Genomic DNA, 57,671 nt, shown 5'->3' on the forward strand with positions numbered 1-57,671 from the left:
GCCAAATTATCGATCACCGTTTTTTCCGGATCCAAAATCTCCCGGTACTGGTCAAAATAAGCCACTTCGATTTTGGTTCCACAACGCAACTTACCTGACTCAGGTTTCAATTCCTCCAGCAGCAGTTTTAGCATTGTACTCTTGCCGCAGCCATTCGGTCCTATAAGTGCAATCCGATCACCGCGCATAATGTTAAAGCTGAAATCAGAAACAATCTGCTTACCCGCAATTGAATAGTTGACATGCTCGGCTTCAAAAACGATCTTACCTGAACGCGATCCTGTATCAATATTGATATTCGCTTTCCCCTGTACTTCTCTGCGTTCTTTACGTTCCTCTCGCAGCTTTTTCAACGCACGAACACGCCCCTCATTACGGGTTCGACGAGCTTTAATCCCCTGCCGAATCCAAACCTCTTCCTGAGCCAGCTTTTTATCAAACTCTGCGTTCTGCATATCTTCAACCCGCAGAGCTTCTTCTTTATCAATAAGATATTGATCGTAATTTCCAGGAAAAGAGCTCAATTTACCCCGGTCAAGATCCAGAATCCGGGTTGCCATAGACTTAATAAATGCCCGATCGTGGGAAATAAAAACAATGGAGCCACGAAAGTCCTTCAGAAAGGTTTCCAGCCATTCAATAGTCGTTACATCCAGATGGTTAGTCGGTTCATCCAGCAATAAAACATCCGGATCACACACCAGAGCTTTAGCCAGAGCGGCTTTTCTCTGCCATCCACCAGAAAGATCCGTCAGTTTAGTGTGTGGATCCAGATTCAGTGCAGACAAAACATTTTTTATCCGATCTTCAAACCGCCAGGCACCGGAATGCTCAAGCTGCTCCTGAACTCGTGCCAAACGATTGATATTCTGTTCTGACGGTTCTGACGCCACAAGATCAAGCTGATCCTGATAGATCCTAAGCTGTTCGCCTATTCCGGCAAGGCCACCAGACACATAATCCAGTACCGTGCCTTCTTCATTGCGGGGAGGATCCTGTTCCAGCCGGGAAACCACCACATCCTGAGTAAGCTGTATCTTCCCGTCATCAAGAATGACTTCCCCGGAAAGTACTTTCATTAAAGTTGATTTACCTGCGCCATTTCTTCCGACCAGACAAACCCGTTCATTTTCCTGCAGAGAAAAATCGGCATGGTCAAGAAGCGGATGGTCACCAAATGCCAACTGTGCGTTATGTATGGTTAATAATGCCATTGTTAAACCGTTCTATCTTATTTTTGATGCGTGATAATCCAACAATTGTGGATATGCTTATTTCTGGAAAAGTCCATTGGAAGAGTCTGAGGTGAAATATTCTCCGCCTGTAACCCCAGAGCTTTTAGCTCATCAAGATCCATTTTAAAATGGCGCTTATTGTTAGAAAATACGATAGTACCGCCCTTTCTCAATAATCGCTGCAAATGCTTCATTAACTCGATATGATCACGCTGAACATCGAAACTCTGTTCCATCCGTTTAGAGTTTGAAAATGTCGGAGGATCAATAAAGATAAGATCATAATCGCCCTGAGCGGTTTCCAACCACTGGAGGCAATCTGCCTGTTCAAATCGGTGCTGACGCCCTACCTGTCCATTCAGCTTCAGGTTTTCTTTTGCCCACTCAATATATGTCTTAGACATATCCACCGTTGTGGTTGATTTAGCTCCGCCACACGCAGCATGAACTGTTGCTGACCCCGTGTAAGCAAATAAGTTAAGAAAATCTTTTCCTTTCGCCATCTGGCCAATCTTTTTACGCGTCAGTCTATGATCCAAAAATAAACCAGTGTCGAGGTAATCGTACAGATTTACTCGCAGAGTCACACCATATTCATGCACTTCAAGAAAACGAGAACCTTCACTAAGTTTCTGATACTGAGATGTGCCTTTTTTCTTCTCACGGGTTTTCAGTACGACATTATTCGCATCCATCTCCATAACCTGAATAGCGGCACGAATAACGTCAGTTAAACGACGTTTAGCCTTCGCTTCAGGAATATTTTTAGGTGCCGCATACTCCTGAATAACCAGATAATCCCTGTAAACATCAATGGCTACATTATAATCAGGAAGATCTGCATCATAAACTCGATAACAATCAAGCTCTTCACATTTTGCCCATTTTCCAATCTTGCTTAGATTCTTTTTCAGTCGGTTGGCAAAATCAGGCGCAACAACCGATTCCTGATGACCGGTTTCATCTGCCGCCCTCTGCGTAATAGAATAGTTTTTCTGGTGACAGGGTAACGCGCCGTTATTCAATTTATACTGCTTCTCCGCACGCATACGGAGACAACTCAGCAGCTCTTCGGAACTGGAGAAAATAGAAGCTTCACAGCCACCAAACTCAGCTTTAAGCTGAGCTCCAAAGGCGGTATACAATGCAATCAGCCCCGGCTCAGTTCCCAGTCGCTCACCATATGGCGGGTTACAGACAATAATGCCATTTCCTGTAAAGTCCTTCGGTCGGGTTAACGTTGCAGCGTCACTTTTATCGAACTGGATCAACTCTTCAACACCCGCTCTTCTGGCATTTTCACGGGCAACTGACAGCACACGCGGGTCATTATCATAGCCATAGAATATCAGCTCGACCTTTTTAACGCCTCTTCTGGCCTGAACATTGGCCTCTGATTTCAGCTCAGCCCAGACATCCGCTTCAAAGTCGTTAAGGGCTTCAAAAGCCCACCGCTTTCTCTGCACTCCGGGAGCCATACCTGCCGCCATCATGGCAGCTTCTATCAGCAATGTTCCTGAGCCACACATAGGATCCAGCAAAGACTTAGACGCATCCCAACCACTACGAATAACAATAGCAGCTGCCAATGTTTCACGTAATGGCGCTTTACCTGATTCAGTTCTGTAGCCGCGCTGATGCAAACCGCTTCCGACCATATCAATACCAAGAATGGCTTTATCCTTATGCAGACGTACATGCACACGAAGATCCGGACGATCCTTGTTGATCGATGGTCTGGCTAGATTCTTTTTATTGAAACTGTCAACGATAGCGTCTTTTACTTTCATTGCACCGTACTGACTGTTGCGAATTTCCCGGTTAGTACCATTAAAATCCACAACAAAACTTTTAGAACTATGAAAATAAGAGGACCAATTAACTGAGGAAGCTGCCAGATACAGATCCATATCATCCTGACACTGAAACTCCGACAGGATCCGAACAAAACGGGAGGCAATTCTGCTCCATAGACAGCAACGATAAATCTGCCGGTTATCTGCTTTAAATCTTACACCGGCCTGAACCGGTTTGGGATCAGTCACTCCAAGCTGCTTAAGTTCCTCAGCAAGAAGGTTTTCTAACCCATTTGAGGTTATTGCTAAATATTGATTCATTTTGGCCTTTCTGTCAGCACACTGCCGGCTCGACTGCCAGCGAAAAATGGTCTGATTATACCTGAGAAATGCACCGAAACAGAGTGTTTATTCCAATCACTCAGGCTAGTTTATTTTCTTGAAGATTAATTTCCTCTAAAAATAAAGTGAACGCTTACTTCTGTTTCATCTCCTGAGATATAAGAGAAAACAAAACATATCGACTAATTATTCACTGAGATATTGGTCTATACCAAGCGGCAATCTTAGTGAAAGTGAATTACGAAACATCCATAAAAGCGGAATAAATGGGTATAAATCAGCCTGGAATTTTCGCCAGACAGAGAAAAAATAGAAAAAATTTATGGCAGGTGCATCACACATGAAACACTCTTACTTACCTTCCATGAGTAAAATTGAGCACAATTGATTAATGAACAGGCAAGAAAAGTAGAATAAAAAAACAGCTACCGGGAGGGATATCGTCAAAAGAAAAATAAGAGACAAAAAAAATCGGCAACCAGGGAAGAAGCCGATAAATACAACAAAGGAACGAATTTTATTTTCTTACACAAGCCACAGATAGCTATCCGACAAGTGCAATGGGTTGTTCAGTAAACATAGCATTAGCACATAACATACGGTCATGCATAACCTTGATCGGCTCACCAAAGCAAAGCCGCTTGGAACCATTCAGTTGAAACTCACCAAGTTCAACATAAGCACATAAACTGGCAGTTTCACCACACTCGATAACCATGAAATAGCCTTCGCCAAAACCATTTTGCAAATGAATAAAGTCACCTTCTTCTGGTTCATATCCTTTCCCCTCCGGCTGATAATCAAAAAACCAGCTCTTGGGCTGAACAGGTACATGGAACCGCTTAGCTGCAACACAGTTCAATACCAACTCCGCTCTGCGGGGTTCGGATAGGTCTATCCGGGAAATCTGTTCCCGAAAAATCTGAAATGAAGTGGCATCTTCAACTGAAAAATCATTAGCAGAAAAGGCGCAGTCAACCAAAAACTTCTTTGGTAAATTGACCCTGAAGAGCATATCCTCTCCCAGATCCAACATCAGGGCATCATTCCCTCTGTCGAAATACCAATTCCATGTATCTTTGGGTTTAAGCATGGTTCTGTTACCTACTTTTTTAAATTTTTCAATATATTAGGTAAAATACATGATTACCTTAGCCAACGTTTTCATTAATTCTACAAATGGAAATACAAAAAAAAAGAGGAAAATAATTCCCTCTTTTTCACAGATAAGATAAATATTGACAAGTTCAGATTAAAGATTCCGAACGATATCCCGAATCAAACCAGGACCATGATAGATAAAACCGGAATAAACCTGCACCAGTTGAGCGCCAGCCAGCAACTTCTCTTTAGCTGCAACATAAGAATCAATACCACCAACTCCGATAATTGGCAATTTATCTCCCAGTTCCTGATGAATCCGCCGGATCACTTCCGTGCTGCGCAACTGAACCGGACGTCCACTAAGGCCACCCGCTTCTTCTGCATATTGCATTCCCTTAACCATTGTTCGATCAAGTGTTGTATTCGTTGCAATCACTCCATCCATATTGTGACGAACCAGTGAGTCACAAATCTGAACAAGTTCCTCGTCACTCAAATCTGGCGCAATTTTCAATGCTACCGGAACATATTTGTCATACTTCTTCTGCAATTCAGACTGTTTTGCCTTTAGATCCGAAAGAAGCTGGTCAAGTGCATCACCGTACTGAAGCGTTCTCAGTCCCGGAGTGTTTGGTGAAGAGATGTTAACGGCGATATATCCTGCATGAGCGTACGTTTTTTCCATACAGATCATGTAGTCATCACTACCATTTCCAATAGGAGTATCTTTATTTTTGCCGATGTTAATACCGATGACACCGTCATATGTCGCTTTCCTGACGTTTTCAACCAGTTCATCCACACCATTATTATTAAAGCCCATCCGGTTGATTAGCCCTTCTGCTTCAACAAGACGAAAAAGGCGTGGTTTATCATTACCCGGTTGAGGACGTGGCGTTACTGTGCCCACTTCAATGTGACCAAACCCCATAGACCCAAAGGCATCGATACACTCTCCATTTTTATCCAGCCCGGCAGCCAAACCCACAGGATTCTTAAAAGAGATCCCCATACACTCAACTTGACGCAGTGGAAGATTCTGGCGATAAAACAGATCAAATGGTGTACCGTGAAAACGCTTGAAGTTTTGAATTGCTAACTCATGTGCCTTTTCAGGATCGAGTTGAAAAAAGCCAGTCCTGGCTAAACGGTAAAGCATTGTGCCTCCGGTAGAAAAAAGCCCCGTATAAACGGGGCTGTATTATTTACTTATTTGTGGAACAATTCAAATTGAATAGCATCAATTCCCGCAATGCAACGGAAAATTTAGCAAACTCATGTCCGCTACCGACTTTGAACTCATTCAGAATATTTTCCCAACGTGTTAACGAACGCTGATTCAAAGCTATCCAGTCCTCAAGTGCTGATTCCGGGTCAAAATGATTACCAGTACATCTACAGTTCAGAACCTGAGCAGAAAGCTGACGCTGCTGCCAATCCAGATCCTCCCGAAATGCAGCCCTTGCTAAAGCCTGCCAGTTATTCATCGTTTCCTGGCCATTGATCTGTTTCAGGAACCAATGCAAAGACAACCTGTCCCCCAGAATAAAGTAAAGTCGGGCTGCCCCCTCTATTGACTGACCGCTCTCTTTTGCAATAGCAGAAATGTCCAGAGCAGAAGTAAGACTTGTCAGGCGGGCAACATGATTAGCCAATACGTTATCAACACCCTGCTCAATCCAGCGAGCCGCAAGATCGTTGTGTTCCTGAACTTCTTCCGCAACCAGAAAACTGTCCAGATTATGTGAGATAATATTGACGTCTTTCCTGAACTGCTCCACTAATACTTTGATAGGCATTCGATTCCGGTTGCGTAGTATCCACCGGGAAAGCCGCCGCATCGTTCTACGCACATAGAACAGCAATTCATACTGAGCATGTGCCTGTGCAATATTGTCCAAACAACGAATATGACTGATCACCTCCGCAAAACCATAAATTTCCCGGATAGCGACATAAGCATTAGCAATCTCGGCAACCTCGGCCCCCGTTTCTTCCTGCAAGCGGGTGACAAAATTACAGCCCATCTCATTAACCATCTGATTAGCAAGAACTGTCGCAATAATTTCAGCCCGTAAAGGATGCTGATCAACATGCCGAGAATGGTTACCCCGTAACTCATCGGGAAAGTAACTCAGCAAGTAGTGAGTATGAAACTCATCATTAACTATCTCATCGCAGACCAATTGCTCTTTCAACACCATTTTTCCATATGCCAAAAGAACAGACAATTCTGGTCTGGTAAAGGCATATCCCTGTTTTTCCCTTTCCAGAAGGCTTTCATCGTCAGGGAGATATTCCAGAGCCCTGTCCAGATAACCGGCTTTTTCCAGTGTATGGATAAAGCGGATCAGCTCTTTCACCAAAGACGTTCCCTGATACTCACTAACCGATACAGATTCTGACTGACAATAAGCATCTTTCAAAACAATACTGCCAACCTCACTTTCCATCTGCATTAGGATCCTGTTACGCTGTTTAAACGTAAGTTCACCACTAGCCAGCAAAGCATTTAAAAAGATCTTTATGTTCACTTCATTATCAGAGCAATCGACACCACCAACGTTATCAATAAAGTCGGTGTTAACCCGGCCACCATTCAGTGCATATTCCACTCGCCCGAGCTGAGTCATTCCCAAATTTCCGCCTTCGCCGACAACCTTAGCATTCAGATCCTTACCATCGATCCTAAGGGCATCATTTGCCCGATCACCCACTTCACTGTCACTCTCTCCGGAAGATTTAACGTAGGTTCCGATCCCACCATTCCACAATAGATCCACGTTCATTGTCAGGATCATTTTTATCAGATCATTAGGTGCCACAGCCGTCTTTCGGGTAGACAGCATTTTTTGAATTTCGGGTGTAAGCTTAATTGATTTGGCTTTCCGGGAAAAAACTCCGCCTCCGGCTGAAATGAGATCAGGATTATAGTCATCCCATCCTGAACGGGATAAATTAAACAGCCGCTGCCGTTCTTGCCAACTGACAGCCGCATCGGGAGCAGGATCAATAAAAATATGCATATGATTAAATGCAGCCTGTAACCTAATGTGCTTAGACAACAACATACCATTACCGAAAACATCCCCTCCCATATCACCGATTCCAACACAGGTAAAATCTGTTGTCTGACAATCGCTTCCCATTTCCCGGAAATGACGTTTAACCGATTCCCATCCCCCTTTAGCGGTAATCCCCATTGCTTTGTGGTCATACCCATTAGAACCACCAGATGCAAATGCATCACCAAGCCAGAAACCATACTCTTCAGATACCGCATTTGCTAAATCAGAAAAAGTGGCGGTTCCTTTATCAGCCGCAACCACCAGATATGGATCATCGTCATCATGACGAACCATATTTTCAGGCACAACAACACGACCGTCTATGATGTTATCCGTCACATCCAGCAATGCCCGGATAAACTGCTGATAACACCGTTGTCCTTCTGCAAAAATTTCATCTCTTCCAGACAAGTTAGTCAGACGCTTACAGACAAAACCACCTTTTGCACCGACAGGAACAATAACCGTATTTTTGACCTGTTGCGCTTTCACCAGTCCCAGAATCTCTGTACGAAAATCTTCCTGCCTATCCGACCATCGCAGTCCACCCCGGGCTACTTTACCACCACGCAGATGAACCCCTTCAATATCCGGAGCGTATACAAAAATTTCACAAGCAGGTACAGGAGCCGGAATATCCGAGATATCGCCCGGTCTGAGCTTTATTGACAACCATGGCTTGGGCTGATTATTCTTATCTTTCTGGAAATAATTCGTTCGCTGTGTTGCTGAGATCATTTCGATATAGCGACGAATGATCCTGTCATCATCAAGGCTTTCCACCCTATCTAATTGCTCCATGATCCGATTGATCAAATCACTCTGCCCCTTATCCCGGCTTCTCGTTTTAGGATCAAAACGTTTAACAAACAGCAGAACCAGCAAGGCCGCAAGATCCGGATAATCCGACAAGGTCTCGGCAATATAACGTTGGCTGAACGGAAAACCAACCTGCCGCATATAACGAGCATAGCTGCGCAAAACTGTGACTTCCCGGGCTGTCAGGCCGGCACCGAGGATCAAGCGGTTAAAACGATCACTTTCAAGTTCACCAGTCCAGATCATAGCGAATGCCTGCTGGAAACGATCCTGAGCCTGGCGAAGATCAATCTCTCCGGCACCTTTATGGATCATAGAAAAGTCCAGGATCCAACATACTGTTCCATCTTTTTTCCGGATCTCATAAGGCGATTCACCTATCACCCGTAAACCTAAATTTTCCAGCATCGGCATCACATCCGATAGATGAATAGGCTCCGCTCGGTGATAGAGTTTAAGGTGAACAACCCGGGAGTCAGCCTTCTCTTCCTGAGGCCGGTAAAAAAGCATTCCCAGACGATGCTCATCACTAAGTGCTTCTACCCGTTCGATATCGGCAACAGCAACACCTGGCAACACATCACTTTTATAAGCCTCCGAAAATGCCGACACATATTCTTTAGCCAGAGACAACCCACTATTTTCACCCAAATTCGCCACGATCGCTTGTCTCAATCGGTCATCCCAAGAAGAAGCTGCTTCCATCAGATTTTGCTCTATGTTTTTAACATTAAAAGGCACAGTGCTGTCATCCACCCGGACAATATACTGTGTTCTGGCCAGAGGGCTCTCAGAGAAAAAAGTGGTAAATTCCACGTCCTGACTGGAATGGAAATGTGCTTTCAGAATACGTTGTGTTTCACAACGAAGTCCCGTGTTATAGCGCTCTTTATCACAGTACACCATACAGGTGTAAAAACGTCCGAAGGGATCTTTACGAACAAACAAGCGCAATAAATCCCGATCCTGCATTTGCAAAACACCGCTCCCGACTTCCAGCAATGTTTCTTCACTAGCCTGCAGCAATTCATCTCGCGGGTAATTTTCCAGAATATTGTGCAGGGCTTTATAAGAATACGAACCATCCCTATAACCGCTGGCCTTCAGGATCCGCTGAACTTTCTGCCCGACAAGAGGAATGCTGAACACACTCTGATTATAAACCGCTGAGGTATACAGACCAATAAACCTGTGTTCACCGATAACGATACCATTTTTATCAAATTTCTTAATACCGATGTAATCGGTATAGGCAGGCCGGTGAATTCGGGAGGCCGTGTTACCTTTAGTCAGGATCAGGAGCGTGGGTTTCTTTGCTTCTGCTCGAGCAGAATCCCCCATTTCAGAAAATCGGACAACTTTGGCTTTTCCGGTTTTTCCTAACAGACCCAACCCCTCTTCATCGATTGGAGTGAGAATATCATCGCCTTTATCATGAATCAGATCGAATTCTTTATAGCCCATAAACGTGAAGTTTCGTTTCCCGAGCCAGCGTAAAAACTGCAGATTTTCTTCCAGTCTCTCTGGAGATTCGGGGATAGTAGAACGCAGGCTTTCAGTCTCTTCTATTACTGACATCAGTTTTTTCAGCATCGGTTGCCAGTCAGCAACAACCAGTCTGGTATCGGTGAGTACATCTGTCAGTTCCGTTTTCAGCCGAATCATTTCAGTCTCATCATTCAGACGGTCAACTTCAATATGAAATAAAGACTGAAAGTTGCCCTTTCCACTATTTATTTCTGTAATTTTCTGCCGGGAGTTCCGCAACAGCTGTGTCGGACCATGCAGCATAAAGTGACAGGTTAAGCTAAGACGATTCAGTGCCATTTTTACGGAATCGACCAGAAATGGACTGTCAGGAACCACAATTTCGACGATAGTGTGCGTTGACTGCCAGCCATGTCGGCTGAGTGTCGGATTAAAAACATGAACAGATATTCGATCCGGCTTATTTTCAGTCAGGCGATTCCACAAACTAATAACAGCCCCGTACAAATCAGAGTCCGTCCTCTGAACCCAATCATCCTGGGAGATATTGTTAAAAAGATGTTTTGCAAGTTTGATAACCAGAGGGGCTTGTTCAGTATCCAGTTTCTGTTGGATTAAAAGATATACTTTCTCCAGAAGAACCGGAACCGGAGTATCATGAGCAGCCATAACCATGCTCCATTGCAGGGATTCATTACCTACAGTGTATCTCTGAAACAAAAATGAAATTGACAATTAGTTAACATTTCAGACAAGAACAACAGAAGAATATGGGATTATGTGATTAATATTACTGATGAAACATCAAATAGTTATCCGTTTATAGTGATTCCAGCTGTACAAACTTATTATTCTGGTCAGTTGTTAAACGGAATCGTCCTTTGACACCTATCTGAGAAAGAAATGGCCTCAGCCGCATAGCTGGTATTTGTAATTTTAGCCCTTGCTCTGTTACTACCAGAACTGAACTGGCTGTACCAGAATAATGCTGCTGAAATATATGGTATGAAATATTCAGACGAAATGTGTACTGGTTCATCGCTATACAAATATATTACATATTGGACAGAATAAAATTCTTACATCGCCACAAATGGGCATCAAATACAACCCCATATAAACCATCTATAGATTCCTCAGTGCCAGTACTGTATCAGTAAGTACACTCCCTGGCACTGAGAATTTGTTTGCCTAATAAATGGTCAAATCTGATTAAGCTTCAAGCGCTTTGGTCACTTTTTCATACAGATCTTTTGCCAGATTATCCATTGCAGCAAGTTTTTCAAGTTCTCGACGCATCAGCCTCTGCCGATGCTCATCGTAGCGGCGTAATTTCAGCATGGGATCAATCATACGAGAAGCGACCTGAGGATTGCTTTCGTTAAGTTCACACAGGATTTCTCCGGCAAACGCATAGCCAGAACCATCTTTAGCATGAAAATAAACCGGATTTGTATTCAGAAAGGAACCGATCAAGCTGCGAATACGATTTGGATTTTTCAGACTGAATGCCGGATGATTCATCGTCTCTTTTATCACCTGCAACACATTTTCTGCCGGATTTGTCCCTTGCAGCATAAACCACTTGTCCATAACCAAACCATCCTGACTCCATTTATCACTGAAATCAGCCATCAGTTTTTCTCTGCAGTCCAGCTGTGACTGATTTGCTGCAGCCATTGCAGCCATTGTATCGGTCATGTTATTCGCATTATTATACTGAGCCAGAACCAGTGGATTTCCTGAATCCAGACAAGCCAAATAACCCAGACAAACATTACGCAATGCTCGTTTACCGACAGCAGTATGGTCAATACTGTACTCTGACTGTTCCAGGTGGCGGTATGTCACTGTCAGTTCGTCTTCAAGATTGACAGCCATCGCCTGCCGGATTGATTTCAATACAGAATCAATCGCATCAACATCAACAAGATCAAACCAACCAGATACTTCGTTGTGGGATGGCAGAGAAATAAACTCAGCAACAAAAGCAGGGTCTAATTCCTTATGCAAAAGAACGCCGCGGAACGCATCTAAAACAGCTTCCGGCAATTCAAATGCTTTTTCCTGTTGCAGGTTAACAACATTAGTGCGGATATACTTAGCCAACAGCATCTGACCAGCATCCCAGCGAGCAAAATCATTCTGAGCATGGTTCATCAGGAATACCAGTTCATCATCAGAGTAATCATATTCCAGCTTCACCGGAGCAGAGAACTCTCTCAGTAATGAGACCACTGGTTTTTCGTGAACATTTTCAAATACAAAGCTTTCTTTTTCTTGCTTCACATCTAAAATGTTTGTGACTTTTAAACCGTTACGACGTAACGGAATAACTTCACCATCCGCTGCATACAGTTCGATATCCAGAGGTATATGCAACGGCTGTTTTTTCTTCTGATCCTGCGTTGGGGGTGTAAACTGAACCACATCCAGTGTAAATGTTTTAGCAATACTGTTATACTGACTCTCAACCTTAAGTATCGGTGTCCCGGACTGGCTGTACCAGCGTTTAAAATCCGACAGATCAATACCCGATGCATCCTGCATCGCAGCAACAAAATCATCACACGTTGCGGCCGTTCCGTCATGACGTGCAAAATAAAGCTTCATTCCTTCCTGAAAAGCCTTTTCTCCCAGCAGAGTATGCATCATACGGATAACTTCACTGCCTTTTTCATACACAGTTAATGTGTAGAAGTTATTCATTTCAATAACTTTATCCGGACGGATAGGATGAGACATCGGGCTGGCATCTTCAGCAAACTGAGGACCACGAATAATACGAACATTGTTAATTCGGTTCACAGCACGAGAACCAAGATCAGAGGAAAACTCCTGATCACGGAAAACCGTTAGTCCCTCTTTCAGGCTAAGCTGGAACCAGTCCCGACAGGTAACTCTGTTTCCTGTCCAATTATGAAAATATTCATGACCTATTACCGCTTCAATCCCCAGATAATCCGTGTCTGTTGCGGTATCCTCATTTGCCAGAACGAATTTTGAGTTAAAAATATTCAGGCCTTTATTTTCCATGGCTCCCATGTTGAAGAAATCGACTGCAACAATCATATAAATATTCAGATCATACTCAAGACCGAAACGATCTTCATCCCATTTCATAGAGTTAATCAATGATGTCATGGCATGACCGGCGCGATTGAGGTTACCTTTATCAACAAAAATTTCCAGATCAACACTGCGACCAGAGCCTGTCACGTATGTATCACGCAGCACATCAAAATCTCCGGCAACCAGCGCAAACAGATAAGCCGGTTTCGGATGCGGATCCTCCCATTTTACCCAGTGACGTCCACCGTCAAGGTCACCACTATCAATCCGGTTACCGTTACTCAGTAAATACGGATTTTCAGCCTTATCAGCAATGACCGTCACCGTAAAACAAGCCAGCACATCCGGACGATCCAGATAATAAGTAATACGACGGAAACCTTCCGCTTCACACTGAGTACAGAATGCGCCACCAGATTTATACAATCCTTCCAGTGCCGTATTATCCTGTGGATTAATCTCAGTCTTGATCAATAACTCAAATTCCGCCGGCAGGTTAAAAATTTCAAGACGCCCTTCAGACTCTTTGTATTCATGCCATGCCTGGCCGTTAATTTCTATTGCCACCAAAGTGAGCCGCTCCCCGTCAAGCACCAGCGTATCGTTCGCTTTTTGCTGTTTTACCCGGGAAAGTGCGGTAACCAGCGTAGTGGTGTCATGCAGGTCAAAGGTAAGATCAAGGTGAGTAATCGTATGGTCTGGAGACTGATAGTCTTTGCGGTATTTCGCTTGTGGATTCTGTGACATTGGTGTGATCCTTTATGCTCCCACAGTCACCAGCCTTCTGATACTGCGGGATTAAAATAATTCCTATTAATATCTATGGGCTGTTACTGACAATTCAACCCCTTACAAACAAAAACAAGGCAGAGAATCTCCCTGCCTTGCTTCTGTATTTCACGCTGAAACGAATGACTACTCCCGGTTCTCCAGGAAATACCTGAATTATTTCACTCTTGCCAATTCTGCATACATATCAAAATTCACACTTTCCAGTGTCAGAGTATCCTGATTCAGGCTGTATCGAGAATCCTGTTCACCCTCTTCATACATCAAAACCAGATGATCACCTTCCATATAGTAGATCCCTTCGTGGGTTACAAAGGTTCCGTCACCAGACTGAGCCATAAACAGGAAAACAAAATCTGGCTGTAATATTAGATCCATCTGATTCACGTTACTCGCCATAATATCATCTCCTTTGATATTACGACTTGTCCATGCCCCGGCGATAGCGTTAGGCAGGCCTTTAATAAAAGTGATACCGTTAAGCATAAGCCGGTTGTGACTTGAGCGATACTGATAATACTGAGGAATGGTAGAATCAACTCCCAGGATCAACGTATCAATCCCGACAGAATATATGCCCTGCCAATAGTCAACACTATAATCTTTCTTTTCCACCTGAATATTAAAGTTATAGTCGGAAGACAGAGAGAGGCGGATCGTCAGAAAATCCTCATCAGACTGCTGGGGCTGCGGATTAAACAGATACCAGTCTCCTAGCAGAAACGGGTAATCAAACTGAGTCAGATCGCCTTTCAGATTCAGATCTGCCCTTGCACTCAGAGCAGAAAAACAGGCCAGAATGAGTAATAACCACTTCATCATTCTTCTCCTCTCTTTTCTTTAAGCTTAGCCGGAGATTATTGATAAAGCGAAAACTAAGACTTCCGTCCAATTTTTACTCAAATAAAAAAGCGAGTTTTTTAGACTCGCTTTTTATATTCTATCGTCAATCAAATACAAGAAATTTCTATTTTGTCACCCAATGATAACTACTTAAGCATATCAAGCATAACAGCAACAGATTCATTCAGATAAGCATCCGGGGCTTCATAATCTTTCGGTACATCATCCAGAGAAGTGAAAGGTTCTTTCCCTTCTGCTATTTGTCTCTTATTGATGCGTTCCAAGCTGATCTGATCGTCTTTTTCACTTTCTGCTTTTCTGGCAACCTCATTCAGAGACAGTGTCTTATCATCCTTTTCAGACTGATAACGCACAATATCTTCCTGAATAAACCCAAACTCCATATCTTTATCAATACGAACCTGATGCTCACGAATTAAGCGGGTAATCTGTTCCTGACGATCCGCTAATTTTTCATACGAAGCAGGAACAATGCTGTCCCACGGCAACGCATTATCTTCTACGCTTTCCCCTGTTTCCGAGGGTTCCACCGGAGTCGGATAAGAAATATCAGGTATAACCCCCCGGTTCTGAGTGCTCCCGCCATCAATCCGATAGAATTTCTGAATGGTATACTGAACATAACCCAACTCTTTATCAAACATATCATAGATATGATTCAGAGAACGGTGCTGCTGAACTGTGCCTTTACCAAACGATTGTTCACCAAGAATGATTGCCCGGCCATAATCCTGCATAGCTGCAGCAAAAATTTCCGATGCTGATGCACTATAGCGATTTATCAATACGGTCATTGGCCCCTGATAACTGAGTTGTCCGTCAGTATCCGTGTTGATATTCACTCTGCCATAGCTGTCACGAACCTGAACAACAGGCCCACGGGTAATAAACAAACCAGAAAGTGCATTGGCTTCTGTCAGTGCACCACCACCATTGTTACGCAAATCAACAATGATACCGTCAACCTGTTTCTCTTTCAGATCTGCAAGTAATTTATCCGTGTCTTTTGCCAGACCAACATAAAAACTCGGCACTTCCAGGATCCCGATTTTCTTACCGTCTTTTTCTATAACTTCAGATTTAACTGCCCTGTCTTCTAACCGGACCTGATCTCGTACGATAGTAACATCATGACTTTTGGCATCTTTACTATCCGGGAGGATCTGCAACGTGACCTTTGTGCCTTTAGGGCCCTTAATCAGTTGCACAACATCATCCAGCCTCCAGCCGATGATATCCACCATGTCCTCACCATCCTGAGCAACACCTATGATCCTGTCACCATCAGTCAATTCTTTACTTTTTGAAGCCGGACCACCAGGAACCAGAGAACGAATGACCGTGTAATCATCTGTCAATTGAAGTACAGCACCGATCCCTTCCAGAGAAAGATTCATTTCTGATTGGAATTGCTCAGCATTTCGAGGAGAAAGATAGCTGGTATGCGGATCAACTTCACGGGCAAATGCATTCATATACAACTGAAAAGCATCTTCACTGTGTGACTGAGTCAGACGTTTGATCGCATTGTTATAGCGTTTCTCAAGTGTATCTTTAATGTCCGACCACTCTTTTCCTGCCAGTTTGAGACTGAGAGCATCGTATTTTACCCGTTTACGCCATAGCTCATTCAGTTCCTGAATGTTTTCCGGCCACGGAGATTCAGAACGGTCCAGCTCGATAGACTCATCAGTATCGAAAGTGATTGGTTTATCCAACAAACTAAGTGCATAGACAAATCGTTCAAAACGTCTTTGAGTCGCCAGATTATAAACATCAAAGGCAATCTGGTTATTACCGGCTTTCAGTTGATCATCAAGCTGTAAAGACCAGCCATTAAATGAATCAATATCGGCCTGAGTAAAGATATTCCGATTGTAATCCAGCATTTCCAGATAGCGTTGGAAAATAGACTGAGAAAAATGGTCATCCAGACTAAAGTGCTTGTAATGTGAACGAGTAAAGCGTGAGGTTACACGTTTACTGGCAGTTTCATGCTGAGCTTCAGGAACGAGGACGGGAAGTTGTTCCCGGGAGATTTTGGCTTCAAGAGCCTGAGCAGATGCTGCCAGCAATAAGCCAGCAGCAATCAAAGATAGTTTCAAACGGCATTTCATGCGTAGGATTGTCTCCTTAGCACACGTGAAATATCACATGTGTCACTTATGCATGCAGGTGCTCCGCTTTAACAACCATTTGCAGGCCGTTAGCAAGACTCACACGTACATCATCCTTATTAATTTCCACAACGGTAGCAGCCATGTTTCCTTTACCCATATTCACATGCACATCTTTACCAATGCTTAACTCATCAGCTGTCAGTTGACGTGTTTCTTGTGGAACAGGTTTGCTGTCCGCTTTTTGCTGTTTTGGTTTTGCTGCCCGACGAGACTGCTGCGGTTTCTTCGCTTTTGGTTTCGCTTTCGCTTTACCTTCTTCACGCATTTTATCCGCTTGCTCTTTACGGCGAGCCTGTACTTTAGCTTTACTTTCAGCTAATGCCTGTTTGGCATGCTCAATATGTTCCTGCTCCAGTTCACCACATTCGTTACCATCCAGATCAACCCGAACAGCACCCGGCTTTACACCGTGCAAATAACGCCATGAAGAGGTGTACTGGCGTAACGCAGCTCGTAACTGAGTTTTGCTGACTTTTTCATCTTCAGCCAAACGTTCTGCAAGGTCTTGAAAAATGCCAATTTTAAGTGGCTTTGCTTCACCTTCTAAAGTAAAGCAGTTAGGGAAACATTCAGCAATATATGCAATGACTTCTTTGCTGTTTTTTAACTTTTCAGTGTTTTCCATGAGGGTTCCTGATACGTGCGGCCTTATCCGCGCGCTCTTTATGTCTGAGAAATATTCTGGCTATTATAGTGAGATAGAGTTGAAAAACCACATTCAATCCTGAATTTATGCTTTGTTCGCGTGTGAATTGAACAGCTTTTCTACTTCTGTCATCAAATTCTCCAGCCCTTGCTGATCATCTTCGCTAAAACGTCCTATTTGGGGACTGTCGATATCCAGAACCCCGACCACTTTCCCGTTCACAGAAAATGGAATCACAATTTCAGAATTACTCTCAGCATCACAGGCAATATGTCCTTCAAACTGATGAACGTCATATACCCGTTGAGTACGGTTCTCTGCGACAGCCGTTCCACAAACACCACGCCCCAGAGGGATCCGAACACAGGCAGGTTTACCCTGAAAAGGTCCGAGAACCAACTCGTTACCTTTAAGCAAGTAAAAACCAGCCCAGTTAAGCGCTTCCAGTTCCATGTATAAAAGTGCGCTAAGATTTGCCAGATTGGCGATCAAATCAGTTTCGTCTTCAACGAGTGCAATAGCCTGCTTGATTAATGTTTGATGCTGAGTCAATGTATTTCCTTAGATAATAAACCAGATAAAAGATGGTATCGTTTATTTCTGTTCAATAATACAAGATAGTAAAAAATATTTTAACCATATAAAAACAATGCCTTATAATCTTACTATTCGGAATCTAAGGAAAGCACCGTATTGTCTCAGCAAAAACAGCAATCCGACAGGAAAATCAGACTGTGTCAGGGATGTGAACTTCCCGTCGCTCTGACTTCCCTCCCGGAAGGAAAAAGTGCTTATTGCCCCCGCTGTGGTACCCAGCTCTACCGCGGAGGTTCGCAACATTTGTCTGGTAATCTGGCTTTAGCCATTACCTGTCTTCTGCTGTTTATTCCTTCACATTTTTTTCCTTTCATAAGTATCCGTCTGTTTGGCGTCATGTTTACAGCTACACTGCCTTCAGGTATGTACTCTTTGGTGCTGGAAGGCTTCGGGGGACTGGCCTTGTTGGTTTTTATTTGCAGTTCACTGGCTCCGTTTGCTGTCTGTCTGTCCGTTGTTACCGCTCATATTGCACTGAAGAAACGGAGCTTTATCTGGTTCCGGCGTTCATTGAGTATCAGTCAGATAATGAAACACTGGGCAATGCTGGACGTTTTTCTTGCCAGTATTGCTATCGCCTGTTTCAAATTGCAGGATTATTCCGATATTTTTGTCGGTACCGGTTTATATGGCTTAGTCCTGCTGCAGATATTCCTGCTGATGCTGCTCACCCGCTTCAGTGCCCGGCGTTACTGGGAATGCTGGCAGTCTGAGTCAGACTATGTCTTTAACCATAAAGAAATGCATTGTCACCATTGCCATTTGTCTCAGCCGGAAGGCTCCCACTGTCAGCGTTGCCACAAACCCATCAGCCACAGACTGCCTTATTCCGTGCAGAAAACCTGGGCTTATTTAATTGCCGCCAGTGTTGCTATTTTTCCGGCAAACCTAATCCCTATATCCATTCTATTTACTAATGGTCAACGGCTGGAAGACACCATCCTTTCTGGTGTAGCAACGCTGATAACAAAAGACATGCAAGGCATCGCCCTGATCATCTTTATTGCCAGCATCGTTGTTCCTGCTGCCAAGATTCTGGGCATCGGATGTATTCTGATTTGTGTTCATCTGAAGAAAAAACGCTTCAGGAAACAACTGATGATCATCTATTTTGTGGTTAAATGGATTGGTAAGTGGTCGGTTATGGATATCTTCGTCATATCCATTATGATGACACTGGTTGATCGGGGACAACTCCTTAATTTTACACCCGGTTACGGAGCCGTTGCTTTTGGCATCGTTGTGGTACTGACTATGCTGGCCACAGAGAGTCTGGATCCACGTTTAATCTGGGATGAAATACCGGAAAAAAATACTGCAGAACTCCGTTTACCGGATAACAAGCCCATAGAAAGAGTCATTCCATGAGTAAGGTAAATACAAATACAGAATCTTATCCGCCAAAAGTCAGGCGGGATTACGGAATATCCCCACTCTGGATTGTTCCTCTGGTCACCCTGATCCTTGCGGGATGGCTGGTGATAAAAGCCGTCCATGAGGCTGGACAGAGTGTGCAAATCTATTTCTCCGATGCAGAAGGTTTGGTGGCGGGCAGAACCACTATTCGCTATCAGGGGCTGGAAGTCGGTATGGTCCGTAACATCACACTGTCCCGAAAGCTGGACAATATTTATGTTGATGCTGATATTTATCCGGAAGCGACTCCTCTGCTGGGGAAACATACCCGTTTCTGGCTGGTCAAACCCACCGCCAGCATATCTGGCATATCGGGGCTAGATGCCCTTGTTTCCGGGAACTATATAGCCATTCAGCCAGGAGAACCGGATGACGATGATGAGATAAAAGATACCTATACTGCCCTTGATGGTGCCCCGGCCGATTTGCAGGCATCTCAGGGACTGAATATTACTCTGGAATCCGATAATCTGGCGTCTATTTCCATCGGTTCTCAGATTCTGTACCGGAAGATTCCTATCGGTGAGGTATATAGTTACCAATTATCAGAAGACAGCAGACAGGTACTGATCAAAGCCTTTATCAAGAACGAGTTTCGCCATATTATTACCAGCGAAAGCCGTTTCTGGAATGTCAGTGGTGTAGCCGCCAATATCGGATTCAAAGGGATTGATGTGCGGATGGCAAGTCTGAGTGCTCTGCTGGCTGGTGCCATTGCCGTAGACGCTCCTGACGCAGGAGACCCAGTTCAGGAATACACCCACTTTAAGCTATATCCGGATCTTCAAACTGCCGGGCGAGGCATTCCCATCAGTATAACATTACCTGATAATAACAAGATTACTCCGAATGGAACCCCGATCATGTACCGTGGGATAGAGGTGGGACAAATTACTGACCTGAGTCTGGGCGATGAACGAAAATCGGTTATCGCTTCTGCCGCTATTCAGCCAGCTTTCAGTGATCTGCTGACAACAGGCTCCCGTTTTCTTCTCGAAGAAGCGAAACTTTCGCTTACTGAACTGGACAATATCTCCAACCTGATTACCGGAAACTACCTGACACTGGTTCCCGGAACAGGTAATAAAACCAGAGAATTCAGTGCCGTCAGAAAAGATGATCTCCTGCGTGAACAGGAAAGCTCTCTTCCGGTCACTCTGCTTGCGGATAACTCATACGGTCTGAATGCCGGTTCATCCGTCTTGTATAAAGGTCTGTCTGTCGGTTCAGTTTCATCCGTTTCACTGAAAAATGATCGCATTCAGATCAAACTTCTTATCGATAAGCAGTACAAACATCTGCTGAAATCAGATAACCGCTTTTTTGTCACCGGAAGCGCTACGGCTGAGCTTACTGAATCCGGACTCAATATATCGGTTCCTCCGGCAAAACAGCTACTTACCGGGTCTGTTAGTTTTGTCAGCGAAGGAAAACCGGCTCCCAACACAGAATACCACCTCTATGCCAGCCAGTCGCTGGCAGAACTGGCGGCTTATAATCAGGGCGGAAGCACAGTATTGCATCTGTTCGCACAAGAGCTTCCGCCGGTAAATGATGGCAGTCCTTTATTATACCGCAACCTGTCCGTCGGTCATGTTTCAGGCTATCACCTGACCAAAGAAGGCGTTGCTCTGGAACTACAAATAGAAAATCGTTACCGCCACCTGATACAGCCTGATACAGTATTCTGGAATCGTTCCGGTGTCGAAATCGAAGCCAGTCTGAGCGGAATAAATATTCAAGCAGCACCACTGAAATCGCTGATACAGGGAGGAATCGCTTTCGACAGTATTCCGGGAGTGGAAAACAAAAAAGACACCCGCTGGCTGCTTTATCCAGATCTCAAGCATGCCCGCAGATACGGCAAAGTCATCACTCTGTTAACCACACAAAATGTTTCTATTGGTAATGGTACTCCTATTCGCTATCAGGGCGTGACCATCGGTGAAGTAACCAGCCTGATCCCAGATTTCAAACACAGTGAAACACATATCAAGGTTCAGATCATGCCGGAATATGTATCTCATATTGCGCTTGAGAACAGCTATTTTCAGTTGATCACTGCCGAAGTCGGAATAAAAGGCATAAAGAATCTGGACACACTGCTTAATTCATACATTGATGTAAAACCGGGATCCGGTCATGCTCAGTTTACGTTTCCACTCAATTTCATCCCTAAACAGGAACAAGGCGTTCATTTTACCCTGCAAAGCGAAACCCGCGATTCACTTGAAACCGGCACACCAGTTTTCTACCGGGAAATGGAAGTCGGAAAAGTTAACAGCGTAGAACTGGGTACCTTTGCCGACAGGATTATTACGACAATAGAAATAGAAAAGCGTTACGCTTATCTGGTCAGAGAGAATACCGTATTTTGGAATGTATCTGGCGTCGATGTATCTGTCGGCCTCTCCGGTGCCCATATAAAATCAGGAACGGTTGACAGTCTTCTCCGCGGAGGGGTCGCATTCGCTACACCAGAAAATACCACGCTCAGTCCTGTCGCCGAGAACGAGCAGTCATTCTTCCTTCACCCGGAAGCAAAAGAAGAATGGCTACAGTGGAGAACCCCAATTCCGAAACCGGAGTAACGTCTTCCAGAACGTCTCGTGCTGGTTAACGTTCCGCTGCTGTGGCGATCAGATAATAAACCTGCGATTTCAGCAGGTTTATTTGTATATACTTCCACCCCATATCGTTCAAGTCTCAGATACCCTTTTAATTCTGCTCCTGATACGGGTAGAATTATCGCCTGTTTTTAGTCTGATTATCCGGAAGACGTCGTGCATCCTAATATCAAATTACCTCAAGCATTCCTGCAACAAATCGAATCCATCATGCCTAAGCATCTGGATATGGAGGCTTTTGTCTCAGCCTGTAAACGGCCTCTTCGCCGTAGTATCCGGGTGAATACATTAAAAATATCTGTAGCCGATTTTCTTATCCGAACCCGAGAAAAAGGCTGGAAACTGACACCCGTTCCCTGGTGCGATACCGGATTCTGGATCGAAAGAGACAGCCAGGAAACAACTCCGCTGGGCAATACAGCCGAGCATATGGCCGGGCTGTTTTATATCCAGGAAGCCAGCTCCATGATGCCTGTTTCTGCTCTGCTGATGGATCAGGAAGACAAACTGAATACCGTACTTGATGTCGCCGCCGCACCGGGTTCAAAAACAACTCAGATAGCCGCTGCAATGGATAATAATGGTGCTCTAGTAGCAAATGAGTACTCAGCAAGCCGTATAAAAGGACTGTATTCAAATATTCAGCGCTGCGGCGTAAGAAATGTTGCTCTGACGAATTTTGACGGCCGGGTATTCGGCGGCTGGCTACCAGAACAGTTTGATGCCATTCTGCTTGATGCACCATGTTCCGGAGAAGGTACTATTCGTAAGGATCCGGATGCAATGAATAACTGGAGTCGTGAATCCGTTCTGGATATCGCGGAAACTCAAAAAGACCTAATCGAAAGTGCTTTTCATGCCTTAAAACCCGGTGGTGTTCTGGTTTATTCAACCTGTACACTGAATCTGGAAGAAAACCAGCAGGTCTGTCATCATTTAAAAAAACAATTCGGTGATAAGGTAACCTTTGAGCCACTGAATCAGTTATTCCAGGATGCAGACAAGGCTATCACTGAAGAGGGATTCCTGCATATATATCCACAAATTTTCGATAGCGAAGGTTTTTTTGTTGCCCGCTTACGTAAACATGCTTCAGCAACACCACCACAGGTAAAAAAACGTTTGGGTAAATTCCCATTTGAAAAAGCATCACGCAATAATTGTGACAGCGTAACCAAATCCCTGCAAGACAGTCTTGGTCTGACTCTGCCTGACAGCGGAAGACTCTGGCTGCGTGATAATGAAGTCTGGCTGTTTCCTGCCGCTCTGGAACCTATGATTGGCCAAATTCGTTTTGACCGTATGGGAATTAAACTTGCGGAAGCCCATAAGAAAGGCTATCGCTGGCAGCATGAAGCTGTAATGTCTCTGGCCACCGGCAGTGAAGCTGCCTGCATAGAACTCTCTGTGGAACAGGCACGGGAATGGTTTATGGGAAGAGATATCCGACCAAATTCCTTATCCGGAAAAGGAGAAGTTATCGTTAAGTTAAATAAAGATGTGATAGGGATCGGAAAATGGGTAGGAAACCGGATAAAAAACGGACTGCCCCGAGAACTGGTTCGAGATGGTAACCTGTTCTAATTGCAGACGATTAATTTTATGCGGACTGAACCCTGTTTCAAAAAGAGTCAAATTTGCGCCAACCCTTGCTGGTAAAGCCCTGTGCCTGAACTACACTTGAAGTAATTAAAAGCCAAGATTGATTAGCGCAGGCTCTTTTGAGCCGTTCCCCTAAGCCCGATATCCCATAGGTTTCGGGCTTTTTTTTATCCTGTTATACTCTTGCCCAGTGGCAATCGGCAGGATACATCACTTTTTCAGGCGAATGCCATCCGCTTCGATAATGATTTTTCCCTGCTTATACAAACCACCGATGGATTTCTTAAACGTTCCCTTACTGGTTCTGAATACCGAAAAAATAGCATCTGGGGCAGACTTATCGCTCAGAGGCAAAAAACCACCTTTCTTTTCCAGAGTTTCCAGGATCTTACTACTCAAGTCATCCATCTTTGCCGTGCCCATTTTCTGCAGAGCAAGGTCAATTTTTCCATCTTCACGGATCGTTTTGATATACCCTTTCAGACGTTTACCAATAAATAACTTGCCAAAGACATCGGAGTTAAAAATCATCCCCCAATGCGCTCCGTTAATGATCGCCTTAAATCCCAGCTCACTATGTTCTGCAATCAATAACTCAACCTGATCGTTTGGTTTATAACGTGCCGGGGTTTTATCCAGTAACTTATTAAATTTCGTCGTACCGACAATTCTGCCAGAGGCCCTGTCCGTATAAACATACACCAGCACTTGTTGTCCGGGTCTGAAACGAGTCCTTTGTTCACTGAAAGGAATTAGCAGATCTTTTTTTTCGATGCCCCAGTTAGCGAAGGCACCGGTCTGATTGATCCCTTCAATCTTCATCAGTCCCCATTCACCGACCTGAGCAATCGGCCTTTCCATCGTTGCCGTCAGTTGGTTATCCGAGTCAAAATAGAGAAAAACATCCAGCTTCTGACCAATCGTCATATTATCAGGAACCTGACGGTGGGGAAGTAAAACTGTGCCGTAGTCTTCAGCATCCAGGAACAGACCGAAGCTTTCAGATTTTACGACTTCAAGTGAGTTTATCTGGCCAACATTAATCATTTACTATCTCAACTATTTGATATTTCAAATAAAAAGGAGACGGCGAATCAGCCATCTCCTCTCCCGGAACAAATTATACGTGATCTTAACTTGTAATGCTCTGTGAAATTCACCACGTTTACATTTAGTTACGCCGTCACTGCAACCTGAGCATCTCCTAGTTCTGCCAGTGCACTTTGCAATAACGGAAACTGCTCCAGTACAGGACAGACAACAAAATAAGGCTTATTGACCTTGTTAACGGTCTTGACCATCATTTTCATCAGCTCAATCACAGCATCATTCTGCATATCAAAACTATATTCCATTGCTTGGTTCGATTTATCAACACCAAGAGTAAACTGGGCAAGGTGATCAATATTAATCACCGCCCCATCAAAATACTGCAGTAATTTATCTGCCAGCAGGATTGATGATGGAACATCACATGAGTACAGCAACTTGAATCCATTCAACCCTCTTGGTAATCCTTGTTCTGCCAGTCGGTCAATAATCGTTGCAGCATCTTTAAGAGCCCGGACAAAAGGTACCACCAGTTCTACATTGATTCCGTCAGCACGCAGAGATTTAATCACATCACATTCAAGAGCAAAGGCCTTGCTGTAACTTTCTGATGCAAATCTGACCACTCCACGGCAGCCCATCGCCGGGTTATTTTCCGGCGCTTCAGCTTGTCCGCCAAGTAATGATGAAAATGCATAACTATCTAGATTACTCAGGCAGACACGAACAACAGTATGCTGCTCTTCTACTGCCTCTTTAATCACTGTATACAGAGTATTAACAAAGTGTTCTTCAACAGACGCACCATTTAAAATAGATTTCAGCGTACTTTGATCCGCCTCTGAAAGCTGGGATATCTCTACTGACGGATGGTAAAACACCTTCTCCATTATCAAATCAGCCATTGACACATACAACTGATCCGATGCGCTATTTTCTGTATAAGAAGGCAGCACATTGATAATGTTTAGTTCTGAAAGGATCGGTCCCTGCATTGCATTACTCATTACGACTCCGGTTATTAATTTTCTTATTTGATCTGAACATACAATTCTAGCCAGATGAACTCAAGCTAAAATTGATAATTATTTATAAAAAATGAATAAATACCCAGAATAAAAACATATTCACGCATGAAAAAGTGAAGAAAAGCACCTGCTGACTCTGATTAAAACAGCAAGGGAGTTTATATCAGCTTTCATTTCCGTTATCTTTACACCTTATTCCATATGGTTTTTCTTTTGAAAATCATCCATCTGGAACCCAGATTATATGCATCTTTCTATAGGCGAACTCATGCCACTAAAAACAGACGAACTAAGAACTCAGCCCCTCGGCCCGATGCCAACTCCGGCAGAACTGAGTCAGCAATACCCAATCACAGATGATGTTGCCGGTAAAATAGCCCATTCCCGTAAACAGATTGAAGCAATACTCACCGGTGAAGATAAGCGCCAGCTTGTTGTTGTAGGGCCCTGCTCTATCCATGATCCGGACGCTGCTCTGGATTATGCCAACCGACTGAATGCCGTCCAGAACAAGTATAGTGAAGAACTTTTTATTGTAATGCGAACTTACTTTGAAAAACCGAGAACCGTCATTGGCTGGAAAGGGTTAATTACCGACCCGAATCTGGATGGCACCTATGCTCTGGAAACCGGACTGGGGAAGGCCCGGCATCTTCTGCTCGAAATCAACAAACTGGGGCTGGCTACAGCGACTGAATTTCTGGATATGATTACCGGCCAGTATATTGCTGATCTTATCAGCTGGGGGGCGATCGGTGCCCGAACCACAGAATCTCAAATTCATCGGGAAATGGCTTCAGCACTGTCCTGTCCGGTCGGATTTAAAAACGGCACAAACGGAAATGTGAAGATTGCCATAGACGCCATCCGCGCCGCCCTGGCCTCTCATTATTTCTACTCCCCGGACAAGAACGGTCGTATGACCGTTTACCGTACTAGTGGTAACCCTTATGGACATATGATCCTACGGGGCGGAGACAATGGACCGAATTTTGACCCGATATCAGTTCAGAGCGCGTGCGATGCTCTATCCGGGGTCAACCTTCCTCAGCGCCTTATCGTTGACTTCAGCCACGCCAACTGTCAGAAACAACACCGAAAACAGCTGGATGTAGCAAGAAATATCTGCCAGCAAATTCGTTCGGGAAGCCGGTACATTGCAGGTATAATGGCTGAAAGTTTTATTGAAGAAGGTAACCAGCCAATAGCAGCTCTGAATCATTTAAAATATGGACAGTCCGTTACAGATCCATGCCTGAGCTGGAACGATACTCTGGTTATGCTTGAGATGCTTTCAACAGCAGTAAAAGAGGCAAATTAAGGCCTGCCTGATGTGCAATAACATGCTCCTGCTATTACCAGGGGCATGTTTATTTGTCCTGTACACCATCGTAACCCAGGCAAACTTGTGTAAGCTGATTTAATGAGAATAAGAGCAATTGTTATTTAATTCACAAAAACGGAATTTTTAATTCCTTATTTTACAATAAGATATAATTTTCCTATTCTTTCTTTTACTACACAGTTCCACTTTTGGCATGCTGCCCCAAAACTGTGCATCCTTCTTCTGCACAAACACGTCTTTAAACTTTTTCTGTGTTTTTTTACCGTAAAGACCAGTCTAAAATTTCACTATTAATCATAAATTCAGAATTATTCACCAAACAGAATTTCATGCTGGTAACACGCTCTTAATCCCTATTTCAGTGCAGTCTTGCACTATTTACTCTTTATATGTAATTCGTCATTCTAAATCATGTCGGGAATACAAAGGAACGAATATTTTCCCAACGAATCAATGCATTACACAACAAAAACAATTCTGATAAGAAAAGAAACGGTAGGCTGGAGTGATCAGCTCCAATCACCAAAAAATATTTTATGGAACGGTGAACCCGGTAAAAAAGGTTCAAATACAACTACAGGAAGGATACAGATGAAAAATAAACTCACTATTATTGCTTCTGTGATAGCAGCTTCTGCTGCACTGATGTCAGGCAATGCTGCAGCTGCAGACTCCACCCTTGATAAAGTAAAATCTCAGGGATATTTATCTTGCGGTGTAACAACGGGTCTGGCTGGCTTCTCTAACCCTAACGAAAAAGGTGAATGGGAAGGTCTGGATGTTGCTTACTGTGAGGCAGTTGCTGCTGCAGTCTTTGGGGACAAATCTAAGGTAAAATTTGTACCTCTGACAGCAAAAGAGCGTTTCACCGCCCTTCAGTCTGGTGAAATCGATGTTCTGGCCCGTAACACTACCTGGACACTTCAGCGCGATACCGCTCTTGGCCTGAACTTTGTCGGTGTAAACTACTACGACGGCCAGGGTTTTATGGTGTCTAAAGATCTGGGTGTAAAAAGCGTTAAAGAACTGGATGGCGCGTCTGTCTGTATCCAGTCTGGCACAACCACTGAGCTAAACCTTGCTGACTATTTCCGTAACCACGGAATGTCTTTCAAGCCAGTGGTTTTCGATACTTCAGCACAAACTGCAGCTGGATTCGATGCTGGCCGATGCGATGTACTGACATCCGATCAGTCTCAACTATATGCTCTGCGTCTGAATCTGAAAGATCCGACTTCAGCTGTCGTACTTCCTGAAATCATTTCTAAAGAACCTTTGGGACCTGTAGTTCGTCAGGGCGATGATGCATGGTTTAACGTAGCGAAGTGGACATTGTTTGCCATGGTTAATGCCGAAGAATACGGTGTAACTTCGAAAAATGCTGATGATATGCTGAAGTCCAGCGATCCAAACGTTAAGCGTATTCTGGGCGTTGACGGTCCTAAAGGTAAAGCTCTGGGCCTACCTGATGACTGGGGTTATAAAGTGATAAAACAAGTCGGTAACTACGGTGAAGTCTTTGAATCTCAGGTTGGTACAGGTTCTCCGCTGAAAATTGCACGTGGCGTGAATGCTCTGTGGAATGAAGGCGGCTTTATGTACGCTCCACCAATCCGTTAATTTCTGAAATTTTGTTTTATACCAATAATGATTGACGTTGGTATCACTAAGGGTGATTTCGATCACCCTTTTTTAAAGAAATTTAGAGGTTATCGTAGTATGAAGCCAACAAATATAATAAAAGCAGCACCGACATCCCCGCCAGGTACTCCTGACAGTGATTCAGTAACCGAAAGTAAGCGTACAAATATTCTGTACAACCCGACCTTTCGTTCAATCACTTTTCAGGCTATTGCTATTCTCGGGCTTGTCTACTTTTTTTACACCATTGTAAATAATGCACTAACGAATCTTGATGCCAGAGGCATCTCAACAGGATTTGACTTCCTGTCACAGGAAGCCGGTTTTGGTATTTCAATGTCTCTTATCGAATATAATGAGACATTTTCTTATGGACATACGTTTGTTGTCGGCCTGTTAAATACGGCTCTGGTCTCCGTTCTGGGGATTATCTTCGCATCTATTCTTGGTTTTACCGTTGGTGTAGCCAGACTATCATCTAACTGGCTGGTTAACCGTATAGCTGCCGTGTATATCGAAATATTTCGCAGTATCCCATTACTTTTGCAAATCTTCTTTTGGTATTTTGCGGTACTTCAGGTTCTGCCTTCGGCAAGACAGAGCCTCAGTCTTGGAGAAGCTATTTTCCTCAACGTACGGGGATTATACTTCCCGGCTCCGGTTTTTGAACCGGGAAGCGAATTATTTCTTGGAACGCTTATTTTCGGTTTAGTCTTCTCACTTATTATCCATATCTGGGCAAAAGATAAACAAGAAAGAACCGGTGAACAGACCCCAATCTTACGTATTACTCTGGGACTTTGTATTGGTTTACCGGGTCTGGTATTTCTATTTAGCGGTATGCCAGTGTCAGCCGATCTTCCGGTGCTAAAAGGCTTTAACTTCCGAGGCGGTATATCGGTCATTCCTGAGCTTGCTGCTCTGCTTATTGCACTAAGCATTTATACGGCTTCATTTATTGCAGAGATCGTTCGCTCAGGTATTAATTCTGTCAATCACGGTCAGACAGAAGCCGCTCTTTCACTCGGCCTTCCTGCCGGAAAGACTCTGAAGCTAATAATTATTCCTCAGGCAATGAAAGTCATTATCCCACCTCTGACTAACCAGTTCCTGAACCTGACAAAGAACTCATCTCTGGCAATGGCTATCGGCTATCCGGATCTGGTATCTGTCTTTGCCGGTACAACTCTGAATCAGACAGGACAAGCAATTGAAATTATTGCAATGACAATGGCTGTCTATCTGGCATTAAGTCTGGTGACCTCAGCATTGATGAATATATACAACAGAAAAGTTGCTCTGGTGGAACGATAGAAGGGAATCAAACATGAGAATACATCAATTTCAGGAAGATCTGCCGCCACCAGCAAATACCGTCGGACTGGTTGGCTGGCTGAGAAAAAATTTGTTCAATAGTCCGGCAAACACTATTTTAACTTTTGTTCTTGGTTATATCGCTTTTTCTGCTATTTATGCGGTAGCTGACTGGGCTTTAATCAACGCTGACTGGGTTGGTTTGACAGCGGATGCCTGCAGTAAAGATGGAGCCTGCTGGGTATTTATCCATGTTCGCTGGGAGCAGTATATGTACGGCTTTTACCCGCATGCTGAACTATGGAGGCCACGCTTTTTCTACGTAACACTGGCTATAATTCTTGCCTTACTGGTATATGAAAAAACACCGAAACGTTCATGGATTGGATTATTCTTTGTCTTTGTTTATCCCTTCCTGATGGCTACTCTGCTGTACGGTGGTGTTTTTGGTCTTGAACCGGTTGAAACCCATCTGTGGGGAGGACTGCTGGTCACACTGGTGATTGCTCTGGTCGGTATCGTAGTTTCTCTGCCAATTGGTATAGTGCTGGCTCTGGGACGCCGTTCTGATATGCCGGTTATCCGTACTATTAGTACCATCTATATTGAAGTATGGCGCGGTGTACCACTGATTACGGTTTTATTTATGGCATCTGTAATGCTGCCGCTGTTTCTGTCTGAAGGTTCAGAAACAGACAAGCTGCTGCGAGCACTGATCGGTGTCGTTATGTTTGCATCTGCTTATATGGCTGAAGTGGTTCGTGGCGGTCTTCAGGCTATCCCTAAAGGACAATACGAAGCAGCTGATGCTTTAGGACTGAGTTACTGGAAAAAAATGGGGCTGGTGATCCTTCCTCAATCGCTGAAAATTTCTATCCCTTCTATCGTAAACACGTTTATCGAATTATTTAAAGATACCAGTCTGGTACTGATTATCGGTATGTTTGATGTACTCGGTATCGGCCAGTCGGCCAATACCGATCCGGAATGGTTGGGATTTGCAACAGAAAGTTATGTATTTGTCGCGTTAGTGTTCTGGGTGTTCTGCTTTGGCATGTCGAGATACTCGATCTGGCTTGAGAACAAACTGCATACCGGTCACAAACGATAAGTTAAATAAAGAATTCAAGGACGTATTATGACGCAGCAACCACAAGATGATTATGTAATCAGAATCAAGCACATGAACAAATGGTACGGTGAGTTTCACGTACTGAAAGACATCAATCTGAAGGTTAAAAAAGGCGAGAAAATTGTAATCTGTGGCCCCTCAGGTTCAGGTAAATCAACCATGATTCGCTGTATTAATCGCCTCGAAGAACACCAGCAAGGAAAAATTATTGTCGGTGGAACAGAGCTGACAGAAGATCTGAAAAATATTGAAGCTGTTCGGCATGAAGTCGGTATGTGCTTCCAACACTTTAACCTGTTCCCTCACCTGTCAGTATTAGATAATTGTACGCTGGCTCCTATCTGGGTGAAGAAGATGCCAAAGGAAGAAGCTGAAGCCATTGCAATGAAATATCTGGAACGGGTTAAAATCCCGCATCAGGCACATAAATACCCGGGTCAACTTTCCGGTGGTCAGCAACAACGCGTAGCGATCGCCCGCTCTCTTTGTATGAACCCGAACATCATGCTGTTCGATGAGCCAACATCAGCACTTGACCCGGAAATGGTTCGTGAAGTTCTGGACGTGATGGTCGAACTGGCGGAAGAAGGTATGACAATGCTCTGCGTGACACACGAAATGGGCTTCGCAAAAGAAGTCGCTGACCGGGTTATTTTCATGGATGCAGGGGAGATCATCGAAGAGAACAATCCGGTTGATTTCTTTGGTAATCCTCAGTCTGATCGTACTCAGAACTTTCTCAGTCAGATATTGAGCCATTAACTATCAATAGAAGGGAGGAGCTTGCTTCTCCTTTTTATTTTCCGCAAGAAACATCCTGTTACACCTTTATTCAGTGAAAACCCATTAATTTTATTAGAATTGATGCGGCAAATGACAAAGGAAAGGGTTGAAATTCTGAACTTTCACGCCAATATATAACCTAAACTAAAAAGTCACTTTTGTGAGGAAGATTATGAATAGTCCTATGGTATCCCGTACCTCAACGCAACAGGGTGTAATGCAGACCAACAAAGTACTGCGTAATACCTATTTTCTGCTGTCAATGACACTGCTGTGGTCCGCAGTGGTTGCTGGCTTCTCGATGGCAATGAATCTGCCTCGTCCTGGCTTAATCATTATGCTGGTAGGCTTCTATGGTCTGCTGTTTTTGGTAGAAAAAAACCGTAACAACAGTATGGGGCTGGTGTTTACCTTCCTGTTTACCGGTTTCCTTGGCTATACCATTGGCCCAATCCTGAGCATGTACATTGGTGCAGGTATGGGTGATGTGGTAATGACAGCCCTTGGCGGTACAGCATTGGCTTTTCTTGGCTCCTCAGCTTACGCACTGACAACAAAGCGCGATCTGTCATTCCTTAACGGTATGATGATGGCTGGCTTTGTCGTTATTTTGATCGCTATGGTAGCGAATCTATTTCTGCAAATGCCAGCTCTGTATCTGGCAATGAGCGGAATGTTTATTCTGTTTTCTACCGGAGCCATTCTACTGACAACGCAGCAGATCGTTCGAGGTGGAGAAACCAATTATATTTCAGCAACCATTACGCTGTATATTTCTATCTACAACCTATTCATCAGCTTGCTGAGTATTCTTGGTGTGATGAACGACGACTAATTCAACAGTCAGTTATTTATTAGGCCCGGAAATGATTTCCGGGCTTTTTTATTTTTATAAGCTGATATACGCTTACAGTCATACTTATGACCGATAAAGAATACTCATGTTTGAATACCAAGGAAAACAGATACTAACAGATGCTGAAGGCTACCTCCTGAATGTCGATGACTGGGAAGAAGGCATGATCGATATTCTCGCCAAACAGGAAGGCATTGAGCTGACAGAAGACCATCTGGAAATAATCCATTTTGTACGTAACTTCTATCAAGAGTTCAAGACTTCTCCCGCAGTTAGAATGCTGGTAAAAGCCGTTGAAAAAGAGCATGGTTCGGAAAAGGGCAACAGCAAATATCTGTTTAAACTATTTAAAAAGGGACCAGCAAAACAGGCAACCAAACTCGCTGGGCTACCCAAGCCGGCCAAATGTTTATAGACAACTCCCTGACCGCAGGGGTGGTATTCATTGCCCCTGATTTTTTAGTACAGAATTTCAAACCCACGGTAAACTGTTGTCTCTGCTGGTTCAGAAATAAGCTGAGTAACCGTGGCACTCCGCGGCCCCACTTTCAGCCAATCATGTAATGAATCAACGCTGTCACTATTCCCACACGCCAGAACCTCGACATCACCGTTATACAAATTTTTTGCATACCCCGTTAATCCTCTTTTCAAGCCTTCATGGCAGGTGTGATAACGAAACCCTACCCCCTGAACAACACCTTTCACGATAAATTTCATACACTTTTGAGTCATAATACGGGCTCCTGATTATTTCTGATATTTTTTAAAGTTTAGCGCAAAAGCAACGGATAATTTATTGACTCCCCCCCCGTTTTTTCGCGACAATACCGCCCCTTTTATTCCAAAGCAGGCAGCACTCCATGACAGCATCCATCTATCTGGCAAAAGGCAGAGATAAATCTCTGCGAAGAAAACATCCCTGGATATTTTCCCGTGGAATTGAACGGGTAGAGGGTACCCCCCAATCCGGTGAAACCGTAGATGTCTTTGCTCTGAATGGTGAATGGCTGGCAAAAGCGGCTTATTCTCCCGATTCTCAGATTCGTGCCCGCGTGTGGAGTTTCACTAAAGAAGAGATCAATAAAGACTTCTTTGTTAAACGTATCCAGCAAGCTCAACTGCTGAGACAAGAGATTACCGAGCGTGACAGTGTCACAGGATATCGACTGGTTGCGGCTGAATCAGATGGCCTACCGGGAATCACGATTGATAAATATCAGGATTTTCTCGTCTGTCAGTTACTCAGTGCCGGCGCTGAATATCATAAAACAGTTCTGGTTAAAGCCCTGCTGGAATGTTTTCCTGACACGAATATCTACGAACGCTCAGATGTCTCTGTGCGGAAAAAAGAAGGCCTTAAGGAGACTGTCGGTGTACTCCACGGTGAGGAACCACCGGCGTTTGTTGTCATTGAAGAAAATGGTGTCAAGATCAGTGTGGATATCAAAGGTGGCCATAAAACCGGCTTTTATCTGGATCAGAGAGACAGCCGTCAGAAATCCATAAAATACGTCAAAGATAAGGAAGTGCTGAACTGTTTCTCCTATACCGGTGGATTTGGTCTGTATGCTCTGAAAGGAGGCGCAAAACGCGTTATCAATGCTGATGTTTCACAGCCTGCACTGGACTGTGCAAAACATAATGCTGAAATCAACGGTTTTGATATCTCGAAAAAACGGGCAGTATTCTTAAATGCAGATGTGTTTAAGCTGCTACGCGAATATCGGGATCAGGGGACTAAATTTGACGTAATTATTATGGATCCGCCTAAGTTTGCCGAATCTAAAGCACAACTGAACGGTGCCTGCCGCGGTTACAAAGATATTAATATGCTGGCAATGCAGATCCTGAAGCCAGGAGGCACTCTTCTGACCTACTCTTGCTCAGGGTTAATGGAACAAAATCTGTTCCAGAAAATTTTATCCGATGCAGCTTTGGATGCTAACCGTTCGGTGAAATTTATTGAACGTTTTGAACAGGCAGCCGATCATCCTGTTGACAGCGCCTATCCGGAAGGATTTTACCTGAAAGGATTCGCCTGCAAAGTGTTCTGACTGAGCTTGCCAAAAAGACAGGGCTCCGGAAAGGAGCCCTTTTGATATATCCATAGCCAGCATTAATCAGTCACAATACCACTGTTCTGTAGCAGATAATCTGTCAATTGTGTGGTCATATCATCTGCGTAGCCTTCAAAAACAATAGTCACGCTTTCTCCGGCATGCTCAATAACAAGTTCAGAATCCAGCCCGTTTGCAGATTCGGTAACAGTCAGAGAATCCAGGTAGCTATCCACTTCACTGTCGGACATATCAGACAAAATATCAGACAGATCCAGTTTGTCTCCATCAGTAATACTGAAGTCCCTGATGGTATCAATAGAACCATCCAGATCTTCAGATCTCCAGACAAAAGTATCGACTCCTTCACCACCAACCAGAATATCGTTACCTTCACCACCATTCAGATAGTCATTACCTGTTCCACCATCCAGATAATCACTATCACCACCACCACGGAGAACATCTATATCACTGCCACCATACAAGTGGTCATTACCTGAATCACCATAAATAAGATCCACACCGTCCTGACCATAAACCGAATCATCACCTCCTTTACTGAATGCAACGTCAACAAATGCGTTATCAGCATAAGGAAGATCAGTATGTACCTCTACATCTTGCAAATCAGCTTCACTCTCATCAAGGAAACTATCTATTACATTCTGTACCGGACTGCTTCCCGACCCGTGAACGGCTTTATCGCTGTCACCTAAATAAAGGGTATCATCTCCCTGACCAGTAGAAATAAAGTCACCATCACCATAAGTGCTGATAGTCATTCCTGATTCATCATAATCGCTCTCTTCAGCAAAATCGTCCGGATGGGATGCCGGATTATTAGGAATAGTCTTCCATTCCAGAATAGGATTATCCGGATCTGTGTTATTAATATTAATAATATCCCTGACGTCACTAGCCTGCATATCAAACGGGATAACGCTAATATCTACACTACCTGAAGCCGTACCAGTTCCATCATAGACTGAATAGGTGAAGTCACCGATATCACCATCAGCCACCGGATCATAGTCGTATGGCGCATCATACTGCAGTCCGGTGAGCTGAGCCGCAGTAAGGATCAGTCCGACGGATACAGGGATATAATCCGAACCATCAAAGTAGGTTACCGTACCGATACTCGGCACACCTGTGACAGTAATCACAAGAGAATCACCATCAACATCCGTCGGAGCAAGCAGCCCCATATTGGTATCCTGCACAGACTCCAGTACACTGATACTGGTGCTGGAGGTGACAGGCAGATCATTTGTACCGGTAATTGTAATAGTGATTTGATGCTCTGTTCCGTCATCCGAGGTGACAGTAAACACTTCCTGCTTCGTTTCATTAATAGCCAGATACTGGACATCCGCATTGGCTACGTTATACACCCAATGTCCAGTACTGTTTATGCTCAATGCCCCTAACTGAGCGCCATCACTCACCGTGGCATCATAAACGACACTGCTGGTGTCAAATACAGGACTATCATTCGTATCTGCATCTGTCACTGTAAGGTCACCACTATCACTTAAAGTAGGATTGCTGGCATCTTCCACAACGCCACCAGTATCATCACCGGAAATCACCGCACCATCTTCCACACCGGTAATTGTGATAGTGATTTGATGCTCTGTGCCGTCATCAGAAGTGACGGTATAGATTTCCTGTTTCGTTTCATTAGCATCCAGATACTGGACATCCGCATTGGCTACGTTATACACCCAATGTCCGGTACTGTTTATGCTCAATACCCCTAACTGAGCGCCATCACTCGCTGTGGCATCATAAACAACACTGCTGGTGTCAAATACAGGACTATCATTCGTATCTGCATCTGTCACCGTAAGGTCACCACTATCACTTAAAGTAGGATTGCTGGCATCTTCCACAACTCCACCAGTATCATCACCGGAAATCACTGCACCATCTTCCACACCAGTAATTGTGATAGTGATTTGATGCTCTGTTCCGTCTGCTGTAGCAACAGTAAATACTTCCTGTTTCGTTTCACCCACATCCAAATACTGCACAGCACTATTGGCAACGGTATAACTCCAGCTACCATTAGCGGTAATTATTAAACTGCCCAAAACACCATCACTGGCACTCACACTGCCCGGAACAAAAACCGCTTCACCTTCATCTGGATCTGTCACGACCAGAAGACCCGTATCGGTCAGAAGTGGATCACTGTCATCTTCAGTCACTGCGCCAGCATCATCACCGGAAACAGTCGCAGCTATCTGTGTTACAACATCCAGCAGACTTAAGCTTTGTGTTTCAGAGAGGCCTAATGTGCCAATACCTGAGGTATCATGAAAAGTACTTGCTATTGTGGAAAGACCATCCCGTTCAATGGTCCCTGACGTCGTTGGAGCAGATCCCGGAGTACCACCGGCCGCTGGTGCTATATCTTCAATTGCAGTCGGATCCTGTCCGCCTTCTAAAGCAGCAAACAGCTGTTCAAGATCATCATTACCTATAGAATCAATCCCACCGGCCTGGTTAGCGATACCAACCTGAACATTCATGTCCGTTGTGACATCATGGTTACCGGCAGTAACAATGACTTCTCCCGGAGCTAATTCACTGGGGCTATTGATAAACTTAAGATTACCATTAATATCTATCGCGATAAATTTGCCACTACCGGCAACATTAGCTAATACTATGTTCATAATTTTCATCCTTTGCGTCCAAATAGATGAATGTATTTCCATTGGCACAAAGCCCACGAAAAACAGCCTACTATTATAGGTATTAGCTATAGCACCACTATAGTCAAAGTCATAAATACAAAATAATCCCTTAATTTACAAAAGGATTAGATGATAAAAATATTTATTAAACTTTCTTATCAGTTAACTCTGGTACTTTAGTTGTAATCTTCAATAAAAATTATTTTCTTGTGGAAAAATAAACAAAATGAGCATCTCAAATAAATACAAATACTATTTTTAAATGTATCAATAGTAAAACTATCCCTAATTTTATTAATATCCACTTTGATTAATATACGTCTGCTTCCTACACTTTTTACATATTAATAAGTGTCTTCGAACACTATACGGAGATTTAGCCGCTGTACTCTAAATCATAAAATGTGAACGAATTGCGGATTACAGACGCTGGGAGAATTGGTTTGAAACGGACTCATCTAACCACACTTGCCTGTTTGATCGCGTTAAGCAGTACTCCAACGCTGGGACAAACACTGGAACAAGCGATAGCAATAACACTCGCCACCAACCCGGAAATAAAGGCTTCATTCAACGAGTATCAGAGTTACGTCGAACGAAGTAATATTTCCCGTGGTGATTATCTGCCAAACCTGAACTTAGATGCAGGAATCGGGCATGAAGCCATCAATCCTGTTAATGGAGATAATACAGATTTAACCCGAAAAGAACTGACACTACGTTTAACCCAACTTATCTGGGATGGTAACCAGACTTTAAACGACATCAGCCGTACTGCTGCAGAAGCAGAATCTATGCGCGTACAACTGATTGCCGATGCTCAGGATAAGGCACTGGAAGTCACAGAGATCTATCTTGATGCCACAAAATCTTATGAAATACTTGCTCTGTCAGAAAAAAATCTCTCCGTACATAAAGAGATTTACCGCAATATCAAACGCCGGACGGATCAAGGTATCGATTCCACTGCCGATCTGACGCAAATAGAAACCCGGTTGTCACGGGCACACAGTAATCTGCTTGCAGCACAAAATAATATGACTGATACACATACTCAGTTTACCCGTATCGTCGGACAAACACCTATGGGGTTAATTTTTCCAAGAGCTGATGAAACAGCTATTCCACTGACTCTACAAGATGCGGTTACACTGGCACATGAAAAACACCCGGTCATCGGAGTTGCCACTGCTGATGTCGATGCAGCACGGCTGCAATACAAACAATCAAAAGGAGTTAACTACCCGACTTTTTCTATTGATGTGGCTCAAAGCTGGTATGACGACGCTGACGGTATTTCAGGCAATAGTGATGAATTCACGGCCATGCTACGCGTCAGCTATAACCTGCTGAATGGCGGTTCTGATATGGCTCAAGTCGATCAGATGGCATATATACTCAACCAGACTAAAGACTTACGTGATAAAGCTTATCGTAATGTTGAAGAAAGTCTTCGCCTTGCCTGGAGTGCTTTAGATTTGACCCTGCAGCAGAAAGAATTTCTGGCGGATCAGGTTGATTCAGCGGCAAAAACTGTTACCGGATATGAGAAACAGTTTCTTATTGGGCAGCGGACCCTACTTGATCTGCTGAATATGCAAAATGAACTTTTTGAAGCCCGGAAAGATTACATTGATGCCAAATATGACGAACAACTGGCGAAATACCGTGTACTGAATTCAACCGGAATTTTATTGGAGTCCCTCTTAGTCGATATACCTGAAGAGTGGAATAAGAAGATGGATTACTAAGGAGCCGATATGAACTACTCAGCCTGTTTTATTGTGCTGCTTACCGTCTGTACTTTTTCCACCGTCGCAGCAGAAGATGAATACCGTTACATGGATCCTCCCGTAGCCAATCAGATTGCCGACCTGATGGATGATGACTCCGATGGAGTTATTAATGCCAGAGATCTTTGCACCGAAACCCCGAATGGGGCAGAGATTAATAATGATGGCTGCGAAAAGTACAAGGATGATATGGAAGACTGGGATCTAAAGGTTCTATTTGCCCATGATTCATCAAAAATTAATCCTGTATTTATGAACGAACTCGGATCCATGGTTGATTTTCTAAATAAATACCCGGAAACCTCTATCGAATTACAAGGACATGCCAGCATAGTGGGTGAACCGGATTACAATCAAGCCCTGTCTGAACGGCGAGCCCAAAAAGTCCAGGCAACTCTTATCTCCATGGGCATTTCACCCGAGCGGGTTAAAATGGTCGGATTCGGAGAGATGGTTACAGACAGAGAGGGAGAATCGCCGGTTGCACATGCAGTTAACCGCAGAGTTGTTGCTACGGTCGTCGGCTTCGATCACGATTTGATCAAGGAATGGACCGTTTTTACCAGCCGGCCTAAATAGAACATTTTGAAACAATAACGTAACAGGGGCTCAGAAAGCCCCTGTTAAATTACAGAACATATTTATGCAACATTGCCTGCTGCTCACCCGCTATTTCAGCAACCTGCTCCGAGTTTTCAATCATCGAATCCAGTTGAAGCTTGGTGTGATGACCTTGTTCGGTAATATGAGAAATGCTTTCACTCACATTTGCTGTTGCTCGTTCCTGTTCTTCTGTAGCCACAGAAACCTGCTCTACCCGTTGTTTGATATGATTAATAGCCTGTTCAATATTGTCAAAAGTGGTTTTAACCTGCTCATTAACATCCATTGCCGCCACCATTTCTGCCCTGCTTTCGGCGACCGATATCTTAGATTGTTGGGCAGCAAGAACCAGTTCTGTCATCATGCCGCGGATACTTTCTGTTTGCTTACTGGTATCACTGGCCAGCTTACGAACCTCATCAGCTACCACTGCAAAGCCCCGCCCCTGTTCACCCGCTCGGGCAGCTTCTATTGCAGCATTTAAAGCCAGCAGATTAGTACTATCAGCAATGCCACTAATCATCTCAACCATCGCACTGATCTGGCCTACATTTTTATCCAGTTTATCCATTGACTCTTCATTACCGGACAATATTCTCTCCAGAGACTCCAGTCGTGCTGTATTTTGTCCAATCACCTGAGTTCCCTCTCCGGCAAAATCGACCGCAATCTGGGATTCTGCATAAGACTCACTGGTTACCTGAGCAATTTCTCTGATCGCACTTTCTAGTTGTCCTACTGTTGTTACAATACTTGCTAATGAATCATTTTGAGCAGAAAGACTGCTATCTGTCTGCTCTGCTGCCGTATAACTTATCTCTGCCGTCTGGTACAGAGTCTCACAGTTTCGGGTTACCAGAGAGATAGATTCATGAGTAGATTCAATCACCTGATTTAATTTCACAGCGATTTCCTGCATTTCCTGCGGGCCGACCTGCGCTGCTTTCTCAACCAGATTATGTTCTGTAAGCAGGCCAAGCTGATGGGTTATATTTTTCAGACCTTTTTTTATCCATACGCTTAAAAATACCCCGGAACCGATCACCAGTCCTACCATAACCAGAGAACTGAATATAGATATCCAGGAAATATTAACAATAGTCTGACTCACTCCGGCTTCCCTATCTGCAATAAGATGTTCAGCTGAACGGGAAATCTCATTGAGTAAGGCTATCGTCTCATCCGCAAAAACAGCCGCTTCTGACAATTCCTGACGCTGAACGGAAAACAGTTCTAAACGAGTCATCACCAGTTGCAGAATTCCATCAGAGCCAACCCCTTCCCTTACCATGTCATAAGGGGCTGTCAGGCTAGCAAATTCTTTGACATCCGGATGCCATTCTGAAAAATCATCAAAAGCAAGTTCAATTCCGGAAATATTCGTTCTGATATTACGATAATCCTGTTGTGCTTTTTCCAGATCCGTTTGCATCAGCAGAGAAAGAAACGAACGTTCCATTGCACTGGCATTCGCGACAAAACGGTTTGCTGCATCCGTTGATTCAGGATTATCCTGAGCCAAAAACAGTGCCACCCGACTCATTTCCGGCCCAATAGAAGCCAATCCATATTTAAACCCCTGGAGCTCTTCATCCAGTTTCTGCTGCATATGTATATTTTCAAACTGGTTTTGCAGCAATATTGAAGAAACCTCCTTCAGGTGAGTCAGTTTATCTTGCAGAAGCGCTCTCTGCTCCGTTGTAACAGTATCTGTAAAGCGGTCAAATTGATTCAGATCAGCAGACACTGCGTCTGACAGTCCCCGAATAGATTCCATCACAGACGTCAGTTCTTCACTGGTACGAGCGAGCAGTCCCCGGTTGAGTAACTTTACTTCCTGCAACACATTCTGAGTCAACCGGGCATTATTCATTGCTAACGGCAGTGCCTTTTTAGACAGTTGGGAAAACCCCTCCCCGACCTTATTGATCCCTCTGGCAGTTATAACAGATTGTGCTAGCACAAGCAGGATGATTGCGATAAAAATGACACTCAGCGTTTGCGTCAGCGACAGTGGAAATTTCTTAGTCAGATTATTACTCATTATTCTATACAAATCGGCTCAATATATACGGCTGCATCGATATTACAGAGAGTATGTGACACATTTATTTCACTTTAACTGACCATTTTTTAAACTGGACATGCATAAAACCTACAATGAAGAAAACAATCATATCGGCGATATTACTATCTCTCACCGGATGTTCTGGACAACAAAATAACGCTTACACAAAAGACAACGAAATTTCACTAAAAGCTCAAAATGACGACAATAAAGAACACGCATTCCCTTTTACACAGCAATATTCTAAGTGGAAAGGAACACCTTATTTATATGGAGGGTCAACCCGATCAGGCATAGATTGCTCAGCTTTTGTGCAATCTGTATTTTTAGAGGCTCAACAACTCATTCTTCCCCGGACAACGAAGGCACAAAGCCAGCTTGGAAGTAAAGTGGCGCTAGAGAATCTCCAGAGCGGAGATTTAGTCTTCTTCAAGACCTCAGCAAAAGAAAGGCATGTAGGGATCTATATCGACAATGAAAAATTTATGCATGCTTCAACATCGAAAGGTGTCATAATCTCCCGGCTGGATAATCCATACTGGATGTCTGTTTTCTGGCAGGCCCGCAGGATCAAATCCTCAGACTAACCGGTTAATCATAAGTCGCAACAGCACTATCAAATAAATTCTTCAGCAATGCCACATATTCATCAAGAAAGATGATCTGTTCATTGGTTGCTCTTTTGTTCCAGACACCTGCCAATACTTCCCCCAGATCCTCAACCACAGAATCTGTTTCTTTCAGTAACTTAAAACGAACGCTGGAATGGAGATCCGGGTTTTGTTCAAAAACGGCCATAATATTAGTCGCAATCATATCCGTTGCAACATCCTCTACCGTTTCTGCCCCCGTATCCCCTTCCATAGTAAATACATCCAGGTTCATCGTCAGATGTTCTATGAGAGCCAAGTATCCGTCTGTATCTACAACCACTATTACCACTCCGATGAAAGCCAGCAACAAGTCGCCATATACAAGCCATGTTCACTATCTGGGGCGACTTTTCTTTAATAATTAAATTTATACTAAATCATTGGCCGGAATGTTGCCACCTATTGACCCGAGTTTATTCTGCAAATATGACTATCTTCAATTAGCTGTGATTTATCACCACAGCCAACAACTATAAAACAGAAGCAGACTGAACCTGCTCAGAGTAAACAGATGTTTGGTTGCGTCCCGATGTCTTAGACTGGTAAAGTGCTTTATCTGCACTTTCCAGCCATTCGTGATAAGTTGAAAAGGAAGGGGTAAACTCACTGACTCCCAGACTGATCGTATATTGAACACGGCACTCTTCCGTTTCCACCACCGTCGTTTCTATACGTTTTCTCAACCTTTCTGCAAAATACAGAGCCTGATCCGCCGTTGTATCGGGGAGAAGAATCGTAAATTCTTCCCCACCGTAACGTCCACAGAAATCAGAATGGCGTGCCGTCTTTTTAAGCATTGCAGATGTCCGGCGAATGACTTCATCTCCGACACCATGCCCATAGGTATCATTGACTCGTTTAAAGTAATCAATATCAAAAATAACCAGAGAACTGGACTGACAGCTCACCGACAGATTATCAAACTCTTCTCTGAGACATTTTTCCCAATGTGCCCGGTTAAATAACCCTGTTAATCCATCCATCCGGCTTATCAGAGAAAGCTGATGATTCGATTCCCGCAAATGAATTTTACTTTTAGCAATATCAGAAACATCCTGTAGCATAATACACAGATGTGAGACTTCTCCGGTCAGTGACTTTAATGGTGTGATCACCATATTCTGATACATAGTAGTCAGGCCATGAGAAACCGGTGAGTAATTTTTAAACTCAAAGACACAGGGGCGATCTTCCCAATTAGAAAAACCCCGAGTGTTCAGTTTGGCACATGTCTGAAGCTTTGCCTTTAACCAGTCTTCAGGAAGTGAAGGACAAACTTCAAACAGATTTTTATCCATAATCGACTCAGAACCTATTCCGCTATAATTCTGCATAAAACTATTCCAGAGGCAGACATTATACTTTCTGTCGACAACGACCAGCCCAACATCGATGGTTCCCATCACCTGAAGTGCCCAGTGAAAATCGGCAATATTTAACGATATATCCGACATCAGAAGTTCTCCATGAGTTGATAGATCACCTTAACCGAAGAAGAGCTAAGCAGAAAAAGAACTTCACATTCGAAATCCAGCTCTTCTGCAAAATAGGTATATTCAATCGCAAACGCAGACTCTTCAACATTATGCATACTGGCGTATTCCTGGCTTTTTTTATCCATAATCACAGGCTGACGCAAAAAAAATGGAATCATCAACTGATGTGCCAATGAATTCAGATAAGAAGATACAAGCAGGTTTGACACATTAAGCAATGTCTCATAATCATTTGATTCGGACTGCGCAAATCCCAGACGTTTTCCCAGAGTAGCAATACCTTTACCCCTCATACACACCAGAGATTCTCCGTAAATCCCCCCTCCGACAAAACGTTGTGCTACAGCATACAGCCCCTTGCGACTCATGGAATCTTCAATGGTCATTTTTAACTCACCGGGATCCAGCTCTCCGACAGCAGGAATAGGTAGTTGGATAAACTCACCAATATGGTCTGAAATAATAGCAGCGCTCTGGCCCAGAGCAATGTTGGTCAGTTCCCTGAATTTACTGATTGCATCAATAGTAATCCGGGACGCAGTTGTATGGTTTGCTTTTCGCTCTACAGATACCGGGTGTCCAGATCCCAGGCGGTCCACTAAAGAAAGAACCTGTTCACTGCAAAATGGCTTCTCAATGAATTCGGTCACTCCCAGTGTAAGGCAGCGCTTTTGTGCTTCTTTCTGCACGTCTCCGGAAATAACAACTATATGTGTGGAATAATGGTTTACAGGCAGACTCTCAAGGACTTCAAACCCATCCATAACGGGCATTGTTAAATCCAAAAACAGTAAATCTATATCTGTTTTTTGCAGCCGTTTCAGAGCTTCCCTTCCATCTTCTGCAAAATAGACTTCCAGCCCGCTGTATACTTCCAGAGTACGGGCCAGTGATCTGCGTGCTAATGCTGAATCATCACATATTAATATGTTCATCTGCCAACTTCTTGTTTTTCATGACAACAGCCACCAGTACCGCTTTTAACCGATATCCACGTTGTTTCACAACGTGTTAATCAAAATAAAAAGAACCACAGTGACACGATGCGAAACAGTAAAAATAGAACTCTGTATTGTCTTTTTTATCAATTTTTATATTGAGCCTATGATACAAAACTGGCAGCAAAATGGAATCAAGATCACTCTACAAATTGTCAGCTTTTTGAACATGGTCAACAAGATATTGCGTTACATTGCATAAAGTTTTGTTTCCGGTAAAAAATCTGTCCTAAACTAACCTTAGAACCATTATCTGGAATGAGAGGAAGCTTCTATGTGGCAGGCGATTGCTCAGAATTTATCCGACATCTGTATGTTCGAATATGAAATCAAAGAGCGCACACGACTTAGTGGCGGTGATATCAACGAGTGCTACATGGTCAGTGATGGTGAACAGCGTTACTTTGTTAAGGTAAATTCCCGTGAATTTTTCCCTAAATTTGAAGCTGAAGGTGAAGGGCTGAAAGAATTGAGAAAAACCGACACTATTTTTGTTCCGGAACTAATCTCAATGGGACATACCAAGCACCACGCTTATATTATTCTCAACTATCTTGCCACCAAACCTCTTGATGAGCCGAAAAATAGCTACCTTTTCGGAACTCAACTGGCAAAACTTCATCAATGGGGAGAGCAGAAAGAATACGGATTCGATCAGGATAACTACATAGGACAAACCCTGCAGCCTAACCGCTGGCATAAAAAATGGGGGCGTTTCTTTGCCGAACAGAGAATTGGCTGGCAACTACAGCTTCTGGATGAAAAAGGGATCAATTTTGGGTCAATTGACACCATTGTCGATATTGTTCAGGAAAGACTATCCAATCACACTCCCCGCCCTTCACTTCTGCATGGTGATCTGTGGCATGGTAATACCGCTAACTCTGCTTTTGGCCCTATCAGCTACGATCCTGCCTGCTACTGGGGTGACAGAGAATGTGATATAGCAATGACAGAATTATTCTCAGGCTTTCAACCTGAATTTTATCAGGGCTATGAAAGTATAGCCCCCATAGATGTGGGCTATCAGGAACGCAAAGAAATATATAATCTCTACCATATTCTGAATCACTGTAACCTTTTTGGAGGACACTATCTCAGTGAAGCCGAACGGCGGATAAACCAGCTATTAAATGCTCCACAACAGGAAGAACTGCACTATAAATAATACGACGATAAATAAAATAGAAAATAGACCATTTTTATGGTGTTAAATTCTGCCTTTCACTATAATGTCAGCCTGCGTGGTTACTACTTCCATTCGGGCTCGGTAGGTTCAGCTCTCACATAGGCATTATTCTCTGAGTCACTCTCCTCATTGACTAGTAAAACAATAAGGATGAGAGGAAGCGCTTTTCTGGAGAATCTTGTGCATCGTTACCAAACTGAAGCCTCTAAATTAATTAAACTGGCAACTCCTGTTCTAATCGCCTCTGTCGCTCAGACCGGTATGGGCTTTGTTGATACGATTATGGCCGGTGGAGTCAGTGCTACTGATATGGCCGCAGTTGCAGTTGCCGGCAGTATCTGGTTTCCGGCAATACTCTTTGGAATGGGATTGTTAATGGCTCTAATCCCTGTTGTTGCACAACTTAACGGCTCCGGACGCCCTGAAAAAATAGCTTTTGAAATACAGCAAGGGTTCGCTCTCGCTTTATTTCTGACTATCCCGATTGCTGCTGTTTTGTTTCAGACTCAGGTTATTCTGGGATTTATGCAAATAGAACCGGCAATGGCAGAAAAAACGATAGGCTATATGCATGCCATTATGTGGGCAATACCGGCATTCCTCCTGTTTCAGGCTTTAAGAAGCTTTACTGATGGTATGGCTTTAACCAAACCGGCGATGATGGTCAGTTTTATTGGTCTGGCTGCAAACATCCCTCTTAACTGGATTTTTGTCTATGGAAAACTGGGACTTCCGGCTTTAGGAGGTGTTGGCTGTGGTGTTGCTACCGCTATCGTATACTGGCTGATGTGCTTGTCTCTGTTCATGTATGTCATCATGTCTAAGCGCCTCAAATATGTCCGGTTATTTTCCTATTTTCACAAACCCAAATTAGCTGCACAGTTGCGTCTGTTCCGGTTAGGACTCCCCGTAGCTATGGCGCTGTTTTTTGAAGTTACCCTGTTCGCAGTCGTTGCACTGATGGTTGCACCTCTCGGCTCGGTCACCGTAGCCGCACATCAGGTGGCCATAAACTTTTCTTCACTGGTGTTTATGCTTCCTATGAGTATAGGGTCTGCAGCCAGTATCCGGGTTGGACAAAAACTGGGGGAACAAAGTACGGAAGGTGCACAAATTGCCTCCCGCATCAGCATTATTGTCTCTGTTATAAGCGCAATAGCTACCGGAATTCTTACCATACTGTTCAGAGAACCGATCACACACCTGTATACAGATAGCCCAGAGGTTGTAGTGCTTGCCACACAACTGTTACTGATAGCCGCGATTTATCAGATAACTGATGCTGTTCAGGTAACAGCAGCCGGTGCTCTCCGGGGCTATAAGGATATGAAATCAATTTTCATATGTACATTTATTGCCTACTGGCTGCTCGGGCTTCCGGCAGGTTACCTTCTGGGACTGACAGATATCATAGTCCCTGCAATGGGTGTTCATGGTTTTTGGGTCGGGTTTATTGTCGGTTTAAGTTCAGCTGCCGTACTTCTGTTTGTTCGCCTGACATGGATGCACCGCCAGGAAAGTGCCATCCAGTTACAATTTGCATCACGGTAATATCATTTTTAGCCATATAGATAATAATGAGCCAAAATAGGAAATATAGCCGACCAACTCTCTTCATAAATTTATCGTTAAACAGCTAAATCATGAAACCGATCCATGTTCATAGAGTGTAATCGTTTTAAAATTCGAGTGTTTTTATTGTCTTATCCATCAGAAGAGTGTTTAATTCTCTTCTTTGACTAGTGAGCATTATTTTTATGAGCCAAAGTCTTGCTGTAACTATCTCTGGCGTAAAAGGAACCAGTCATTTCAAGCTGACCAATAAGGCAGTACTACGCCTGAAAGTTATTTTTTCTGTTATGCTTTTTGTAATAGGACTTATTAGTACCGGTGTATTTTATCTTCTCGATGAACTTAAACTGACCAAGGAACAACAAGCATTACTTCAGCTTGAATCCATAGACCTATCAGAGCAACTGCAAAAATATCAACAACTGAAAGAAGAGCTCGAAGGCGATATTTCGGTAAAAGAAAATAAGCTTAAATCCGTCACAAACCGCCTTCAGGATATCGAAACCTTTCTCGGGGGAAACAACGAAAATCTGGATGTAGAGTCGCGTCTCGATATTGCGGCGATTAATACGGCTGTCCGCTTGGCTATTCTGACACAAATTCCTAATGGTTCTCCCGTTAAAGATGCTCGCATCTCATCTCCTTTCGGCATGAGAGTACACCCGGTGACAAAAAAGAAAACCATGCACCGCGGTCTGGATTACGCAGTTAACACCGGCACTCCTATTTACGCCCCGGCAGATAGCGTGGTGCAGATCGTCCGAAAAAGTAATCAGGGATCAGGGAATTTTCTAAGACTTTCGCACGCTTTTGGAATCACGTCCTCATATTCACATCTAAAGTCTTTTAAAGTACATACCGGTCAGTTTATTAAGAAAGGAGAACTGGTCGCATATTCAGGCAATAGCGGTTTAACTTCCGGCCCACATCTTCATTATGAAATTCGCTTTGTCGGGAGAGCCTTAGATCCTCGTCCGTTTGTGGACTGGAATATCGACAATTTTGAATCCATTTTTAAAAATCAAAAGGGAATACAATGGGACTCTTTGGTGAAAAACGTAGAACGACAAGTAAGCACAGCTCTACAACTATCGTCTCTGAGGGAGCCTGCATCTCAGGTGAACTAACCCTTGCAGGGAACATTCAGATCGACGGAAAAATAACCGGCACCATTTACACCAGTAAGATGGTTACTATCAGTCCTTCCGGTATCGTAGAGGGAAATATCTTTGCTGATAAAGCGATCATCAATGGTCTGTTCGAAGGTGAAGTTTATGCAAGAAATGTCGATGTATTATCCAGCGGTTGTCTGAAAGGTCAGGTAACATCAGCAGAACTGACCATAGAAAAAGGTGGCTCATTTCTGGGAACATCTAAAACAGTTTCCACTGAAGAAATTACAGAAAAAATCAGTATAGAACCACAGCAGAAACAAGAGCTTTCGATTGTAACTGATTCCTGCACACCAAAAACTGCATAAAAGCCGTAAACTATACCCATGCCAGAGCAGGTAATGGAGACAATAAGCGCCCCTTTATAGGGGATGCTTAATCTCGCCTGACTCTCAAAAATCGTGCAAACCGGGGTAACCCGTTTCCTGTATATCCATTAAACCGATAAGTAATAATACTGCCTAACGGAGGCGGTGTATGACGAAGATCATCCGTAAGGCCTGAACCAATATAAAAGCGATGTCCATCATCAGTTACCACAAGAACAGACCCCAACATGCCACTGAATTTTCCATTTCCAGGCTTATATCCGATAACCTGAGCATCTGCATCCTGATATTTTTTCAGTTTAACCAAATCATTACTACGCCCGGTTCTGTATGGGCGATCAAATCGTCTGAGCATTATACCTTCCCCGCCCCTGTCGATTAACAAATCAAGAGATGCCAGTAATGTTACTTCGTCGGTAATAGTCTGTTGCTCTACACATTTCAGGTACACAGATCCAATCCCTTCAACAACCCGTTTCAGTTTCTTATAGCGAGTCAGATAAAAGCCCTCTTCATCCGGTAAATCAAACGCCATAAAACGAATTTCTTTCCAACCATCAGTATCAGGCTTATGATCAAATACTGTTTTCTGAACCTGATTAAACGCTCCCCTTCCTGCCCATAACTCTCCTTCAACCGGGAATGCTGGCAGATTTCGGATAAACCACTCAGGAGCATAAATCCTTTTTCCCTTCCGGGTTAGCAAATATTCTCCCGTCCAGTATGCCCGAATTCCATCCAGTTTCTCACTCATCCAGTAATGTTCCAGTGATAATCCCTGCTGATAATTATTAGCCAGCATAACCATCGGAACCATATCAGCCCGAGCATCATAAAGCGGATAGAACCCCGTCATTCCGGCCGCTATCAATGCAAATTGATAACCTGTATTTCCTGATAATTTGCAAAACATCTGTTTATTCCTTTTTACCTGAAACAGATTCAATACGAACACAGGCAGTATGTCCTATCCAGCCTTTCTGATTATTTTTTCGATTCATTCAATATGATTCACCTACGCCACTCAGTACAGATACACAAAAATTTGACTCTCAATCGATTTTCACTGATTCTCTGAAATTATTTTTAGCAAAATAACGGAAAGCCTAATGATTAAAGCGGCAATATTTGATATGGACGGTCTATTAATTAACTCTGAACCATTATGGAATCAAGCTCAAACAGAAGTCCTCGGGGAATGTGGAATCACAGTCACAGAAGCTGACGCCGAATACACTATTGGTATTCGCATTGACCATGTTATAGATTACTTCTATCAACGCACCCCATGGCAAGGAAGAAGCAAAGAAGATATCATTACTGCCATTATCAACCGAGTTATGCAGCTAATTAGTGAGAAGCAGCCTATGATGCCAGGCGTTCTGGAGGCAATTGCCTTTTTCCGTTCACAGGGACTGCTTCTGGGTATCGCTTCATCCTCTCCAATGGATGTAATTCTGAACGTACTGGAACGACTCGAACTGGAAGAATATTTTCAGGTTGTATGCTCAGCCGGAGAACTTGAACATCCAAAACCACACCCGGAAGTTTATATCAATGCTGCCAAAGCACTTGAAGTTGATGAGACAGAATGTCTTGCCATTGAGGATTCATTCTCGGGACTATTATCAGCAAAAGCAGCGCGAATGAAGACTATTGTTATCCCCGAAACTTCTGTAGCAGAAAAAGATCACTGGGCTCTTGCTGACATAAAGCTTAGCAGCCTTCTGGATATTAACCGCTCAGTTTTTGAAAATTTATAACACGTCGCCAACAGAGCAATACCACCAAGACGAAAAAAGCACCAAAACGAACAAATTAAATGCAAACAGCTCACAATCAGCAAAAATCTGCTTGCACATCAGAAAATGAGCCGTTAATATCCACCTCGTTCTAAAGAAATGCGTCCGTAGCTCAGTTGGTTAGAGCACCACCTTGACATGGTGGGGGTCGGTGATTCGAGTTCACTCGGACGCACCATATTCTTAAAGAGAGAGACTGAATTTTCAGTCTCTTTTTTTATGCCTGTTGTTTATTATTACTCTTATATCAATATGTTAAAAGAACCCGTTAAATTCATATTTACATATCAATTCGTTCCTTTGCATGCAAGTTACCGTATCACTTATTAGCATCTTAAGGGTGTGGTAAAAAAGTGGTAATATACAGTAGTCTCCTAACGAACATAATTATTTATCTTAAAACACAAAAAGGCCGCTTTCGCGACCTATTTACTCAACCAGACCTACAGGATCATTGTTCTCAATTGCCAACGTTTCCAGTTCAATCAATTCCATTGAGCTTGGCTATATCACCAATAAACAAGCCGCATTTCCTATTGGGGTTGCCCCTATTACCAAAGAAAGTGGTCAGCGAATCATCCAAGGTGGCCGCTCACAGGTAAGGACTGTACTCTACATGGCCATTATGTCAGCTATCCAATGCAACCGTGTATTTAAAACCACTTATGAACGATTGCTTGCGGCAGGTAAACCCAAAAAAGTAGCAATAGTGGCCTGTATGCGAAAGATGGTTGTTATTCTAAATTCAATGCTCAGAGACGGTGTAATATGGGATGAGAACATAGCTAAAAATTAGTTATTGACGCCATAGTCGTTTGTTATGCATATCGTGCCACACCAGAGGTGTGTACAATTAATCTATTGACCCGTCTATAAGGCTAGGGTTCAAGATGCACATTCGGTCAAACAATGGAGCATATATGCTAACTGTCACCCAAATCGCAAAACTGTTCAGAGTTTCTCGTACAACTATTTTGTACTACGAAAAAGAAGAACTATTGATACCTGCTTATCGTTCTGAGAATGGATACCGTTGGTATGGTGAAAAAGAGATTAAACGCTTAGAAGCGATTACTTCCTATCGTTCGTACGGGCTGTCAATCTCCAGCATTCGCACATTATTAGACCGAAATGGAGAGTCTCAAACCCAAATATTGAAAGACCACTTCAATGAACTGGAAAGAGAAATCCAAAACCTACGAGCACAACAAAAAGCTGTAGTTGTATTGCTTCAAGAACCAAATCTATTAGAGGAAAATATTGTGAACAAAGAACGCTGGGTAGAAATCATGATTGCCGCTGGATTCACTGAAACCGATATGGTCAAGTGGCATCAGAAGTTTGAAGAACTAGAACCTAATGAGCACCAGAAGTTCCTTGAGTCTTTAGGCATTTCTGGTGACGAAATCACTAAGATTCGAGCTCTATAATGTGAAAATAGACTCAAGGAAGAGGCTATTATGCATAGCGCCCAACTAAAGGGCAAAAACCAATCCATTCACTCAACCGAACCAGCCGGAACCCCAGAAACAAACCGAACCAAAAGTGGCACGTGTTTTTATCCCGTTGAGCCGTTTGTTATGTACGGACTAAAGCTAACCCCAAAAATACCCGAATTCATCGGTATCAATCACGCCAATAAACTGCTCTAGTGTTTTTACTGTTGAATCAGGTTCATAACTGTGCCACTTTAAATCCGCTCTCATCCAATAGATTTTCCAATTATTCTTTGTTCTGACATAAGTCGCTTTTGCTATCGGGTTTTCGTGAATAATCGATGAATCTCTCCAATTTGGCCGCACTTCAAAGATTTCGAGACTTTGACCAGAAATCCGATAGCTGATATCAAGCTTATCCCTTATCCCTTATCCGGGGTTCAGGACGACGTGTTTCTATATACGAACCAACAATTTTCTCATAGAGTTTTTGTTCAAATTCAGAAAATGTCATAACCATCCTGATCTTAACTAATTTAAGCCACTTACCAAATTATTAAGAGGCAAGTACATAACGAATGCCATGGATTCTCCCTCCCGAGGATCTGCCACACTTACGTGGTACTTATTAGCACTGGAGGCTCCATGTCTGATTATTCTTATTTTTTAGCTATCGTCCGAGCGATTCTTTTATATTCTGAGTAAGGTAAGGTTTTTAATGCTTCGTCCTTTCGTTCGGTATAGATACACCAGTGCCTCTGTTTCGGTTGCTCTTGGTGCATTTAAGTACGCCTTATTTGGCCCCGACGCCCTGGCGATACCTTACATAATATATTGATTCTTCTGAAGTCTTCAGCATAAAATTCTATGTGTCTTATCCAGCTTCCTTGGATAGATAGCAGAAGACCTCATGTACAACCTTCTGCACTTCCGCTTTTGACGCCACTTGCATGGTCAGCATTTCAGCTTCCAGAATCTGTTCTTCTCTGGACATTTCACAGTCAAACTCTTCACCCGTCAGCTCTCCTGCTTTTTTGGCCGTTATTAACGCTTCGATGTCCGATTCTTGCTGAGGCAAAACATCATTCAATGCTCCTATCAAAACTTCACCAGACATAGACTCTGCATACTCAGATGTAATTCTTTTAATAATGGAAGCGAAGATCGTGTCACTCATAGATTACTCCTTACTGCTGACCACCGCATTAAAAATGCCAAACGTTAGAAATTACTCTTAAATACTTGCATGTTAGCTACGCTACCTGATACTAGATTGTATAATCAAAAACCACGATATCTTCGAGCAATGGACGAAAAACTTGCTTGAGTACATCGTGATCAGGATGAGGCAGATAATTTTGACGTCCCGTTTCGTCGGCAAACGTCATTAAAACCGAGTGAGTAAAACCTTGGCTTTTACCTTCTGGACTATCGTTTTCTCCCCATTCAACAGCAAGTACACCATCGACTTTTTCCGGCATCGTCGCAAACAAACACTTTAATTTTTCAATTTCAGATGGATCTGCTGATTGTTTAAACTTTATAAGTAATATATGTCGAATCATTTTTGCCTCGATAATGTCACGTTAAGTCGTGAGCAACACTACCACGACACTCAACTATTACACCGTAAACACAAAATTCCAAATCAAACCAAAATTTCACTCGACAATACTCAAAATTCTTGTATCTAGAAAAGGGCAAGAACTAAATACAAAAATCCGTCGGCTGCTCATTACCAGGCTTTGATCGCTTAGTTTTATACATAAGAACATCACCATCTGCCAGTAATGTTTCAATAGAAGTGTGTTTATCAGGAATATACTCAACAACGCCATGAGAAAATAAGATTTTATATTCATAGTTTTTATCACGGTTAATCTTATCCAGTGCCATTGCAAGACGAGATACCATATTACAAACCAATGAACTTTGTATGTTCGTTACCAACACAACGAATTCATCGCCACCGAGCCGGGCAATAATATCTGAATCCCTAAAGGTACTTTTCATTTGTTTCGCAAAAGTCACTAAGACCTGATCGCCTTCAGCATGACCAAAGCTATCATTGATATATTTGAACTTATCCAGATCAATAAAAACTAATGATGCGGGTATTTTTTCTCTTGAACATAAGTTTAAGCGACTCTGCGCAACCAACTCGAATCCCCTTCGATTCAAAATATTTGTTAAATAATCAGTGTTCGATTGGAGTACTATTGATAATTCATTTTCTGCTATTTTCGCTAAGTCCATAAGGAGACCTAAGTCTTCTTGGCTAAACACTCTTGGCTTCTGATCCATAACACATAGAACACCTAGCTTGTGACCGTTATGAGCCTTTAAGGGAATCCCTGCATAGAAATGTACATAAGGTTCATTAGTTACCAACGGGTTATCGAAAAACCGTTCATCTGCCGTAGCGTCTGGCACAATGAATGGAACATCATCCAGAATAGCATGCCCACAAAAAGACATTTCCCGAGAAGTTTCACGAACAGTCATACCGATACAAGATTTAAACCACTGACGTTTTTCGTCAACGAGGCTCACTAAAGCCACTGGTACATTAAATACTCTTTGAGCTATACGCGTTAAGCTGTCGAACCGTTGCTCTGCTGGAGTATCTAAGATATGAAGAGACCTTAATGTCGCAAGGCGTTCTTGCTCATTCTCCGGAATATCTGGTATTTTCAATGTCCCCCCCCCTCTTATATGGGTTGAAGCACAGTTCAATAAAAAACTACAATTTAAACCTACTGATTAAAGCTGATAATTCCTGAGATTCCTGAGTAAGCTCTGCCGCAGCCTGAGCACATTGCTCAGAACTGGAGCTAGTGTGATTAGTCACCTCATCAATTTGATTAATACCCACTTTTACCTGCTCAGCGCCAGCAGATTGTTCAATCGAAGCTTGAGCAATATCAGACATTAAAGATGAGACTTTACCTACATTATCAACAATTGTATCAAGTGCCGATGATGTGTCAGCTGTCAGATCAAGTCCTCGTTGAGTCTTTTCTGCGGATTCATTGATAATTTTATTTGTATCTTGCACTGCTGCTGCACTTCTGGCAGCAAGACCACGCACTTCATCAGCAACAACAGCAAATCCTCTTCCTGCTTCTCCTGCTCTTGCAGCTTCAATTGCTGCATTTAATGCCAGAAGGTTTGTCTGCTCTGCGATGTTTTCTATGGTACTAATAATATTGTTTATGTCATTACCAGAAGTTTCTATATCAACCATAGCCGCTTGCAATTCGGTCATTAATTTCTTTCCGTTTATTGCGAGATCATTGGTTTCCAATGAAAAATTACTCGCTTTTTTCGCATTTTCAGAACTCTGATATATCTGCTCAGCTATTCCAGAAACTGTCGCACTAATTTCGGTTACCGACGCGGCTGATTCTGTTGCACCACTAGCCAAATCATGACTTAGGTCAGCAACAGATGCAGCAAACCCAGAAATATTGCCGGATCGCTGAGATATCTGACGTACTAACTGGTTTAAATCAGCCACCATCTGCTCCAGCGCTTTACCAAGTTGATCCTGCTCCGAAGCAAGCTGTATCTTAACACTTAGATCCCCCCGGGCTATTCTTTCAGCACTAATAACCTGTTTATGAAGTGAATCTGCCATGTTATCTAACGCCTTGGATAATTGGCCGATTTCATCTTCAGACTCATGATTCAAGCGCTCGTCGAATCGTCCAGATGCAATAGACTTAGCCATTTCAACAGATGCAAGAATAGGTTTAGACAGTTTGTGAGAAAAGTAAAATAGCCCCAGTATGGCTAGGGTCATGACAGACAGGCTAATTATGATTTGGTTGATAGTGCTTTCTGTATTACGTTGCGCTAAGCTATCAGCTAAATCTGTAGCATTCTTTAAGACTAAATTTTTATTCACTTCTAATGTAATACCCCAAGAAACCCCTGATTGACCAAATGTTATTGGAACCAAGACTTTATACAGGTTATTAACGTCATCATCGGTTGTATATAATTCTCCTTTATTGATAATAGAAATAACCGTTGCGCTTTTATCACCATAAATTTTTTCGATGGACTGCCCAATGTATTGAGGATGACTACTGTCGGCAATCAGTAACCCAGTATCTGTTGAAATCGTAACATGGCTGTTTCCGTTATATATATTTTGAGAAACCTTTTCAGCAAGTTTCTGTACAAAACTCAAGTCAAAGTCAGTTCCTACTACCCCGGAAAACTGACCATTCACTATAATAGGAGATGACATAGTCGCTAACCAGACAGATTTTCCCTGAACGACATATGGCAATGGTGCGGTAACGGCTTCATGTAATGTCTTTTTAGGATTCTGGTACCAGGCACCTTTCACTATGCCATTCGGGTGTTTTTCCTGAGAATCATATTCAACCAAAGGCTGTAAGCTTATATTTTGCCCCGCCGTCTGAGTGAAGTATGGGGTATACCTACCTGTTTCAGGATTACTACCCGCTTTGCCACCAACAAACTTTGTATCATCGCCGTCAAACTCATTCGGCTCCCAGCAGCTATATGTCCCGTTGAGTTCACTATTTCTCTCCAGAACATTTCTAAGCACTTGATTAAAGGTCGATCTATCTAAAAAAATATCATCCGATGTCAACTCTGAGTATTTCATCGCAGCCACTGATGAAGCCATGGTGATCGCACGGTCAAGAGCGGTATCTATCTTTATGCTGATTTGCTTCGCTGATTCTGACGCCGTTAGCTCTAGTTTTTCCAGTGCCTCTTCTGTAATAAGCTCAGCAGATTTGTTTGATACAAACTGTTCAGAATTAAATGAAGAATAGACATTGTATCCAACCAATGCCAATGTCGCTGTTGCTAAGCAAAGTCCAGCAGCAAGTGTCATTTTTATTTTTATCGAATTAATATTCATGTGTAGGCACCGTAAAAGAATGTAGATTACATCTTCAAGCAAACCTGCTTGGAGAAAGGCTAAATTTTATGTTTTACATCTTAAAATCAGCC

Annotated in this window: 45 protein-coding genes, 1 tRNA gene and 1 pseudogene (1 of these 47 cut by a window edge); 22 read left to right on the forward strand and 25 right to left on the reverse strand. The window is 43.2% G+C overall.

Features of this window, described 5'->3' with window-relative positions:
• From CSW98_RS02150 to msrC, 11 genes are all read right to left on the reverse strand, one after another.
• On the reverse strand, nucleotides 1-1,214 hold the 5' portion of the coding sequence (locus tag CSW98_RS02150) for an ABC transporter ATP-binding protein (protein WP_100798795.1). It extends 709 nt beyond the left edge of the window; the window shows 1,214 of its 1,923 coding nt (coding positions 1-1,214); it begins with the start codon at nucleotides 1,212-1,214; its stop codon lies beyond the left edge, outside the window.
• Nucleotides 1,215-1,231: 17 nt separating this feature from the next.
• Nucleotides 1,232-3,352: a bifunctional 23S rRNA (guanine(2069)-N(7))-methyltransferase RlmK/23S rRNA (guanine(2445)-N(2))-methyltransferase RlmL gene (gene rlmKL / locus CSW98_RS02155; RefSeq protein WP_100798796.1), complete on the reverse strand. Its 2,121-nt coding sequence runs from the start codon at nucleotides 3,350-3,352 to the stop codon at nucleotides 1,232-1,234.
• 565 nt (nucleotides 3,353-3,917) lie between these two features.
• The gene (locus CSW98_RS02160) at nucleotides 3,918-4,466 is read right to left on the reverse strand and encodes a cell division protein ZapC (RefSeq protein WP_100798797.1); all 549 of its coding nucleotides are present in this window, start codon (nucleotides 4,464-4,466) and stop codon (nucleotides 3,918-3,920) included.
• A 159-nt stretch (nucleotides 4,467-4,625) separates the two neighbouring features.
• The gene (gene pyrD / locus CSW98_RS02165) at nucleotides 4,626-5,636 is read right to left on the reverse strand and encodes a quinone-dependent dihydroorotate dehydrogenase (protein ID WP_100798798.1); all 1,011 of its coding nucleotides are present in this window, start codon (nucleotides 5,634-5,636) and stop codon (nucleotides 4,626-4,628) included.
• A gap of 46 nt (nucleotides 5,637-5,682) precedes the next feature.
• The gene (locus tag CSW98_RS02170; RefSeq protein WP_100798799.1) at nucleotides 5,683-10,521 is read right to left on the reverse strand and encodes an NAD-glutamate dehydrogenase; all 4,839 of its coding nucleotides are present in this window, start codon (nucleotides 10,519-10,521) and stop codon (nucleotides 5,683-5,685) included.
• Nucleotides 10,522-10,672: 151 nt separating this feature from the next.
• On the reverse strand, nucleotides 10,673-10,891 hold the full coding sequence (locus CSW98_RS02175) for a DUF2835 domain-containing protein (RefSeq protein WP_100798800.1): 219 nt from the start codon (nucleotides 10,889-10,891) through the stop codon (nucleotides 10,673-10,675).
• Between the two features lie 173 nt (nucleotides 10,892-11,064).
• Nucleotides 11,065-13,671 carry an aminopeptidase N gene (gene pepN, locus CSW98_RS02180; protein ID WP_100798801.1) on the reverse strand — a complete coding sequence of 869 codons (2,607 nt, stop codon included), beginning with the start codon at nucleotides 13,669-13,671 and terminating at the stop codon, nucleotides 11,065-11,067.
• Nucleotides 13,672-13,869: 198 nt separating this feature from the next.
• Complete coding sequence (locus CSW98_RS02185; RefSeq protein ID WP_100798802.1) at nucleotides 13,870-14,532, reverse strand: hypothetical protein; 663 nt, start codon at nucleotides 14,530-14,532, stop codon at nucleotides 13,870-13,872.
• A gap of 170 nt (nucleotides 14,533-14,702) precedes the next feature.
• Nucleotides 14,703-16,694 carry a carboxy terminal-processing peptidase gene (gene prc / locus CSW98_RS02190; RefSeq protein WP_100798803.1) on the reverse strand — a complete coding sequence of 664 codons (1,992 nt, stop codon included), beginning with the start codon at nucleotides 16,692-16,694 and terminating at the stop codon, nucleotides 14,703-14,705.
• A 46-nt stretch (nucleotides 16,695-16,740) separates the two neighbouring features.
• Entirely contained in the window at nucleotides 16,741-17,382 is a 642-nt protein-coding gene (gene proQ / locus CSW98_RS02195; protein WP_100798804.1) for an RNA chaperone ProQ, read from the reverse strand.
• A gap of 105 nt (nucleotides 17,383-17,487) precedes the next feature.
• A complete protein-coding gene (gene msrC / locus CSW98_RS02200) occupies nucleotides 17,488-17,955 on the reverse strand; it encodes a free L-methionine (R)-S-oxide reductase MsrC (RefSeq protein WP_100798805.1) in 468 nt (155 codons plus the stop codon).
• Nucleotides 17,956-18,096: 141 nt separating this feature from the next.
• Between msrC and CSW98_RS02205 the strand changes: the two genes are divergently transcribed.
• From CSW98_RS02205 to rsmF, 3 genes are all read left to right on the forward strand, one after another.
• On the forward strand, nucleotides 18,097-19,368 hold the full coding sequence (locus CSW98_RS02205; RefSeq protein ID WP_100798806.1) for a paraquat-inducible protein A: 1,272 nt from the start codon (nucleotides 18,097-18,099) through the stop codon (nucleotides 19,366-19,368).
• Nucleotides 19,365-22,007, forward strand: coding sequence for a PqiB family protein (locus tag CSW98_RS02210; protein WP_100798807.1), 2,643 nt, complete (start codon nucleotides 19,365-19,367; stop codon nucleotides 22,005-22,007). Before CSW98_RS02205 ends, CSW98_RS02210 begins: the two co-directional genes overlap by 4 nt.
• Nucleotides 22,008-22,253: 246 nt before the next feature.
• Nucleotides 22,254-23,627, forward strand: a complete 1,374-nt coding sequence (gene rsmF / locus CSW98_RS02215; protein ID WP_443083645.1) for a 16S rRNA (cytosine(1407)-C(5))-methyltransferase RsmF — start codon at nucleotides 22,254-22,256, stop codon at nucleotides 23,625-23,627.
• 228 nt (nucleotides 23,628-23,855) lie between these two features.
• Here the strand turns inward: rsmF and CSW98_RS02220 are convergent, their stop codons facing one another.
• Nucleotides 23,856-24,692: a CvfB family protein gene (locus CSW98_RS02220; protein WP_100798809.1), complete on the reverse strand. Its 837-nt coding sequence runs from the start codon at nucleotides 24,690-24,692 to the stop codon at nucleotides 23,856-23,858.
• A gap of 128 nt (nucleotides 24,693-24,820) precedes the next feature.
• Nucleotides 24,821-25,702, reverse strand: a complete 882-nt coding sequence (locus CSW98_RS02225) for a putative PEP-binding protein (RefSeq protein ID WP_100798810.1) — start codon at nucleotides 25,700-25,702, stop codon at nucleotides 24,821-24,823.
• 289 nt (nucleotides 25,703-25,991) lie between these two features.
• On the opposite strand from CSW98_RS02225, the gene CSW98_RS02230 reads away from it, so the two are divergent.
• The 7 genes from CSW98_RS02230 (at nucleotide 25,992) to CSW98_RS02260 (ending at nucleotide 33,209) form a co-directional block, all read left to right on the forward strand.
• Entirely contained in the window at nucleotides 25,992-27,044 is a 1,053-nt protein-coding gene (locus CSW98_RS02230) for a 3-deoxy-7-phosphoheptulonate synthase (protein WP_100798811.1), read from the forward strand.
• 615 nt (nucleotides 27,045-27,659) lie between these two features.
• On the forward strand, nucleotides 27,660-28,688 hold the full coding sequence (locus tag CSW98_RS02235; protein ID WP_100799147.1) for an amino acid ABC transporter substrate-binding protein: 1,029 nt from the start codon (nucleotides 27,660-27,662) through the stop codon (nucleotides 28,686-28,688).
• Between the two features lie 99 nt (nucleotides 28,689-28,787).
• The gene (locus tag CSW98_RS02240) at nucleotides 28,788-30,023 is read left to right on the forward strand and encodes an amino acid ABC transporter permease (RefSeq protein ID WP_100798812.1); all 1,236 of its coding nucleotides are present in this window, start codon (nucleotides 28,788-28,790) and stop codon (nucleotides 30,021-30,023) included.
• A 13-nt stretch (nucleotides 30,024-30,036) separates the two neighbouring features.
• The gene (locus CSW98_RS02245) at nucleotides 30,037-31,134 is read left to right on the forward strand and encodes an amino acid ABC transporter permease (protein ID WP_100798813.1); all 1,098 of its coding nucleotides are present in this window, start codon (nucleotides 30,037-30,039) and stop codon (nucleotides 31,132-31,134) included.
• A gap of 27 nt (nucleotides 31,135-31,161) precedes the next feature.
• Complete coding sequence (locus CSW98_RS02250; protein WP_100798814.1) at nucleotides 31,162-31,917, forward strand: amino acid ABC transporter ATP-binding protein; 756 nt, start codon at nucleotides 31,162-31,164, stop codon at nucleotides 31,915-31,917.
• A 193-nt stretch (nucleotides 31,918-32,110) separates the two neighbouring features.
• Nucleotides 32,111-32,773 carry a Bax inhibitor-1/YccA family protein gene (locus CSW98_RS02255; protein WP_100798815.1) on the forward strand — a complete coding sequence of 221 codons (663 nt, stop codon included), beginning with the start codon at nucleotides 32,111-32,113 and terminating at the stop codon, nucleotides 32,771-32,773.
• Nucleotides 32,774-32,879: 106 nt separating this feature from the next.
• Nucleotides 32,880-33,209, forward strand: a complete 330-nt coding sequence (locus tag CSW98_RS02260; RefSeq protein WP_100798816.1) for a TusE/DsrC/DsvC family sulfur relay protein — start codon at nucleotides 32,880-32,882, stop codon at nucleotides 33,207-33,209.
• Nucleotides 33,210-33,253: 44 nt separating this feature from the next.
• Here CSW98_RS02260 and yccX read toward each other — a convergent pair whose 3' ends face one another.
• On the reverse strand, nucleotides 33,254-33,529 hold the full coding sequence (gene yccX / locus CSW98_RS02265) for an acylphosphatase (RefSeq protein WP_100798817.1): 276 nt from the start codon (nucleotides 33,527-33,529) through the stop codon (nucleotides 33,254-33,256).
• A gap of 128 nt (nucleotides 33,530-33,657) precedes the next feature.
• Between yccX and CSW98_RS02270 the strand changes: the two genes are divergently transcribed.
• On the forward strand, nucleotides 33,658-34,851 hold the full coding sequence (locus tag CSW98_RS02270; RefSeq protein WP_100798818.1) for a class I SAM-dependent methyltransferase: 1,194 nt from the start codon (nucleotides 33,658-33,660) through the stop codon (nucleotides 34,849-34,851).
• A 62-nt stretch (nucleotides 34,852-34,913) separates the two neighbouring features.
• On the opposite strand, the gene CSW98_RS02275 is transcribed toward CSW98_RS02270, so the two are convergent.
• Nucleotides 34,914-37,541: a VCBS domain-containing protein gene (locus CSW98_RS02275; protein ID WP_198517259.1), complete on the reverse strand. Its 2,628-nt coding sequence runs from the start codon at nucleotides 37,539-37,541 to the stop codon at nucleotides 34,914-34,916.
• A 464-nt stretch (nucleotides 37,542-38,005) separates the two neighbouring features.
• Here CSW98_RS02275 and CSW98_RS02280 point away from each other — a divergent pair, with 464 nt between their 5' ends.
• Both CSW98_RS02280 and CSW98_RS02285 read left to right on the forward strand, forming a co-directional pair.
• The gene (locus tag CSW98_RS02280; protein WP_100799148.1) at nucleotides 38,006-39,313 is read left to right on the forward strand and encodes a TolC family outer membrane protein; all 1,308 of its coding nucleotides are present in this window, start codon (nucleotides 38,006-38,008) and stop codon (nucleotides 39,311-39,313) included.
• Between the two features lie 9 nt (nucleotides 39,314-39,322).
• The gene (locus CSW98_RS02285; protein ID WP_100798820.1) at nucleotides 39,323-39,934 is read left to right on the forward strand and encodes an OmpA family protein; all 612 of its coding nucleotides are present in this window, start codon (nucleotides 39,323-39,325) and stop codon (nucleotides 39,932-39,934) included.
• A gap of 49 nt (nucleotides 39,935-39,983) precedes the next feature.
• Here the strand turns inward: CSW98_RS02285 and CSW98_RS02290 are convergent, their stop codons facing one another.
• A complete protein-coding gene (locus CSW98_RS02290; RefSeq protein WP_100798821.1) occupies nucleotides 39,984-42,002 on the reverse strand; it encodes a methyl-accepting chemotaxis protein in 2,019 nt (672 codons plus the stop codon).
• Between the two features lie 116 nt (nucleotides 42,003-42,118).
• Here CSW98_RS02290 and CSW98_RS02295 point away from each other — a divergent pair, with 116 nt between their 5' ends.
• A complete protein-coding gene (locus CSW98_RS02295; RefSeq protein ID WP_100798822.1) occupies nucleotides 42,119-42,613 on the forward strand; it encodes a C40 family peptidase in 495 nt (164 codons plus the stop codon).
• A gap of 4 nt (nucleotides 42,614-42,617) precedes the next feature.
• On the opposite strand, the gene CSW98_RS02300 is transcribed toward CSW98_RS02295, so the two are convergent.
• From CSW98_RS02300 to CSW98_RS02310, 3 genes are all read right to left on the reverse strand, one after another.
• The gene (locus tag CSW98_RS02300) at nucleotides 42,618-42,959 is read right to left on the reverse strand and encodes a DUF3802 family protein (RefSeq protein ID WP_100798823.1); all 342 of its coding nucleotides are present in this window, start codon (nucleotides 42,957-42,959) and stop codon (nucleotides 42,618-42,620) included.
• Nucleotides 42,960-43,149: 190 nt separating this feature from the next.
• Nucleotides 43,150-44,133: a sensor domain-containing diguanylate cyclase gene (locus CSW98_RS02305; RefSeq protein ID WP_100798824.1), complete on the reverse strand. Its 984-nt coding sequence runs from the start codon at nucleotides 44,131-44,133 to the stop codon at nucleotides 43,150-43,152.
• The gene (locus CSW98_RS02310) at nucleotides 44,133-45,110 is read right to left on the reverse strand and encodes a response regulator (RefSeq protein ID WP_100798825.1); all 978 of its coding nucleotides are present in this window, start codon (nucleotides 45,108-45,110) and stop codon (nucleotides 44,133-44,135) included. Before CSW98_RS02310 ends, CSW98_RS02305 begins: the two co-directional genes overlap by 1 nt.
• A 337-nt stretch (nucleotides 45,111-45,447) precedes the next feature.
• On the opposite strand from CSW98_RS02310, the gene CSW98_RS02315 reads away from it, so the two are divergent.
• The 4 genes from CSW98_RS02315 to CSW98_RS02330 all read left to right on the forward strand — a co-directional run bounded on the left by CSW98_RS02315 (nucleotide 45,448) and on the right by CSW98_RS02330 (nucleotide 49,414).
• Nucleotides 45,448-46,341, forward strand: a complete 894-nt coding sequence (locus tag CSW98_RS02315; RefSeq protein WP_100798826.1) for a fructosamine kinase family protein — start codon at nucleotides 45,448-45,450, stop codon at nucleotides 46,339-46,341.
• A 201-nt stretch (nucleotides 46,342-46,542) separates the two neighbouring features.
• Complete coding sequence (locus CSW98_RS02320; protein WP_100798827.1) at nucleotides 46,543-47,913, forward strand: MATE family efflux transporter; 1,371 nt, start codon at nucleotides 46,543-46,545, stop codon at nucleotides 47,911-47,913.
• 206 nt (nucleotides 47,914-48,119) lie between these two features.
• Nucleotides 48,120-49,061 carry a M23 family metallopeptidase gene (locus CSW98_RS02325; protein ID WP_100798828.1) on the forward strand — a complete coding sequence of 314 codons (942 nt, stop codon included), beginning with the start codon at nucleotides 48,120-48,122 and terminating at the stop codon, nucleotides 49,059-49,061.
• Nucleotides 48,971-49,414: a bactofilin family protein gene (locus CSW98_RS02330; protein ID WP_100798829.1), complete on the forward strand. Its 444-nt coding sequence runs from the start codon at nucleotides 48,971-48,973 to the stop codon at nucleotides 49,412-49,414. Before CSW98_RS02325 ends, CSW98_RS02330 begins: the two co-directional genes overlap by 91 nt.
• Nucleotides 49,415-49,481: 67 nt before the next feature.
• Here CSW98_RS02330 and CSW98_RS02335 read toward each other — a convergent pair whose 3' ends face one another.
• Nucleotides 49,482-50,291, reverse strand: a complete 810-nt coding sequence (locus tag CSW98_RS02335) for a DNA ligase (RefSeq protein ID WP_443083646.1) — start codon at nucleotides 50,289-50,291, stop codon at nucleotides 49,482-49,484.
• A gap of 253 nt (nucleotides 50,292-50,544) precedes the next feature.
• Here CSW98_RS02335 and hxpB point away from each other — a divergent pair, with 253 nt between their 5' ends.
• The 4 genes and pseudogenes from hxpB (at nucleotide 50,545) to CSW98_RS02355 (ending at nucleotide 52,667) form a co-directional block, all read left to right on the forward strand.
• On the forward strand, nucleotides 50,545-51,198 hold the full coding sequence (hxpB, locus tag CSW98_RS02340; RefSeq protein WP_100798831.1) for a hexitol phosphatase HxpB: 654 nt from the start codon (nucleotides 50,545-50,547) through the stop codon (nucleotides 51,196-51,198).
• A gap of 140 nt (nucleotides 51,199-51,338) precedes the next feature.
• A tRNA-Val gene (locus CSW98_RS02345) sits at nucleotides 51,339-51,415 on the forward strand.
• Between the two features lie 285 nt (nucleotides 51,416-51,700).
• Nucleotides 51,701-52,033: pseudogene (locus CSW98_RS02350) on the forward strand (transposase); the annotation flags it as partial.
• 124 nt (nucleotides 52,034-52,157) lie between these two features.
• Complete coding sequence (locus CSW98_RS02355; protein ID WP_100798832.1) at nucleotides 52,158-52,667, forward strand: MerR family transcriptional regulator; 510 nt, start codon at nucleotides 52,158-52,160, stop codon at nucleotides 52,665-52,667.
• 165 nt (nucleotides 52,668-52,832) lie between these two features.
• On the opposite strand, the gene CSW98_RS17855 is transcribed toward CSW98_RS02355, so the two are convergent.
• The 5 genes from CSW98_RS17855 to CSW98_RS02380 form a co-directional block, all read right to left on the reverse strand.
• Entirely contained in the window at nucleotides 52,833-53,039 is a 207-nt protein-coding gene (locus CSW98_RS17855; RefSeq protein ID WP_443083643.1) for a DUF3024 domain-containing protein, read from the reverse strand.
• A 508-nt stretch (nucleotides 53,040-53,547) separates the two neighbouring features.
• Nucleotides 53,548-53,850, reverse strand: coding sequence for a hypothetical protein (locus tag CSW98_RS02365; protein WP_100798833.1), 303 nt, complete (start codon nucleotides 53,848-53,850; stop codon nucleotides 53,548-53,550).
• 91 nt (nucleotides 53,851-53,941) lie between these two features.
• On the reverse strand, nucleotides 53,942-54,238 hold the full coding sequence (locus CSW98_RS02370; protein ID WP_100798834.1) for a Dabb family protein: 297 nt from the start codon (nucleotides 54,236-54,238) through the stop codon (nucleotides 53,942-53,944).
• A gap of 142 nt (nucleotides 54,239-54,380) precedes the next feature.
• Nucleotides 54,381-55,370 (reverse strand): sensor domain-containing diguanylate cyclase, encoded by a 990-nt coding sequence (locus tag CSW98_RS02375; protein WP_100798835.1) that lies wholly within the window; start codon nucleotides 55,368-55,370, stop codon nucleotides 54,381-54,383.
• A gap of 46 nt (nucleotides 55,371-55,416) precedes the next feature.
• Nucleotides 55,417-57,579: a methyl-accepting chemotaxis protein gene (locus CSW98_RS02380; protein WP_100798836.1), complete on the reverse strand. Its 2,163-nt coding sequence runs from the start codon at nucleotides 57,577-57,579 to the stop codon at nucleotides 55,417-55,419.
• Nucleotides 57,580-57,671 lie beyond the last annotated feature (92 nt).

The organism is Vibrio sp. HA2012 (genome assembly GCF_002812955.1).
Taxonomy (GTDB): domain Bacteria; phylum Pseudomonadota; class Gammaproteobacteria; order Enterobacterales; family Vibrionaceae; genus Vibrio.

What these genes read in the sequence shown, in the direction of transcription:
- CSW98_RS02255 (WP_100798815.1), top strand. Translation starts at nt 32,111, where the DNA reads ATGAATAGTCCTATGGTATCCCGTACCTCAACGCAACAGGGTGTAATG.
- CSW98_RS02355 (WP_100798832.1), top strand. Translation starts at nt 52,158, where the DNA reads ATGCTAACTGTCACCCAAATCGCAAAACTGTTCAGAGTTTCTCGTACA.
- rlmKL (WP_100798796.1), bottom strand. Translation starts at nt 3,352, where the DNA reads ATGAATCAATATTTAGCAATAACCTCAAATGGGTTAGAAAACCTTCTT.
- pepN (WP_100798801.1), bottom strand. Translation starts at nt 13,671, where the DNA reads ATGTCACAGAATCCACAAGCGAAATACCGCAAAGACTATCAGTCTCCA.
- CSW98_RS02310 (WP_100798825.1), bottom strand. Translation starts at nt 45,110, where the DNA reads ATGAACATATTAATATGTGATGATTCAGCATTAGCACGCAGATCACTG.
- CSW98_RS02285 (WP_100798820.1), top strand. Translation starts at nt 39,323, where the DNA reads ATGAACTACTCAGCCTGTTTTATTGTGCTGCTTACCGTCTGTACTTTT.
- CSW98_RS02220 (WP_100798809.1), bottom strand. Translation starts at nt 24,692, where the DNA reads ATGATTAATGTTGGCCAGATAAACTCACTTGAAGTCGTAAAATCTGAA.
- rsmF (WP_443083645.1), top strand. Translation starts at nt 22,254, where the DNA reads ATGCCTAAGCATCTGGATATGGAGGCTTTTGTCTCAGCCTGTAAACGG.
- yccX (WP_100798817.1), bottom strand. Translation starts at nt 33,529, where the DNA reads ATGACTCAAAAGTGTATGAAATTTATCGTGAAAGGTGTTGTTCAGGGG.
- CSW98_RS02160 (WP_100798797.1), bottom strand. Translation starts at nt 4,466, where the DNA reads ATGCTTAAACCCAAAGATACATGGAATTGGTATTTCGACAGAGGGAAT.
- CSW98_RS02325 (WP_100798828.1), top strand. Translation starts at nt 48,120, where the DNA reads ATGAGCCAAAGTCTTGCTGTAACTATCTCTGGCGTAAAAGGAACCAGT.
- CSW98_RS02330 (WP_100798829.1), top strand. Translation starts at nt 48,971, where the DNA reads ATGGGACTCTTTGGTGAAAAACGTAGAACGACAAGTAAGCACAGCTCT.
- CSW98_RS02290 (WP_100798821.1), bottom strand. Translation starts at nt 42,002, where the DNA reads ATGAGTAATAATCTGACTAAGAAATTTCCACTGTCGCTGACGCAAACG.
- CSW98_RS02305 (WP_100798824.1), bottom strand. Translation starts at nt 44,133, where the DNA reads ATGTCGGATATATCGTTAAATATTGCCGATTTTCACTGGGCACTTCAG.
- CSW98_RS02315 (WP_100798826.1), top strand. Translation starts at nt 45,448, where the DNA reads ATGTGGCAGGCGATTGCTCAGAATTTATCCGACATCTGTATGTTCGAA.
- CSW98_RS02245 (WP_100798813.1), top strand. Translation starts at nt 30,037, where the DNA reads ATGAGAATACATCAATTTCAGGAAGATCTGCCGCCACCAGCAAATACC.
- CSW98_RS02225 (WP_100798810.1), bottom strand. Translation starts at nt 25,702, where the DNA reads ATGAGTAATGCAATGCAGGGACCGATCCTTTCAGAACTAAACATTATC.
- CSW98_RS02275 (WP_198517259.1), bottom strand. Translation starts at nt 37,541, where the DNA reads ATGAACATAGTATTAGCTAATGTTGCCGGTAGTGGCAAATTTATCGCG.
- CSW98_RS02235 (WP_100799147.1), top strand. Translation starts at nt 27,660, where the DNA reads ATGAAAAATAAACTCACTATTATTGCTTCTGTGATAGCAGCTTCTGCT.
- CSW98_RS02175 (WP_100798800.1), bottom strand. Translation starts at nt 10,891, where the DNA reads ATGAACCAGTACACATTTCGTCTGAATATTTCATACCATATATTTCAG.
- CSW98_RS02260 (WP_100798816.1), top strand. Translation starts at nt 32,880, where the DNA reads ATGTTTGAATACCAAGGAAAACAGATACTAACAGATGCTGAAGGCTAC.
- CSW98_RS02380 (WP_100798836.1), bottom strand. Translation starts at nt 57,579, where the DNA reads ATGAATATTAATTCGATAAAAATAAAAATGACACTTGCTGCTGGACTT.
- CSW98_RS02365 (WP_100798833.1), bottom strand. Translation starts at nt 53,850, where the DNA reads ATGAGTGACACGATCTTCGCTTCCATTATTAAAAGAATTACATCTGAG.
- CSW98_RS02170 (WP_100798799.1), bottom strand. Translation starts at nt 10,521, where the DNA reads ATGGCTGCTCATGATACTCCGGTTCCGGTTCTTCTGGAGAAAGTATAT.
- CSW98_RS02250 (WP_100798814.1), top strand. Translation starts at nt 31,162, where the DNA reads ATGACGCAGCAACCACAAGATGATTATGTAATCAGAATCAAGCACATG.
- CSW98_RS02335 (WP_443083646.1), bottom strand. Translation starts at nt 50,291, where the DNA reads ATGACGGGGTTCTATCCGCTTTATGATGCTCGGGCTGATATGGTTCCG.
- CSW98_RS02230 (WP_100798811.1), top strand. Translation starts at nt 25,992, where the DNA reads ATGCCACTAAAAACAGACGAACTAAGAACTCAGCCCCTCGGCCCGATG.
- pyrD (WP_100798798.1), bottom strand. Translation starts at nt 5,636, where the DNA reads ATGCTTTACCGTTTAGCCAGGACTGGCTTTTTTCAACTCGATCCTGAA.
- CSW98_RS02210 (WP_100798807.1), top strand. Translation starts at nt 19,365, where the DNA reads ATGAGTAAGGTAAATACAAATACAGAATCTTATCCGCCAAAAGTCAGG.
- prc (WP_100798803.1), bottom strand. Translation starts at nt 16,694, where the DNA reads ATGAAATGCCGTTTGAAACTATCTTTGATTGCTGCTGGCTTATTGCTG.
- CSW98_RS02295 (WP_100798822.1), top strand. Translation starts at nt 42,119, where the DNA reads ATGAAGAAAACAATCATATCGGCGATATTACTATCTCTCACCGGATGT.
- CSW98_RS02370 (WP_100798834.1), bottom strand. Translation starts at nt 54,238, where the DNA reads ATGATTCGACATATATTACTTATAAAGTTTAAACAATCAGCAGATCCA.
- CSW98_RS02185 (WP_100798802.1), bottom strand. Translation starts at nt 14,532, where the DNA reads ATGAAGTGGTTATTACTCATTCTGGCCTGTTTTTCTGCTCTGAGTGCA.
- CSW98_RS02270 (WP_100798818.1), top strand. Translation starts at nt 33,658, where the DNA reads ATGACAGCATCCATCTATCTGGCAAAAGGCAGAGATAAATCTCTGCGA.
- CSW98_RS02240 (WP_100798812.1), top strand. Translation starts at nt 28,788, where the DNA reads ATGAAGCCAACAAATATAATAAAAGCAGCACCGACATCCCCGCCAGGT.
- hxpB (WP_100798831.1), top strand. Translation starts at nt 50,545, where the DNA reads ATGATTAAAGCGGCAATATTTGATATGGACGGTCTATTAATTAACTCT.
- proQ (WP_100798804.1), bottom strand. Translation starts at nt 17,382, where the DNA reads ATGGAAAACACTGAAAAGTTAAAAAACAGCAAAGAAGTCATTGCATAT.